At 72.8% G+C, this 44,491-nt stretch carries 44 protein-coding genes and 2 pseudogenes; 26 read left to right on the top strand and 20 right to left on the bottom strand.

Annotated elements, in window-relative coordinates; translation table 11 throughout:
- On the top strand, positions 1-323 hold a 323-nt coding region (locus EAO72_RS16055), incomplete at its 5' end, for a SpoIIE family protein phosphatase (protein ID WP_148018017.1).
- An 18-nt stretch (positions 324-341) separates the two neighbouring features.
- Here the strand turns inward: EAO72_RS16055 and EAO72_RS16050 are convergent.
- Genes EAO72_RS16050 through EAO72_RS16030 form a run of 5 tightly spaced genes read right to left on the bottom strand, consistent with a single transcriptional unit; the run spans position 342 to position 4,159 of the window.
- Positions 342-1,190 carry a GNAT family N-acetyltransferase gene (locus tag EAO72_RS16050; protein WP_148018016.1) on the bottom strand — a complete coding sequence of 283 codons (849 nt, stop codon included), beginning with the start codon at positions 1,188-1,190 and terminating at the stop codon, positions 342-344.
- Between the two features lie 51 nt (positions 1,191-1,241).
- A complete protein-coding gene (locus tag EAO72_RS16045; protein ID WP_148018015.1) occupies positions 1,242-1,835 on the bottom strand; it encodes a hypothetical protein in 594 nt (197 codons plus the stop codon).
- Positions 1,832-3,100 (bottom strand): MAB_1171c family putative transporter, encoded by a 1,269-nt coding sequence (locus tag EAO72_RS16040; RefSeq protein WP_148018014.1) that lies wholly within the window; start codon positions 3,098-3,100, stop codon positions 1,832-1,834. Before EAO72_RS16040 ends, EAO72_RS16045 begins: the two co-directional genes overlap by 4 nt.
- 47 nt (positions 3,101-3,147) lie before the next feature.
- Complete coding sequence (locus EAO72_RS16035; RefSeq protein WP_148018013.1) at positions 3,148-3,708, bottom strand: intracellular growth attenuator family protein; 561 nt, start codon at positions 3,706-3,708, stop codon at positions 3,148-3,150.
- Position 3,709: 1 nt separating this feature from the next.
- Entirely contained in the window at positions 3,710-4,159 is a 450-nt protein-coding gene (locus EAO72_RS16030) for a hypothetical protein (RefSeq protein WP_148018012.1), read from the bottom strand.
- Between the two features lie 634 nt (positions 4,160-4,793).
- Here EAO72_RS16030 and EAO72_RS16025 point away from each other — a divergent pair.
- The 4 genes from EAO72_RS16025 to EAO72_RS16010 all read left to right on the top strand — a co-directional run bounded on the left by EAO72_RS16025 (position 4,794) and on the right by EAO72_RS16010 (position 8,078).
- Positions 4,794-5,132 carry a MerR family transcriptional regulator gene (locus tag EAO72_RS16025; protein ID WP_148018011.1) on the top strand — a complete coding sequence of 113 codons (339 nt, stop codon included), beginning with the start codon at positions 4,794-4,796 and terminating at the stop codon, positions 5,130-5,132.
- A gap of 341 nt (positions 5,133-5,473) precedes the next feature.
- Positions 5,474-5,677 (top strand): cold-shock protein, encoded by a 204-nt coding sequence (locus tag EAO72_RS16020; RefSeq protein ID WP_015609674.1) that lies wholly within the window; start codon positions 5,474-5,476, stop codon positions 5,675-5,677.
- Between the two features lie 423 nt (positions 5,678-6,100).
- Positions 6,101-7,702, top strand: coding sequence for a DEAD/DEAH box helicase (locus EAO72_RS16015; protein ID WP_148018010.1), 1,602 nt, complete (start codon positions 6,101-6,103; stop codon positions 7,700-7,702).
- A 64-nt stretch (positions 7,703-7,766) separates the two neighbouring features.
- Positions 7,767-8,078 (top strand): SCO5918 family protein, encoded by a 312-nt coding sequence (locus EAO72_RS16010; protein ID WP_148018009.1) that lies wholly within the window; start codon positions 7,767-7,769, stop codon positions 8,076-8,078.
- A 73-nt stretch (positions 8,079-8,151) separates the two neighbouring features.
- Here the strand turns inward: EAO72_RS16010 and crcB are convergent, their stop codons facing one another.
- Entirely contained in the window at positions 8,152-8,526 is a 375-nt protein-coding gene (gene crcB, locus EAO72_RS16005; RefSeq protein ID WP_148018008.1) for a fluoride efflux transporter CrcB, read from the bottom strand.
- Positions 8,523-8,963 (bottom strand): fluoride efflux transporter FluC, encoded by a 441-nt coding sequence (locus tag EAO72_RS16000; protein ID WP_261991499.1) that lies wholly within the window; start codon positions 8,961-8,963, stop codon positions 8,523-8,525. Before EAO72_RS16000 ends, crcB begins: the two co-directional genes overlap by 4 nt.
- Positions 8,964-9,228: 265 nt before the next feature.
- Between EAO72_RS16000 and EAO72_RS15995 the strand changes: the two genes are divergently transcribed.
- The 7 genes from EAO72_RS15995 to EAO72_RS15965 all read left to right on the top strand — a co-directional run bounded on the left by EAO72_RS15995 (position 9,229) and on the right by EAO72_RS15965 (position 17,443).
- Positions 9,229-10,776 carry a hypothetical protein gene (locus EAO72_RS15995; RefSeq protein ID WP_148018022.1) on the top strand — a complete coding sequence of 516 codons (1,548 nt, stop codon included), beginning with the start codon at positions 9,229-9,231 and terminating at the stop codon, positions 10,774-10,776.
- 108 nt (positions 10,777-10,884) lie between these two features.
- Positions 10,885-11,649, top strand: coding sequence for a peptidoglycan recognition protein family protein (locus tag EAO72_RS15990; protein ID WP_148018007.1), 765 nt, complete (start codon positions 10,885-10,887; stop codon positions 11,647-11,649).
- 78 nt (positions 11,650-11,727) lie between these two features.
- Complete coding sequence (locus tag EAO72_RS15985) at positions 11,728-12,312, top strand: GNAT family N-acetyltransferase (protein ID WP_148018006.1); 585 nt, start codon at positions 11,728-11,730, stop codon at positions 12,310-12,312.
- Between the two features lie 140 nt (positions 12,313-12,452).
- Positions 12,453-14,666, top strand: a complete 2,214-nt coding sequence (locus EAO72_RS15980; protein ID WP_148018005.1) for an MMPL family transporter — start codon at positions 12,453-12,455, stop codon at positions 14,664-14,666.
- A gap of 5 nt (positions 14,667-14,671) precedes the next feature.
- The gene (locus EAO72_RS15975; RefSeq protein WP_148018004.1) at positions 14,672-15,859 is read left to right on the top strand and encodes a sensor histidine kinase; all 1,188 of its coding nucleotides are present in this window, start codon (positions 14,672-14,674) and stop codon (positions 15,857-15,859) included.
- Positions 15,860-15,881: 22 nt separating this feature from the next.
- Complete coding sequence (locus EAO72_RS15970) at positions 15,882-16,559, top strand: response regulator (protein WP_148018021.1); 678 nt, start codon at positions 15,882-15,884, stop codon at positions 16,557-16,559.
- A gap of 152 nt (positions 16,560-16,711) precedes the next feature.
- Entirely contained in the window at positions 16,712-17,443 is a 732-nt protein-coding gene (locus EAO72_RS15965) for a dienelactone hydrolase family protein (RefSeq protein ID WP_148018003.1), read from the top strand.
- Between the two features lie 45 nt (positions 17,444-17,488).
- On the opposite strand, the gene EAO72_RS15960 is transcribed toward EAO72_RS15965, so the two are convergent.
- On the bottom strand, positions 17,489-17,827 hold the full coding sequence (locus EAO72_RS15960) for a P-II family nitrogen regulator (RefSeq protein ID WP_148018002.1): 339 nt from the start codon (positions 17,825-17,827) through the stop codon (positions 17,489-17,491).
- Positions 17,824-19,149: pseudogene (locus EAO72_RS15955) on the bottom strand (ammonium transporter). Before EAO72_RS15955 ends, EAO72_RS15960 begins: the two are co-directional and overlap by 4 nt.
- A gap of 268 nt (positions 19,150-19,417) precedes the next feature.
- On the opposite strand from EAO72_RS15955, the gene EAO72_RS15950 reads away from it, so the two are divergent.
- The 3 genes from EAO72_RS15950 (at position 19,418) to EAO72_RS15940 (ending at position 22,379) form a co-directional block, all read left to right on the top strand.
- On the top strand, positions 19,418-20,323 hold the full coding sequence (locus EAO72_RS15950; RefSeq protein WP_148018001.1) for a helix-turn-helix domain-containing protein: 906 nt from the start codon (positions 19,418-19,420) through the stop codon (positions 20,321-20,323).
- 95 nt (positions 20,324-20,418) lie between these two features.
- On the top strand, positions 20,419-21,390 hold the full coding sequence (locus EAO72_RS15945; protein ID WP_148018000.1) for an SMP-30/gluconolactonase/LRE family protein: 972 nt from the start codon (positions 20,419-20,421) through the stop codon (positions 21,388-21,390).
- Between the two features lie 212 nt (positions 21,391-21,602).
- Complete coding sequence (locus EAO72_RS15940) at positions 21,603-22,379, top strand: polysaccharide deacetylase family protein (protein WP_148017999.1); 777 nt, start codon at positions 21,603-21,605, stop codon at positions 22,377-22,379.
- A 25-nt stretch (positions 22,380-22,404) separates the two neighbouring features.
- Here the strand turns inward: EAO72_RS15940 and eno are convergent, their stop codons facing one another.
- Complete coding sequence (gene eno, locus EAO72_RS15935; RefSeq protein ID WP_148017998.1) at positions 22,405-23,712, bottom strand: phosphopyruvate hydratase; 1,308 nt, start codon at positions 23,710-23,712, stop codon at positions 22,405-22,407.
- Positions 23,713-23,874: 162 nt separating this feature from the next.
- Here eno and EAO72_RS15930 point away from each other — a divergent pair, with 162 nt between their 5' ends.
- Positions 23,875-24,297, top strand: coding sequence for a MarR family winged helix-turn-helix transcriptional regulator (locus tag EAO72_RS15930; RefSeq protein WP_148017997.1), 423 nt, complete (start codon positions 23,875-23,877; stop codon positions 24,295-24,297).
- Between the two features lie 176 nt (positions 24,298-24,473).
- On the opposite strand, the gene EAO72_RS15925 is transcribed toward EAO72_RS15930, so the two are convergent.
- Both EAO72_RS15925 and EAO72_RS15920 read right to left on the bottom strand, forming a co-directional pair.
- On the bottom strand, positions 24,474-25,709 hold the full coding sequence (locus EAO72_RS15925) for a hypothetical protein (protein ID WP_148017996.1): 1,236 nt from the start codon (positions 25,707-25,709) through the stop codon (positions 24,474-24,476).
- Positions 25,710-25,769: 60 nt separating this feature from the next.
- On the bottom strand, positions 25,770-26,279 hold the full coding sequence (locus EAO72_RS15920; RefSeq protein ID WP_148017995.1) for a SigE family RNA polymerase sigma factor: 510 nt from the start codon (positions 26,277-26,279) through the stop codon (positions 25,770-25,772).
- A gap of 192 nt (positions 26,280-26,471) precedes the next feature.
- Between EAO72_RS15920 and EAO72_RS15915 the strand changes: the two genes are divergently transcribed.
- Positions 26,472-27,728 (top strand): hypothetical protein, encoded by a 1,257-nt coding sequence (locus EAO72_RS15915; RefSeq protein ID WP_148017994.1) that lies wholly within the window; start codon positions 26,472-26,474, stop codon positions 27,726-27,728.
- A 69-nt stretch (positions 27,729-27,797) separates the two neighbouring features.
- Positions 27,798-28,439, top strand: coding sequence for a hypothetical protein (locus EAO72_RS15910; protein WP_148017993.1), 642 nt, complete (start codon positions 27,798-27,800; stop codon positions 28,437-28,439).
- A 90-nt stretch (positions 28,440-28,529) separates the two neighbouring features.
- Here the strand turns inward: EAO72_RS15910 and EAO72_RS15905 are convergent, their stop codons facing one another.
- From EAO72_RS15905 to EAO72_RS15895, 3 genes are all read right to left on the bottom strand, one after another.
- Positions 28,530-29,459, bottom strand: a complete 930-nt coding sequence (locus EAO72_RS15905) for a TauD/TfdA dioxygenase family protein (RefSeq protein WP_148017992.1) — start codon at positions 29,457-29,459, stop codon at positions 28,530-28,532.
- A gap of 249 nt (positions 29,460-29,708) precedes the next feature.
- Positions 29,709-30,311, bottom strand: coding sequence for a TetR/AcrR family transcriptional regulator (locus EAO72_RS15900; protein WP_148017991.1), 603 nt, complete (start codon positions 30,309-30,311; stop codon positions 29,709-29,711).
- Positions 30,312-30,369: 58 nt separating this feature from the next.
- Positions 30,370-31,890 (bottom strand): class I adenylate-forming enzyme family protein, encoded by a 1,521-nt coding sequence (locus EAO72_RS15895; RefSeq protein ID WP_148017990.1) that lies wholly within the window; start codon positions 31,888-31,890, stop codon positions 30,370-30,372.
- A gap of 73 nt (positions 31,891-31,963) precedes the next feature.
- Here EAO72_RS15895 and EAO72_RS15890 point away from each other — a divergent pair, with 73 nt between their 5' ends.
- The 3 genes from EAO72_RS15890 to EAO72_RS15880 all read left to right on the top strand — a co-directional run bounded on the left by EAO72_RS15890 (position 31,964) and on the right by EAO72_RS15880 (position 35,473).
- A complete protein-coding gene (locus EAO72_RS15890) occupies positions 31,964-32,581 on the top strand; it encodes a TetR/AcrR family transcriptional regulator (protein ID WP_148017989.1) in 618 nt (205 codons plus the stop codon).
- 32 nt (positions 32,582-32,613) lie between these two features.
- Positions 32,614-34,272 (top strand): acyl-CoA dehydrogenase family protein, encoded by a 1,659-nt coding sequence (locus tag EAO72_RS15885; RefSeq protein ID WP_148017988.1) that lies wholly within the window; start codon positions 32,614-32,616, stop codon positions 34,270-34,272.
- 124 nt (positions 34,273-34,396) lie between these two features.
- Positions 34,397-35,473, top strand: coding sequence for an NAD-dependent epimerase/dehydratase family protein (locus EAO72_RS15880; RefSeq protein WP_148017987.1), 1,077 nt, complete (start codon positions 34,397-34,399; stop codon positions 35,471-35,473).
- Between the two features lie 17 nt (positions 35,474-35,490).
- Here the strand turns inward: EAO72_RS15880 and EAO72_RS15875 are convergent, their stop codons facing one another.
- Positions 35,491-36,597 (bottom strand): sensor histidine kinase, encoded by a 1,107-nt coding sequence (locus EAO72_RS15875; protein ID WP_148017986.1) that lies wholly within the window; start codon positions 36,595-36,597, stop codon positions 35,491-35,493.
- Entirely contained in the window at positions 36,594-37,382 is a 789-nt protein-coding gene (locus tag EAO72_RS15870; RefSeq protein WP_148017985.1) for a response regulator transcription factor, read from the bottom strand. Before EAO72_RS15870 ends, EAO72_RS15875 begins: the two co-directional genes overlap by 4 nt.
- Positions 37,383-37,708: 326 nt before the next feature.
- On the opposite strand from EAO72_RS15870, the gene EAO72_RS15865 reads away from it, so the two are divergent.
- Genes EAO72_RS15865 through EAO72_RS15855 form a run of 3 tightly spaced genes read left to right on the top strand, consistent with a single transcriptional unit; the run spans position 37,709 to position 39,896 of the window.
- The gene (locus tag EAO72_RS15865) at positions 37,709-38,413 is read left to right on the top strand and encodes a glycosyltransferase family 2 protein (RefSeq protein WP_148017984.1); all 705 of its coding nucleotides are present in this window, start codon (positions 37,709-37,711) and stop codon (positions 38,411-38,413) included.
- A complete protein-coding gene (locus tag EAO72_RS15860) occupies positions 38,410-39,078 on the top strand; it encodes a TIGR04282 family arsenosugar biosynthesis glycosyltransferase (RefSeq protein ID WP_148017983.1) in 669 nt (222 codons plus the stop codon). The genes EAO72_RS15865 and EAO72_RS15860 overlap by 4 nt, the downstream gene beginning before the upstream one ends.
- Positions 39,075-39,896 (top strand): class I SAM-dependent methyltransferase, encoded by an 822-nt coding sequence (locus tag EAO72_RS15855; protein ID WP_148017982.1) that lies wholly within the window; start codon positions 39,075-39,077, stop codon positions 39,894-39,896. Before EAO72_RS15860 ends, EAO72_RS15855 begins: the two co-directional genes overlap by 4 nt.
- Positions 39,897-40,221: 325 nt before the next feature.
- Here the strand turns inward: EAO72_RS15855 and EAO72_RS15845 are convergent, their stop codons facing one another.
- Positions 40,222-41,532 carry a molybdopterin-dependent oxidoreductase gene (locus tag EAO72_RS15845; RefSeq protein ID WP_261991498.1) on the bottom strand — a complete coding sequence of 437 codons (1,311 nt, stop codon included), beginning with the start codon at positions 41,530-41,532 and terminating at the stop codon, positions 40,222-40,224.
- A 184-nt stretch (positions 41,533-41,716) separates the two neighbouring features.
- Here EAO72_RS15845 and EAO72_RS15840 point away from each other — a divergent pair, with 184 nt between their 5' ends.
- Together EAO72_RS15840 and EAO72_RS15835 are read left to right on the top strand one after the other, a co-directional pair.
- Positions 41,717-43,111 carry a hypothetical protein gene (locus tag EAO72_RS15840; RefSeq protein WP_148017981.1) on the top strand — a complete coding sequence of 465 codons (1,395 nt, stop codon included), beginning with the start codon at positions 41,717-41,719 and terminating at the stop codon, positions 43,109-43,111.
- A gap of 158 nt (positions 43,112-43,269) precedes the next feature.
- Positions 43,270-43,878 carry a hypothetical protein gene (locus tag EAO72_RS15835; protein WP_148017980.1) on the top strand — a complete coding sequence of 203 codons (609 nt, stop codon included), beginning with the start codon at positions 43,270-43,272 and terminating at the stop codon, positions 43,876-43,878.
- Between the two features lie 60 nt (positions 43,879-43,938).
- On the opposite strand, the pseudogene EAO72_RS43075 reads toward EAO72_RS15835, so the two are convergent.
- Together EAO72_RS43075 and EAO72_RS43070 are read right to left on the bottom strand one after the other, a co-directional pair.
- Positions 43,939-44,046: pseudogene (locus EAO72_RS43075) on the bottom strand (carbohydrate-binding domain-containing protein); the annotation flags it as partial.
- A 129-nt stretch (positions 44,047-44,175) separates the two neighbouring features.
- Positions 44,176-44,304 carry a hypothetical protein gene (locus tag EAO72_RS43070; RefSeq protein ID WP_261991497.1) on the bottom strand — a complete coding sequence of 43 codons (129 nt, stop codon included), beginning with the start codon at positions 44,302-44,304 and terminating at the stop codon, positions 44,176-44,178.
- Positions 44,305-44,491 lie beyond the last annotated feature (187 nt).

Genomic DNA, 44,491 nt, shown 5'->3' with positions numbered 1-44,491 from the left:
CCGGACCGGCCGGAACCTGGCTCGGCGACGTGCCGGCGGGCCCGCCGCTGGGCACCGGCTTCGGCGGCTACCGGACGACGAGGGTGGAGTGCGGACCGGGCACCGTGCTGTTCATGTACACCGACGGACTGGTGGAGCGGCGCGGCGAGGACATCGACGTGTCCGTCGGCAGACTCGGCGAACTGAGCCTGCCGGAGAGCGGCGATCTGGAGGAACTGCTGGACGCGGTGCTGGAGCGGTTCGGCCCGGGCGCCGAGGACGACATCGCCGTGATGGCCTCACGGTCCCGGCAGGTCCCCGGCGGCGACTGTGTGACGGACTGAGGCCCGGGCCCGCCGTGCTCATCCCAGTTCGAGACTGGTGATGCCGAACAGCCCGCTGTGATCGACGTCCGGCGCCGGTCCGGTGTACATGCGGGCCGTCTCGAACGACGGGGTCAGCCCCAGCTCCTCCGCCAGCCGTACCGCAGCCGGATTCACGTCGGGCACGTCCACGGCGACGGGCGCGGACGGATCGGTGGCCGCGAGCGCGCTCACCAGGGCGCGGGCGATCTCCGGCGTCGCCGCGTACAGCGGGCCGATGCGCGAGGACGTGCGGCAGGCGCGCAGCACGGCGAGTCCCCGCACCTCGCCCTCGGACAGCGCGACCAGCGCGGTGCGTCCCGGCGTGGTCGTCCAGGCCGCCAGGAAGCCGTCCCGCTCCGCCGGGAAGAACCGGCGGTCGTACGCGGTGACCTGGCCGAAGGGCAGCGTGCGGGCGTCGGCCAGCGTGACGCCGGGCGGCGGCGCGACGTCGAGCGGGACGAGTCCTTCGTAGCGCAGGTTCGTCCAGGCCTGACCGAAGCCGGACTTCCGGTAGTTGGGCTGCTGCTCGACCACTCCGTCGAGGCCGGTGTTCCGCCCGGCCAGCCGGGCCGTCCCGGTGGCCCAGATCCGGCTCCCGTACCCCTGGCCACGCAGTTCCGGGCGGGTCAGATAGAACCCCAGGAAGCCGAAGCCGGAGCCGTAGCGGACCACGGAGACACAGGACGCGGGCACCCCGTCGAGGCGGCCGATCAGGAAGCCGCACGGATCGGCGGCGAAGAACGCCTGACCGTCCGTGAGTCCGGGGTTCCAGCCCTCGGCATGGGCCCAGTCCGCCATCATCCTGATGTCGTCCGCGCTTGCTGTGGTGATCTCGAATGTCGGCACGGCACCACCATGGACCCCGCGCGCGGCCCGTTCAACGACGCCGGGCCCCGCTCACACGAACAGGAACGCGCCCGCCGTCGCCGCGCCCAGCGCCGTCCCGGCCGTCACCTGGCCCACCGTGTGGTAGCCGAGCGCCACCCGCGACCAGCACACGGCCGCCGTCATCAGGTACCCGAACAGCCACCACGGCGAGTGCACCGCGGCGAGCAGCGCGACCGCGGCCGAGGCGACCGAGGCGTCCACCGAGATCTTCCACACCGTGTTGACGGCCAGCAGGACGACGGTCATCACCCAGAGCCCGAGCATCGCGGTCAAAATGCCGGTGGGGGCGCCGCCCAGCACCATGACCGCCGAACCGGTGCCGATGGAGCCGAGGATGACGAAGAAGATCGGGGCCCGCTTCGTCCGGTCGACGACATGGCGGTCGCCCCAGGTGCCGCGCCCGCGCTCCCACTCGATGTAGCCGGCCGGGACGAGCCCGGCGCACAGGGCGCCGAGGAAGCCCCACAGCAGCCCCGTCCAGTGGCCCGCCGCCGCCAGTCCGATGGCGAGCATGCCGGCCAGCAGGACGTTGCGCGGCTGGAAGACGTCGGTCACGGTGCGCGCGGTGGACGTGCCCGTCTCGTGGGTGGTGCTCGTGCTCATGCCTGCTGCTCCTGCTCCTGCTCCTGGACCGCTGTGGACGCTGCGAGGACCTGCCGGGCCCGCTCCGGTTCGACCGTGCGGTACGCCGCCGCCACCCGGACCAGCCAGGCGACCTCACCGTCCTGGTCGGTGGCGTGCTGGGTGCCGACGGCGGCCGCGTCGCCGGCCGGGGCCCCGGCGCTCCGGGCCGCGAGCGCCGCCTTGATCCAGTAGGCGTCGGCCAGCGGCCCGGTCTCCCGGGTGGTGCCGCCGTCCGCGGCGGCGGCCTCGGCGGCCGGCAGCAGCGCGTCGGGCACGTAGTGGCGCAGCTTCTCCACGGCGTCGGCGATGTCCGCGGCCCACCGGTCGACGCGCAGGTCGGCCGGGGTGCCGAAGCGGGTCAGCTCGCGCAGCAGCGGTGCCGGGGGGTCGAAGGGCTGGTCGGGGAAGGCCGTCATCAGCTCGTACCAGAGGGCGTGCAGCTTCACCTGGGCGCGCCAGAGCGTCGCCCGGCGGCCGAGGTTGCGGCACGCGGGGACGGAGGCGCCGATCGCGAAGAAGGCGAACAGCACCACCTGCGAGGCCTCGGTGATCTCGTCGAAGCGCAGCGCGAAGGCCTCGCCGGGCGGGTCGACGACGCTGACCCAGAGGAACAGCGTCCGGCTGACGGTGTAGCCGACGCCGATGAACATGGCGAACGTCATCATCGCCAGGCCCACCCGCAGATGGCGCCGCCCGGCGCTCGCGGTGGCGAGCGCCCACTGGTAGGCGCAGACGGCGGAGGCGGCACCGAGGTAGAGGTAGAACACGCTCATGTAGAGCGTGGCCCCCCACTGCCCCGCGTGGTCGGCGACGAAGCGGTCCGACGGCGTGGAGCGGTCGACGACGGTGAAGAACAGCACTGTCAGCAGGACGAGCGTGGCGACGGAGGCCTTCGCCGCGATCTGCTGGATCTTCCGTGCGAACCGCACGTGGCGCGGCACGGCCCCGGCATCGGCGTACTGGCCGTAGATCGCGACGATGTAGCTGAGAATGGCCAGAATCGCGACCGTCGCCGTGTAGTGCTTGATCAGCACCGAGAGATCCGTGACCGGGCTGTCGTTGAGCCCGATGCGCACGGCCCGGGTCTTGGTCCACAGCGCGGCGGCGAATCCGGCGTAACAGCCCCACAGGGCCCGGCGGCGCCGGTCCTCCTCGTCGCCCCACAGGGCGGCCGGCATGCGCCACACGGCGACGGCTGTCATCAGGCCGGCTATCAGATAGCCGGCGACGTCGAGCGGGGTCACGGCGGAATTCCTTGTGGTGGGGGGACGGGGACCGGGGAAACGCGGTGCTACGTACGGCGGAACAGGCCCCGGCGACGGTGGGCGACCGGGCGCGCGAGCGAGTTGGCGAGCCGCCCCACCATGTCATCGCTCGTCACGTCCCTCGCCATGCGGGGGATGAGCGAGGCACCCAATTCGGCCATGCGTTCGTCATGGGTGTCGTACTGGGCGCGGGCCTGCACGGCGTCCGCGCTGCCGAGCGCGTCCGGGCCGACGACCCGGGCGATCAGGGAGGTGTCGAAGACGGGCAGCAGCCGCCGCAGCTGCTCCGCGTCCAGCGAGGTGCCGTGGTCGAACCACTCGTGGCACAGCTCGTGCAGGATGACGTGCTGGGTCTGGTACGCGGTGGGGCGCCGGCGGTAGAGCACGACGCTGGTCCCGCCGCTCTTCAGCCGCAGCCCGCAGGCCGCGTTGACGCGGGCGAGCCGGTCGGGCATCTCGTGCAGCACGATGGTGCGGCCGCGGGCCGCCTCCATGTTGGCCACCAGCCCCTCGACGGTGAAGGGGGAGGGCAGCGGGAGCCCGGCCAGCCCGGCCTCGCACTCCTTCCGCAGTTCGCGCATGGACACCTCACTGACCCCGTGGTCCGCCGTCGGCCGGTGGCTGCCGGTCCTGCGCGTCCTTCAGCAGGGCGAGCGCGAACTGCAGGAGCTCCGGCGGCAGCCCGTCCTCGTCCAGCCCGCGCCCGGCCAGCCCGCTGATCTCGCCCGTACGCCGCTTCGCCAGGAACTGCAGCCCCGCGACGACGTCGTCGACGACCTCGGACTCCTCCTTGAAGAAGCGCCAGTCCACGCCGAAGCCGAGGCCGAGCGCCTTGAGGATGTCCTCGGACGGCTGGGTGACCTTGCCGGCCAGGATGTTGGAGAAGTAGCTGTGGGAGAGCGACCCGCCGCGCTCCTTGACCAGGTCGGCGAAGACCCGTCCCGAGATCTTGCGGCCGGGGAAGGTCTTCTCGACCATGTACTCGACCTTCTGCCGCAGCGTGCGCAGCTCCGGCGCGCGTCCTTCGCCGTCGTCCATCCGGCCCCCACGTTCACGTCCGCCGCACGGGCGTCTGTCCGGTGCCGCGCGGTGCTCGATTCGGTCAACGGGCTCGTACTGTAACGAACCCCGACGCGGCGTCCACGGCCCGGGATCCCTGACGGCACACCGGAAAGGGATGAAGTGGAGCATCTTGCTCCGGTCTCCGGAGCGGGCTTGCGCAAACACTTTGCGTCACTGTTAACTCGAAAAAACATGGGCAGGGGACCACGAGGGGAGTCCCTTGCCCGTGAAGACTCCTGCGCGGACCCGGCCCGTACGGGAAGGCCCGGCGCGCACATGGGTGTAGCCCTTCACGACGGGGGATGCGTGAAGGGCTACGTCTGCATTATGGCCCCTGGTCAGGCAGTCATCAACTGACCGGCCGGTCAGCGTTCTTGGTGAACCCCGCCCGGCCTCGTCCAGGAGGTGCCGCCGCGGTGGCGCGAGGAGCGGCCCGCGGGCGGGATCCGCGCCCGGCCGGGCCGGGCCGGCCGCGGCGGGGCCCGGTGCAGGCAAGGTTATTTCCCCCGTCCGGCCCGGGAAATCTACCGCGGCTATGCTAGATGCGATGGCTCGCACAATGAGAGTTTCTCGTTCGGTCAACGAAGTCGGCGATACGCGGCAGGTGCACATGCCCCCCGAAACCCCTCCGCATGCCACTGACCGTCTCGATGACGACGACTACCCCGCCTACACCATGGGGCGCGCCGCCGAGATGATCGGCGCCACGCCCGGATTCCTCCGCGCGATCGGCGAGGCGCGGCTGATCACCCCCCTGCGGTCGGAGGGCGGCCACCGGCGCTACTCCCGCTACCAACTGCGCATCGCGGCCCGCGCCCGGGAGCTCGTCGACGGCGGGACGCCGATCGAGGCGGCGTGCCGCATCGTGATCCTGGAGGACCAGCTCGAAGAGGCGCTCCGGCTGAACGAAGAGCTGCGCCGCCCCACCCCGGGCCGCGACACCGCCTGACCGGGCCGCCCTCCGCCCGTTGGGCTCCGGGTCGGGGGCCGTAGCACGGAGCGACGAATATCTATAGCCGCAAGCACAGAATTTTATGCAATGCCCGGTGAAGGTTTATGACGCGCCGGGCGGAGCGAAATTACTTGCCGCGCCCGCTCGCATTCATTGTGCTACTGTGGATCTCAGTTGCAGTTGTGGTTCCCAAAGACTCCAAGTGCTCTCCTCGGCTAAATGGGCCGGTGGGTGCGCTTTTGTATTTTCCGGCTCATTATCCGGATGGGGTAATCATCGCGGCGACGCGGGACTGGCACAGTGCCAGCCCCCGGGCTCTGCCCCAGAAGGAGATAAACATGGCTACTGGCACCGTCAAGTGGTTCAACGCGGAAAAGGGCTTCGGCTTCATCGAGCAGGATGGTGGCGGCGCTGACGTCTTCGCCCACTACTCGAACATCGCCGCGAGCGGCTTCCGTGAGCTGCAGGAGGGCCAGAAGGTGAACTTCGACGTCACGCAGGGCCAGAAGGGCCCGCAGGCGGAGAACATCACCCCCGCGTGAATCCGATGACACCGGCGCTTACGCGCTGAGTGAGCATCCACAGCTGGGGCCCGCACCTTGGGTGCGGGCCCCAGCTCGTTGCTTTTCCCGGGTCCGCCCCCGTGCACGCCGTGCCGGCACCACCGCCACGAGCCGCCGGGGAAGCCCACAGGACCCACGCTCTTCACCCTGCGGCGGACGATCCGCCATGGCTCCCGGACCACCGGTCCGCCGGAGCCCCGTGACGAGACCGCGCAGGCCCGCATCCCGGGCCGGTTCGTCCGTCATTGCGAAGCACCGGACCCGGTTCTGCCGGGCCCGTATCGGCTCAAGACCGGCTGCCGGGCTTCGTTCACGTATGCCAACGGCCCGTTCTTGCGATTCTTGTGCCGCTCTTCGCGCAATGAATTCCTCGATACGCGCCATATCGAGGAAAGGTTCCGCATGAACCGCGAACGCACAACTCGCTCCAATGACCGTTTTTCCCGTACCACCCGCAGCGGTGGAGCCACCGGTTCCGGCGGCTCCCGTTCGGGTGGCGGCGGTTTCCGCTCGCAGGCCCCGGGCAGCCGTCAGGGCGGCGGCCAGGGACGCTTCGGCGCCCCGGCCCAGCGCTCCGGCGGTGGCTACGGCCGCCGCCCCGCCGCCAAGCAGGGTGAGTTCGCCCTGCCGAAGACGATCACCCCGGCACTGCCCGCCGTCGAGGCCTTTGCCGACCTGGGCATGCCCGCGCCCCTGCTGGCGGCGCTCACCGGCCAGGGCGTCACCGTGCCGTTCCCGATCCAGGCGGCCACGCTGCCCAACTCGCTGGCCGGCCGTGACGTGCTCGGCCGCGGCCGCACCGGATCCGGCAAGACGCTCGCCTTCGGTCTGGCCCTGCTGGCCCGCATCGAGGGACAGCGCGCCGAATCCCGCCGCCCGCTGGCCCTGGTCCTCGTGCCCACCCGCGAGCTCGCCCAGCAGGTCACTGACGCGCTCACCCCGTACGCCCGCTCGCTGAAGCTGCGGATGGCCACCGTCGTCGGCGGCATGTCGATCGGCCGGCAGTCCGCGGCGCTGCGCGGCGGCTCCGAGGTCGTCGTCGCCACGCCCGGCCGGCTCAAGGACCTGATCGAGCGCGGCGACTGCACCCTGGACCGGGTCTCCATCACCGTGCTCGACGAGGCCGACCAGATGGCCGACATGGGCTTCATGCCGCAGGTCACCGAGCTGCTCGACCAGGTGCAGCCGGAGGGCCAGCGGATGCTGTTCTCGGCGACCCTGGACCGTAACGTCGACCTGCTGGTCCGCCGCTACCTGCACGACCCGGTCGTCCACTCGGTCGACCCGGCCGCCGGTGCCGTCACGACGATGGAGCACCACGTGCTCTACGTCCGCGGCGCCGACAAGTACGCCACCACGACGGAGATCGCCGCCCGCGACGGCCGGGTGATCATGTTCCTCGACACCAAGCACGCCGTGGACAAGCTCACCGACCACCTGCTCAGCAGCGGGGTGCGGGCGGCCGCGCTGCACGGCGGGAAGTCCCAGCCGCAGCGCACCCGGACCCTGACGCGGTTCAAGACCGGCCACGTCACGGTGCTGGTTGCCACGAACGTCGCGGCCCGCGGTATCCACGTCGACAACCTCGACCTGGTCGTCAACGTCGACCCGCCGAGCGACCACAAGGACTACCTGCACCGCGGCGGCCGTACCGCCCGGGCCGGTGAGTCCGGCAGCGTCGTCACGCTGGTGCTGCCCAACCAGCGCCGCGAGATGACGCGTCTGATGGCCGACGCCGGGATCACCCCGCAGGTCGCCGAGGTCCGCTCCGGCGAGGCCGAGCTGAGCCGGATCACCGGTGCGCAGGCGCCCTCGGGCATCCCCGTCACCATCACCTCGCCGCCGTCCGAGCGCCCCAGGAGCGGTTCGTCCTCCCGCGGCCGGCGCAGCCGGCCCGCCCAGGGCCGCCGCTCGTCGGCGTCCTCGGCGTCCTCGGCGTCGGCCTCCTCCCAGCCGCGGGGCGGTGGCGCACCGCGCCGCTCCTCCGGCGACCGCGCCGCCTGACCGACATTCGCGTTCCCGCCCGGTTCCGTCCCCCGGTTCCGTCCCCCGACCCCGTTGAGGCACTATGCGCTGCGTCATCGCCCGTTTCCCGTTCGACCTGTTCAAGCACGAGGTCGAGGAATCGATGAAGGGCATCAAGCCCGAACCCGTCACCGGGGAATCGGTGATCATCAGTCGTCGTGTGTACCCCGTCAAGCAGGTGGGCGAGGTCATCACCCGGCAGGACCGCCGCGACTTCTCGGCCGGTGAGGTGACCAGGGCGCTCTCGCGTCTCGGTTTCACCTGCCGGTCCGTCCCGGCGCCCGCCGCGCCCGTGGTGCTCAGCCCGCTGGAAGCGGCGTCCGCCGCTCTGGGCACGCCCGGCCAGGACGTCTGAGCCCGCACCGTCGCACACCGGGGCCCGGTCTTCCCGCAACCGCGGAGAAGGCCGGGCCCCGGCATGTGCCGGGTCAGCTCCAGAGCGCCTCGGCGAGCGCGACACCGGCGTACGCCGCGCCGAGACCCGCGCCCACGCTCGCCACCGCGTTGGCCGCCGCGGAGAACCGTGCCCCGCCCTCGGCCAGCCGCAGCGTCTCGTAACCGAACGTCGAGTACGTGGTCAGCGCCCCGCAGAGCCCCGTCCCCAGCAGCAGCTGGAGGTGCGAGGACGCGGCGCCGGCCGCCACCGCGCCGGTCAGCAGACCCAGCACCAGACAGCCGCTCACGTTCACCGTGAAGGTCCCCCACGGGAAGACGGTGTCGTGCCTGGACTGCACCGCCCGGTCGGTCAGGTACCGCAGCGGCGCACCCACCGCCGCACCGATGATCACCAGCAGCCAGTTCACGGGCGCTCGCCGCCCTTCCGTCCGGGCCGGACGGTCTCCAGCGCGCGACGCGTCACCCACACCGCGCTCCACACCGCCGCGAGGGCCGCGAGCAGGGTCAGGCCCAGATAGGCCAGACCGGTGCGGGCCCGGCCGCCGGCGACGAGGCGCTCGATGTCCACGGCGTAGGTGGAGAAGGTGGTGAACCCGCCCAGTACCCCGGTGCCGAAGAACGGCCGGACCAGACGGTGCGGCGTCCACGCCTCGCTGATCACCACCATGAACACACCGATCACCGCACAGCCGACGACGTTCACCACGAGGGTCGTCCAGGGGAACGTGCCCGTCCCGGTGGGCCACAGGAGCGCGGCCCCGTAGCGGGCGGAGGCGCCCGTCGCGCCGCCGAGCGCGACCACCGCGACGACGGCGGTCTGCGGGTGGTGGGGCTTCGTGGACACACGTCTCCTGCCGGTCGGGCGCTGCCGCCAGATTATCGCCCGTGCGCCGCGGGGGAGCCTTGTCCAGGGCACTGCCGTCGTCGCCCGAAGCGCGGCGGACGGCAGTGTGACGACAGGCCCTAGGGTTGCCCGGGTGTATGCCAACGGGGAGTTGCGGACAGCAGCCGCAGGGGACGTCGGCCGGGGCCGCATTCCCCGGCAGCGGGACGGGGCGCGGGGCGGCCGGGAGCCGGAGGGCCGTGCGTCGTGGTGGCGGCGGCACCGTGTGCCGGTCGTCGCCGTGGCCGTCGTCCTTCCGCTGTACGGGGTGTGGGCGGCCTTCCTGGCCACCGGCGGCGGCGACCTCGCCGCACAGCTGGCCTGGTCGGGGTTCACGGCCCGCCACCCGGGCGCGGCCTACAACCTCTCCTGGTACGGGGGGATGCACACGGCCAACTACAGCGTCTTCTCCTCGTATGTGATGGCCTTCCTCGGTGTGCGGACGGTGTCCGTGGCCGCCGGGATCGCCGGCACCTGGTTCATGGCCCTCCTGTTCGCGCGCCGGGGTGTGCCGCACGCCGTCGTGTCGGCGGGCCTGGCGGCGCTCGCTCTGTGGTGCAACGTCGCGTCGGGGCGTACGACGTTCGCGCTCGGGGTCGCCGTCGGGCTCGTCGCCTGTCTGTACGCGCACCGTTCGGTGACCGCCGCCGTGGCCGGGGCGCTGGCGACGATGGCCAGTCCGGTCGCGGGGCTGTTCCTCGTGGTGGCGGGGGCGGCGTATCTGCTGGACCGGCAGTGGCGCAAGGGCGCGGTGCTGATGGTGCCGTTCTTCGCCGTCGTGGGCGCCACCACGGTGCTCTTCCCGTTCGAGGGCGAACAGCCCATGCACGCCAACCGGTTGTGGATGCCGATCGTCGTCTGTGCCGTCCTCGCCGTCGCGGCGCCGGTGGGGCGGGAGTGGCGGCTGCTGCGGTACGGGGCCGTGGTGTACGCGGTCGGCGTCCTCCTCACCTACCTCATCGCCTCCCCGATCGGGACGAACGTGGAGCGGCTGCTCGGGCTCGTCGCCGTGCCCGTGCTGGTCATGGCCGTCCTCGCCCTCGTCGGCGAGAAGGCGTGGGCGCGGACGGCCGTGGTGGCGGTGGCCCTCGTGCTGTCCGCCAACTGGCTGGTCGACAAGACCGTGGACGACCTCCGGGTCTCCACCGAGGTGCCGTCCTGGGCGTCCCGCACCGAGGGGGTGACCGGTGAACTGGACCGCCTGGGCGCCGGTCTCGGCCGCGTGGAGGTCGTCCCGGCCCGCAATCACCGGGAGGCGGCCGTGCTCGCCCCGCACGTGAACATGGCGCGCGGCTGGAACCGCCAGCTCGACGTCGAGCGCGGGCGGCTGTTCTACGACGGGGCGCTGTCCCCCGACGCCTACCGGGCCTGGCTGGACCGGTGGGCCGTGGGCTACGTGGTGCTGCACCACGGGCAGCCCGACGGGCCCGCCGAGGCCGAGGCGGCGCTGGTCAGGACCGGACAGCCCTGGCTGGAGCAGGTGTGGCGGGACGACGGGTGGACGATCTACCGGGTGCGGGGCGCGACGCCGCTGGTGGACGCGCCCGCCCAGGTCGTGCGCGGCGACGACGCCGAGCTGGTGGTGCGGATGCCCGAGGCGGGCTCGGTGACCGTCCGCCTGGCGCATTCGCCGTGGCTGCGGGTCCGCGGCGTCGACGGCGCCCACCGGGGTTGCCTGCGGCAGGACGGGGAGTGGACGAGGCTGACCGTGCCCAGGGCCGGGACGTACCGCCTGGACTCGACGTACCGGCTGCCCCGCCACAGGGGCTGCTGAGGCGGGGCGCCCGGTTCCCGCCCTGAGCGGCGCGCGGGCCGGACCTGCGGTTTCACCCGATCGGCCACCGTATCTGCGCGCCGGGCACGGAGGCCGCAGGGTGGTTCCATGTGGCTCCGTCACCGACTCTGGCCGGCCGCCGCGGTCCTCCCGCTCACCCTTCTGGTGCTGCGGGACGCCCCGGTGCGCTTCGCGCCGCCCCCACCGCAGGCCCGGGCGCACGAGCGGGCGCCCGGGGTGCCGCAGCCGGCGATCGTCACCCGGGCGGCCTGGCACGCGGACGAGCGCATGGTGCGGGAGCACGCGGTCTACACGGGCGCCGTGCGGGCGGTCTTCATCCATCACACGGGCGAGTCCAACACCTACGACTGCGCCGACGTACCGCGCATGCTGCGGGCGGTCGAGGAGTCCCACATCAAGGGCAACGGCTGGGACGACATCGGCTACAACTTCCTCGTCGACCGGTGCGGCACGATCTACGAGGGCCGGGCCGGAGGCATCACGCGTCAGGTCCGCGGGGCGCACACCACGGGCTTCAACGCCGACAGCGTGGGCATAGCGGTGCTGGGCAACTACGGGCGCGGGGCCGAGGTGCCGAAGGCCATCGTCCGGGCGCTCGCCGAGGTGGCCGCGTGGAAGCTGCGGCCCGGGGCCGATCCGCAGGGCACGGTGCGGCTGGTCTCCACGAACGACGCGAGCCGGTACGCGAAGGGCGAGGCGGCCGTGCTGCACGTCATCTCGGGCCACCGCGACGCCTACCAGACCAACTGCCCCGGCGAGGCGCTGTACGCGAAGCTGCCGGCGATCCGGGCCACGGCGGCGGCCCTGCGCCAGGCCCGGACGGGCACGGCGGACGCGGAGCCACCCCACTGAGCCCGGTGCACCACGCAACCATTTTGCACTAGTGCATAAACTCTTTATACCTAGTTCGAAATGGGTTAGCATGCCGTCATGTCTGCCACGACCCCGCTTCCCGTGACCCTGACCGGCCGCCACGTCCGCATCGAACCGCTCTCCCCGGACCACCTCGACGACCTCTTCGCCGCCGGCGGCGGTGACGACGAGGTCTGGCGCTGGCAGGGCGGGCCGACCCCGCACACCCGGGAGGAGCTCGGCGAGAAGCTCACGGCGCTGCTCGCGGCCGGGACGTACCTCCCGTTCGCCGTCATCCACCGCGCGAGCGGACGGGCGGTCGGCTGGACCACGTACCTGGACGTCGACGTGTCCCACGAACGCCTGGAGATCGGGTGGACGTGGTACGGCCGCGCGTACTGGCGCTCGGCGGTCAACACCGAGACGAAGCTGCTCCTGATCGGCCACGCCTTCGAGGAACTGGGCATGGGCCGGGTGCAGTTGAAGACCGACCATCTCAACGTCCGCTCCCAGAACGCGATCGCCCGGCTCGGCGCCCACCGCGAAGGCGTGCTGCGGCGCCACCGCCGCCGCCCCGACGGCACCTGGCGCGACACCGTCTACTTCTCCCTGCTCGCCGACGAGTGGCCCGAGGCGAAGGCCCGCCTGGAAGCCCGGCTCTGACCTCTCGCTCACCGGCACGCGGCCGGCTGCCGACGCCCGTACGGGTGCGGGCCCCCGGGTCCGTGTCCACCGGCCGGTGGACCCCGGGGTCCACCGGCCGGGGCTGCCGGGCGAAGGGCCCCGCGAACCAGCATGGACGCATGAGAACGCGACCCGTACACATGGCCCGTTGGAGCGCCCGGCACCCGTGGCGCGCGATCGTCGGCTGGTTCGTCTTCGTGCTGCTGTGCCTCGGCGCGGGCATCGCCGCCGGCAACAACCCCGCCACCACCAAGGACTTCTGGGTCGGTGAGGCGGGCCGCGCCGAGTCGATGGCCACCGACGCCGGACTCCAGCGCCGGCCCACCGAACACGTCCTGATCCGCGCCAGGTCGGGCCCCCTGGACACGGAACGGGCCGGAGCGGCGGCCCGCGACCTCACCGCCCGGATGGCGGCGCTGCCCGAAGTGGACCGTGTGGAGCCGCCCGCCCGCTCCCAGGACGGCATGGCCCTGCGCGTCACCGTGGTCATGAAGGGTGCCGAACTCGACGGCAGGAAGAACGTCGTCCCGCTCCTCGACCGGACCGCGCAGGTGGCCGCGGCCCACCCGGACCTGATCGTGGAGGAGACCGGCTCGCCCGCCATCAGCAAGGGCGTCAACGACCAGCGCGGCGAGGACCTCGCCCTGTCCGAGCGCCTCTCCCTGCCGGTGACGCTGGTCATCCTGCTGATCGTGTTCGGCTCGGTCGTCATGGCCGGTGTGCCGCTGCTCCTGGCGCTCTCCTCGATCGCCGCGACGATGGGCCTGGCCATGCTGGCCTCGCATCTGATGCCCGACCCCGGCGTCGGGACCAACATGATCCTGCTCATGGGCCTCGCGGTCGGCGTCGACTACACCCTCTTCTTCCTCAAGCGCGAACGCGAGGAACGGTCCCGGGCCGCCGGCCGGCTCAGCTCCGAAGCGCTCGTGGAACTTGCCGCGGCGACCGCGGGCCGGGCCGTCGTGGTCTCCGGTCTCGCCGTGATCGTCTGCACCGCCACCCTCTACCTGGCCACCGACGTCATCTTCTCGTCGCTGGCGACCGGCACCGTCCTCGTCGTCGCCGTGGCCGTCCTCAGCTCGCTCACCGTGCTGCCCGCGCTCCTCGTGAAGCTAGGCCACCGCGCCGAACGCCGTGCCGCGAAGAAGGCCGCCCGGCGCGCGGAGCGGGGTGTGCCGGTCCGTACGAAGACGGCGAAGCCCGAGCACGGCCGGCTGTTCGGCGCCCTCATGCGTCCCGCGCAGCGCCACCCCGCGATGACCCTGTGCGTCTCGGTCCTGGTCATGCTCGCCGTGGCGGCGCCCGCGCTGGGCCTCAAGCTCGTCGACCCCGGCCGGGACACCTTCTCCCGCGACATCCCGGCCATGCGGGTCCACGACCGGCTGACCACGGCGTTCCCCGAACTCCTGGTCAAGCACGAGGTGGTGACCCGCGGCGCCCCGGACCGGGCGCCCGAGGTCAGGAAGGCCCTGACCGAACTCGGCCGGGCCGCCCAGGCGGACCCGCTCTTCGCCCGCACCGGCGAGCCCGTGGTGCGCACGTCCGCCGACGGCCGGACCAGCGTGCTGGAACTGGCGGTGCCGCACCCGGCGCCGTCCGACGAGGCCATCGCGTCCCTGGACCACCTGCGCGACCGCTACATCCCGTCGACCGTAGGCCAGTTGGGCGCGGTGGACACGGGGGTCAGCGGTGATGTGGCCCGCGGTCAGGACTATGTGCACCACGAGCGGAGCAAGCTGCCGCTGGTGATCGGTTTCCTCCTGCTGCTCACCTTCGTCACGACCGCGGTGGCGTTCCGCTCGGTGGTCGTCGGGCTGCTCGGAGTCGTACTGAACCTGCTCTCCGCGGCCGCCGCACTCGGCGCACTGGTCCTGGTCTTCCAGGGCACCTGGGCCGAGGGCCTGCTGGACTTCGACTCCCTCGGCGCGATCGCGTCCCGGGTGCCGCTCTTCCTCTTCGTGCTCCTGTTCGGCCTGTCGATGGACTACCAGGTCTTCGTCGTCAGCCGGATCAAGGAGGCCATGGACCACGGGATGACGGCCCGCGAAGCGGTGGCCGACGGCATCGAGCGCTCGGCCAAGGTGGTGACGAGCGCGGCCCTGGTCATGGTCACGATCTTCGCGGCCTTCGTCTTCCTGCACCTCACCGAGATGAAGCAGATGGGCTTCTGCCTGGCCGTCGCGGTCCTGCTGGACGCCGTGGTCATCCGGATGCTGATCCTGCCGTCCGCCCTGCTGCTCCTCGGCGAGCGTGCCTGGCGCCCGCTGCGCCGCAGGCCCGGCGGCGGCGTCCCGACCGTCCCCGTCGGCCGGCCCGTGCCCCGCGTAGGCTGACGGACATGCTTCCACGGCCCCGGCGCGGCGATCCCGTCTGGATCTGGGTGCTGCACGGGTGGGAGGTCTTCTCCTGGGGGCTGATCGCCCTGGTCACCCTGATCACGATGGCGGGCGGCACCCCGGCGGACCGCAAACTCGGGATCCTCGCGCTGACGGCCGTACTCGCCCTCTGCTACGGCCTGGTGCGTACGCGCCCCGCCGGACGGGCGGCGGCCGGATACGGATACCTCGGCGTCCTCGTCGTCGTGCTGGGGCTGCTCGCGTACCTCGGTGACGGCTTCGGGGTCTTCTACACCGTGACGCTCACCCAGTTCATCGTCTTCGCGGACAGTCCCCGGGGTGCCATCGTGTTCACCGGCCTCGGCGCCCTGGCGATCACCCTCGGCGGCGGTCTGCGCGAGGGCGGGCAGCCGGACGTGTTCCTCACGAACACCGTCTCCTCCCTCGGCGTCTGGGCGGTGGCCGTCGTGATGACACTTTTGACGCCCCGTGCGCTGGCCCAGCGCGACGAACGCGCGGCCCTGCGCGCCGAGTTGGAGGACACCCAGCTCGAACTGGCCGAGGTCTACCAGCGCCAGGGCGCGGCGGAGGAACGCGAGCGCCTCGCCCGGGAGATCCACGACACCCTCGCCCAGGGTTTCGCCTCCATCATCGTGCTCGCCGAAGCGGCCAGGTCACAGCTGGCCGTGGACGTCGAGCGCAGCGCCCAGCAGCTCCGGTCCATCGAGCAGACGGCCAGGGAGAACCTCGCCGAGGCCCGGGTCCTGGTCGGCGCCGCGCCCCGCAGCGGCGTGGCCGCCGGATCGGTCGCCGCGACGCTGCGCCGCACCCTGGACCGCTTCCGCGAGGACACCGGACTCGACGTGTCGGCGGACCTCGCCGACATCGACTGCGACCAGCCCACCCGGATCGCCCTGCTGCGCTGCACCCAGGAGTCCCTGGCCAACGTCCGCAAGCACGCGGCGGCGACGACGGTCGGCGTGGTCCTGGCGCCCGGACCCGACGCCGTGGAGCTGGAGATCACCGACGACGGGCGCGGGTTCGACGTCGAGGACTCCCACGGCTTCGGCCTGGACGGCATGCGCAAACGGCTCGCCGAGTTCGGCGGCGGCCTCACCGTCACCAGTTCGCTCGGCGACGGCACGCGGATCCTCGCCACCATCCCGCTCACCCCGAACGGCCAGGAGTGACATGACACCCGACCCGTCCGATATGGGCGCCCCGTCCCACCCGGGCGCCCCGTCCGCCCCGTCCGCCCCGCTCCCGCTGCGGATCATCCTGGCCGACGACCACACGGTGATGCGCGCCGGGCTCATCGCGCTGCTCTCCTCGGAACCCACCGTCGAGATCGTCGGCGAAGCGGGCGACGGCCGCGAGGCCGTCCGCCTCGTCGAGCGGCTCCGCCCCGATGTGGCGCTGCTGGACCTGCGGATGCCGGTACTGGACGGGGTGGGCGCCACCCTGGAGATCGTCGCGGGCCAGGCCCCGACCCGGGTGCTGATCCTGACCACGTACGACACCGACGCGGACATCGAGCGGGGCGTCGAGGCGGGCGCCACCGGCTACCTCCTCAAGGACGCCACCCGGGAGCAGCTGGTCGAGGCGATCCACTCGGCGTCCCGGGGCGAGACGGTCCTGGCCCCGCGGGTGGCACAGCGCCTGGTGGCCCGGATGCGCCGGCCCGTACCCGTCACCCTGACCGCCCGTGAGTCCGAGGTGCTCCGGGCGGTCGCGGACGGGCTGTCCAACGCGGAGATCGGCCGCAGGCTGTTCATCGGCGAGGCGACCGTGAAGACCCATCTGCTGCGGATCTTCGCCAAGCTCGACGTCAACGACCGCACGCGTGCGGTGGTCGTCGCGCTGGACGCGGGTCTGCTGCGGGGGCGCTGACGCTTGCGGGACGGGCCCGGGGTACGGATCGTCCGCGGCCGGCCCGCGCGGTGGAACGGCGCCGGACACCACGGCGGACCCGGCGCTGCCGCGCGGGCTCCGCCTCCTGCCGCGTGGACCGGCACCGACTCGTCAACCACCACAGGAGAACCATGCGCACCGAGACGCTGCACATTCCGACCGCGGACGGCCGGGCGGACGCCTTCGCGGCCTTTCCCGACGACGGCGAACGGCACCCAGCGGTCCTGATGTACCCGGACGGCTTCGGGATCCGGCCCGTGCTGCGGGACATGGCCCGCGAACTGGCCGGCCACGGGTACTACGTGCTCGTCCCCAACATCTTCTACCGGCACGGCCCGACACCGGTGATCGAACTTCCCGCGCACATCGGAGCCGAGGAACGTCCCGCGGTCTTCGCCCAGTTGATGCCTCTGATCGAGGCGCACACCGCGGAACGCACCCTGAGCGACGCCGAGGCCTACCTCGGCTTCCTCGCCGCCCGGGCCGAGACCGACGACGGGCCGGTCGCGGTGACCGGCTACTGCATCGGCGGTCTGGTGGCGACCCGCACCGCCGTGGCCCACCCCGGCCGGGTGGCCGCCCTCGCCGCGTTCCACGGCCCCGTGGGCGCCGACGGGACGGACAGTCTCGCGAAGCTGACCGCGGAGGTCCATTTCGGCCACGCCGCGAGCGACTTGACGCCCGAGGCGCTCGCCGAGCTCAACCAGGGCCTGGACGCGGCGGGGGTGAACTACACCTCCGAGATCTATCCCGGATCCGTCCACGGCTTCACCATGTCCGACACCGATGCCTTCGACGCCGGTGCCCTGCGGCACCACTGGGATCGGCTGCTGCCTCTTCTCGCAACCGCCCTGGCCCGGTAGCCGAGGACGGCGGCGCAGCCGGGGCTCCCGCGCCGGCGATACCGCCTACAGCGCGTCCGGCCCTCGCTCGCCCGTGCGGACCCGCACCACCGTTTCGACCGGCTGGGTCCACACCTTGCCGTCTCCGATCCGGTCGGTGCGGGCGGCGCGCACGATCGCGTCGACGACCGGGTCGGCCTCCGGGTCGGCGACGACGACCTCGATGCGGATCTTGGGCACCAGGTCGACCCGGTACTCGGCGCCCCGGTACACCTCGGTGTGGCCGTGCTGCCGCCCGTAGCCGCTGGCCTCGGTGACGGTGAGGCCGTGCACGCCCAGTTCCCGCAGCGCGGTCTTCACCTCGTCGAGGCGGTGCGGTCTGACGACGGCGGTGATGAGCTTCATGAGGCGGGGTTCCTGTCCTTGGAGAGCGGCGTCGGCCGGGCGKGCACGGCCTGCGGAGCGCCATGACCCAGGGCGCCGTGATCGTAGGCGCTCTCCGCGTGCAGTGTCTGGTCCAGGCCGGTGAGCTCCTCGTCCGCCGAGGCCCGCAGACCCATGAACCGGTCGACCGCCTTGCCGATGCCGTACGTCATGAGGAAGGTGTACGCGGCCACGGCCAGTACGGCGACGGCCTGCCGGGCGAGCTGGCCGAACCCGCCCCCGTACAAAAGCCCTTCGGCGCCGCCGGTCATCGCGGCCGTCGCGAACAGGCCGATGAGCAGGGTGCCGACGATGCCGCCGACGAAGTGCACGCCGACGACGTCCAGCGAGTCGTCGTAGCCGAAGCGGAACTTCCAGGCGACCGCGTACGAGCAGATGACGCCCGCGGCGAGGCCGACCGCGGCGCCGCCGAGGATGCCCACGGTCCCGCAGGCGGGGGTGATCGCGACCAGCCCGGCGACCGCGCCGGAGGCGGCGCCGAACGTGGTGGGGTGGCCGTCGCGCTTCTGCTCGACGAAGAGCCAGCCGAGCAGCCCGGTGCAGCCGGCGACCAGGGTGTTGAGCACCGAGGCGGCCGCCAGCCCGTTGGCGCCGAGCGCGGAGCCGCCGTTGAAGCCGAGCCAGCCGAACCAGAGCAGTCCGGCGCCGAGCATCACCATGGGCAGGTTGTGCGGACGCATCGCGTCCTTCCTGAACCCGATGCGCGGCCCCACGACGAGCGCGAGCGCCAGCCCGGACGCCCCGGACGCGATCTCCACGACCAGCCCGCCGGCGAAGTCGAGCGCGCCCAGCGCGTCCTTGATCCAGCCGCCGGGTCCCTACACCCAGTGGGCGACGGGGGCGTAGACGAGCAGCGTCCACACCGGCACGAGGACGAGCCAGGCGGCGAACTTCGTACGGTCCGCGATGGCACCGCTGATGAGCGCCGCGGTGACGATCGCGAAAGTCAGCTGGAACGTGGTGAACAGCAGGGTCGGCACGCTGCCGGTCACGCTGTCGGGCCCGATGCCGGCCATGCCGACGTGCCGCAGATTCCCGACGAGGCCGCCGAACGCGTCGTCGCCGAAGGCCAGCGAGTACCCGGCGAGCAGCCAGACGACGGTGACGAGAGCGATCGACACGAAGCTCATCATCAGCATGTTGAGTACGTTCTTCGTACGGACCATGCCGCCGTAGAAGAGCGCGAGCCCGGGCGTCATCAGCAGAACGAGTGCGGTGGCGGCGAGCAGCCAGGCGGTGTCACCTGTGTCGATGCCGGCCGCGGCCACGGTCACGGGGGTCACGGGGATTCCCTCCTCGGGGCGCGTGCGGTGCGGGCGACTGAGAGCGTGACCGGTGCGCGTTTCGTCGGAGGGACCTGGATGTTTCCGCCGCATTTCGTTGCGCGGGAGTTGCCGAAATCTCACGGCCGCCGCCGCCGACGCCGACGGGCGCGGGCCGCAGCCGGGCCGAACGAGCCGGGTACCTCCTCCGGGCACCGTGACGCACCCCGCGGATCCGCACCCCGGCAGGGTGAGGCGGCGCACGCCGGGGCTGCGCATACTCGGTCACATGAAGAAGCACGGGCAACTCGCCGACTTCCTCCAGGCGCGCAGGGGCCAACTGCGGCCCGAGGACGTCGGACTGAAGACGTACGGTGAGCGGCGGCGGGTGCCGGGGCTGCGGCGGGAGGAGCTCGCGCTGCTCGCCGGCATCAGCGCTCCCTACTACTCCCGGCTGGAGCAGGGCCAGTCGCACAACGCCTCGCCCGAGGTGCTCGACGCCCTGGCCGGTGCGCTGCGGCTGGACGAGTCGGAACGCGCCCACCTGCACGCCCTGGCGCGCGCCCCGAGAGGGGGCCGGTCCGCCGCCCGGCCGAGGGCGGAACGGATCAGCGAGGCGACCCGGGCCCTGCTGGCCGCTCTCGACGGCACACCCGCCATCGTCCTGGGGCGCCGCAGCGATGTCCTGGCCTGGAACCGGCAGGGGCACGCCCTGTTCGCCGGCCATCTCGACCGGGGCGGCCCCGACGAACCGGGCGGGCGGCCCAACATGGCCAGGGCGGTGTTCCTCGACGCCCATACCCGCGAGCTGTACGCCGACTGGCCCGCCAAGGCCCGCGCGGTGGTGGGCAACCTGCGGCTGACTGCCGGACGGCACCCCGGCGATCCACTGCTGGCCGCGCTGATCGGTGAACTGACCATGCGAAGCCGGGAGTTCGCCACCCTGTGGGCGGACCACCGGATCCTGGCCTGCGACACCGCCGACTACGAGATGCGCCACCCGCTGGTCGGGACACTCACCGTCACCCAGCAGACCCTGCAGAGCCCCCAGGGCGACGGACCGGCCCTGGTCGTGGCCACGGCCGCCACCGGATCACCGTCCGCGGCCGCCCTGGCCCTGCTCGCCCACGCCGTCGCACCGCGGGAGACGGCGGCCCGGCCGCGGCACGACGCGAGCCCCCGCACCGCCGGCTGACCCGAGCCGCTTCCCCGCCTCACCGCCCTTCCGGGGTACCCATGACTTCGGCGCCGCGCCGCGGCTGCCGCATGCCCGAAACCGGAGAAGGAACCATGTCCAAGCGAGCCATCATGACCACCGTGTCGGCCTTCCTCGCGGCCGCCGCGGCCCTCACCACCGCCGTGCCGGCCGGCGCGACGCCCGGCAGCGGCGGGTGGCTGACCGATGTCCGCGTCGCCGCCCACTTCGACCGGAACGCGGGCCAGGCCCCGGAGAACATCGCCCTGCTGCCCGACGGCACGGCCTACGTCACCTTCGCCGGCGCCCGCCAGGTCGTCCACATGACCCCCGGCGGCGCGACCCGCGTGCTGGCGACGCTGCCCGCGCCCGCCGACGGGGGCGTCCACACGCCGGTCCTCAAGTTCGCCCTGACCACGGGCATCGTCCGCGCCGTGGACGGCACCGTGTACGTGCTGTACGCCACCGGCACCTCCGACCTGACGGGCCTGTGGCGTCTGCGCCCCGGCCAGGAGCCCCGGCGCATCGCCGCGCTGCCCGCGAACGGACTGCCCAACGGGCTGGCCCTGGACGAGCGGAGCCGGCGGCTGTACATCACCGACTCCGTCCTCGGCACCGTGTGGACCGTCCCCACCACCGGCGGCACGCCCACCGCCTGGTCCACAGCGCCCGAACTCGCCTCGACGGGCTTCCTCGGCGCCAACGGCGCGAAGCTGCACGACGGCGCCCTGTGGGTGAGCAACCTGGACCGGGGCACCCTGCTGCGCATCCCGGTCGGCCCCGGCAACCGTGCGGGCACGCCCCAGGTCAGGGCATCCGGCCTCGTCGGCATCGACGACTTCGCCTTCACCGGCCGCGGCAACCAGGTCCTCGCCGCACTCAACGGCCCCAACCAGGTCGTCCGCATCCGCCCCGACGGCACCAGCACCACCGTCCTCGACGCAGCCGACGGACTCCAGGGCCCCACCTCCCTCGCGCTGCGCCACGACGACGTGTACGTGCTCAGCGCCGCCTACACGACCGTCGACCCCAACCTGCTGCGGGCCCGCCTGAGTTCGCGCCGGTGACCGGCCCGGCGGGCGCCGCGCGGGCACCCGGCGTCCGCCTGCCCCGCAGGGCTCGGCATGGCGCGCCGCCCACGCCTGTCGCGGAATCCCTGCCTTTGTCGCCGCCCGCCTGCAGGTTTGTCCGCGAACGGTAACCGAGGCAGCCTACGCGGCCGTTCGTGTGTCTTGATGGGTGCACGGCATCGGCGGAGCGGACAAAGGGGCGGGCGGACATGGCGAAGCACAAGGGCAGGGCATGGCATGTCCGGCTTCTCGCGGCGGCGCTCGGGGTGACCGCGATGGCCGCCGGCGCCTCCGTGTGGACCGCGCAGGCCGGCACCGCGGAAGCGGGACCCCGGGCAGGTGTCTCGTCGCCGGAGGCCGGGCACGAGGACCAGGTGACCAAGGTCGCGGAGGACATCGCGCACGCCTCGGACCGCGGCGCCCGGGGCGTCAACATCACCATCGACGACGGCCCGGACCCGAACTGGACGCCGCAGGTGCTGCGACTGCTCAAGGACAGCGGTGTGAAGGCCACGTTCTGCATGGTCGGCACGCAGGCCCAGGCGTATCCGAACCTCGTCAAGGAGGTCGTGGCCGACGGCCACCGGCTGTGCAACCACACGGTCTCGCACGACACCGCCATGGACAAGAAGTCCGAGGCCTACCAGGCCAAGGAGATCCTGGACGCCGAACGCATGATCACCAAGGCGTCCGGCGGCGTCCGGCCGCAGTACTACCGGGCCCCGGGCGGCGCCTTCACCCCGTACAGCCGGAAGCTCGCCGCGTCCCGGGGGATGCGGCCGCTGGGCTGGAACGTCGACACCAAGGACTTCGAGCGGCCCGGCGTGGACACCATGGTCGCCACCGTCAAGAGGGAGATCTCCGACGGGCCGACCGTCCTCTTCCACGACGCGGGAGGAGACCGCTCCCAGACGCTGGCCGCGCTGGGCCAGGTCCTGCCGTGGCTGAGGGAGCAGGGATACTCCTTCGGCTTCCCCGTCCGCTGAGGACGGCCGTCGCCCGTGCGGCGGTTCAGTCCCGGCGCAGCGCGGAGCGGCCCGCGTAGCGCGCCGAGTCGCCCAGCTCCTCCTCGATGCGGATCAGCTGGTTGTACTTCGCGGTGCGGTCGGAGCGGGAGAGCGAGCCGGTCTTGATCTGGCCGCAGCCGGTCGCCACCGCCAGATCCGCGATGGTGGTGTCCTCCGTCTCGCCCGAGCGGTGCGACATGACGGCCGTCCAGCCGGCCCGGTGGGCCGTGGTCACCGCGCTCAGCGCCTCGGTCAGGGTTCCGATCTGGTTGACCTTGACCAGGATCGAGTTGCCGACGCCGGTGCGGATGCCCTCGCGCAGGAGCGTCTCGTCGGTGCAGAACACGTCGTCGCCGACGAGCTGGCAGCGGTCGCCGACGCGGGCGGTCAGCTCACGCCAGCCGTCCAGGTCGTTCTCCGCCATCGGGTCCTCGATGGAGACGACCGGGTACGCGTCGACGAGCTTCGCCAGGTAGTCGGCGTTCTCGGACGGGGTGCGGCGTACGCCCTCGCCCGCGTAGTCGTACACCCCGTCGCGGAAGAACTCCGACGACGCCGGGTCCATGAGCAGGCCGATGTCGGTGCCGGGGCGGTAGCCGGTGCGTTCGATGGCGGCCATCACGAAGTCCAGCGCCTCCTCGGCGGTACGCAGCGCGGGCGCGAAGCCGCCCTCGTCGCCGACGCCCGTGGAGTGCCCGGCGGCCAGCAGGTCGCGGCGCAGGGTGTGGAAGACCTCGCTGCCCATGCGTACGGCCTCGGCGAAGGTGTCCGCGCCCACGGGCGCGATCATGAACTCCTGGAAGTCCAGCGGGTTGTCGGCGTGGGCGCCGCCGTTGACGATGTTCATCATCGGCAGCGGCAGGAGGTTCGCCCCGGCGCCGCCCAGGTAGCGGTAGAGCGGCAGGCGGTGGGCCGCCGCGGCGGCCTTGGCGGTGGCGAGGGAGACGCCGAGGATCGCGTTGGCGCCGAGCCGGGACTTCGTGGCGGTCCCGTCGAGGGCGATCAGCGCGGCGTCGAGCCCCGCCTGGTCCGCCGCGTCCCGGCCGCGCACGGCTGCGGCGATCTCCCCGTTGACGTGGGCCACCGCGCGGTCGACGCCCTTGCCGTGCCAGCGCGCGGAGTCCCCGTCGCGCAGCTCCACGGCCTCCCGGGTGCCGGTGGAGGCGCCGGAGGGTACGGCCGCGCGTCCCAGGGAACCGTCCGTCAGGACGACGTCGACCTCGACGGTGGGGTTGCCCCGGCTGTCGATGATCCGGCGGGCGGTGACGGTCTCGACAGCGGCGTCGGCGGGTTCGGATGCTTGTGCGGGCATGGGTGTTCCTTGCCGTTGTGGTGTGCCGTGGCCCCGGCTGCGACAACGCTGGCGCTGGACCCGGCACCGCAAACATTACAGCAATGCTGCTCAGTTTGGCTGTTCAGTATGGCTGTGCAGATCAGTTACGCAGCTTTGCTGACCAACGGGGTAAAGTGCCCTATGCCCACCCCGGAAGCCGCCGCCGTCGCCGCTGAACTGCGTACGGCGATGGGCAAGCTCACCCGACGCGTCAAGCACGAGGACCGCATCCCGCTGGGACAGGTGGCCGTGCTCGGCACGCTCGACCGCGACGGCGCCATGACCACCAGCGACCTCGCCGCCGACCAGCGCGTACGCCCCCAGTCGATGGCCCGGGCGGTCGGACTGCTCATGGAACAGAACCTGATCACGCGCCGGGCGCACCCCACGGACGGCCGCAAGTCGCTGGTGGAGCTGTCGGACGCGGGCCGGGCCGCGCTCGAAGCGGAGCGCGGCCGCAGGGCCGGCTGGCTCGCCCAGGCCATCGAGGCCGAACTCACCGATGAGGAACGTACGTTGCTGGCCCGCAGCGCCGCTCTCCTGGAGCGTCTCGCCACCCGGTAGACAGGGTCCGCGCGGCGCGCGAACACGCCGGGCGCCGGGCCGGCCGGCCTGCGCGTCATGCGGACATCGAGGTGACGCCAGGAACGGCCGGACGGCCCACCGGCTGTGTGCCGGTGGGCCGTCCGTCAATGAGCTGTACGTCGTCCGTCGGTGAACCGTCCGTCGGTGGGACGGACCTACTTCCGCCACACCTTGCTCGTGGCGATCTTCCGCAGCTGAGCGAGGGTCAGCGCGGGTTCCGCACGGGTGGCGGCCTCGTTCTGGTTCGCCGTGTTGAACGCGGAGATCACCACACGAAGGCCGTCGGGGCGGATCGTGTCGACCTCCCTCATCTTCACGCCCTCGCCACCCTTCTCGCCCGGTCCCTCACGCGTGACGACCTTCGTGCCGTCCGGCAGAACCTCCGTGCCGGCGCCGAACAGGTCGCCTTCCACGTCGGACATGTCGGGCTGCACGTTGATCTGGACCAAGCTCCTGCCCCGGCCGTCGTCGACCACCACGTACGCGGCCTCCGTCTCCTGCTTCCCGGACGCCTTCACCTCCAGGCCGTCGGGGAGCTGCGCGGTCAGCCGGTCCAGGATCACGGCGCCGCTCAGACCCTTGACCGGCTGCGCCGGCGCCTGCTTCTCAGGCGCGGGAAGGGACGCGGCGAGGGGGCGCCACTCCTCGGCCCGGACCAGTTCCTTCATCCGGTCCAGGGAGAGCGGCGGGGTGGAGCGGCTGACCGGGGCGTCCTTCTCCGCGGGCGCGTTCCATTCGGACACCGAGATCCGGTAGCCCTCGGGCGTCAGCAGGTCCGCATACCACCACTTGGTCTCCTCGCGGCGGTCCGGGTACTCCCAGCCCTTGAACAGCACGAGGCGCGAGCCGTCCTTCAGCGTCGTGGCGGAACAGGCCTCGAACGTGTTCAGGTTGCTGTCCGGGCAGGAGAGCTCGTCCTTGTTCGGCCGCCCGGGGTCCTCCCGGTTCAGGGTCACCGACAGGGCGGCCTTCCCGTGGCCGTCGTCGTACACGACGGAGGCGACGCCTTCCGGACGCGGGCGCTTGCGGTCGTCCGTATCGCCGCCCCCGCCGACCGGCTGTTCACTGAGCTGCCCTTCCGGCAGCAGAGCCGCGAGCGTTCCGGCCACCGGGGAGAGCGCCGAGGACGCGCCACCGACCTCGCCACCGTTCTGCGAGGAGCCGATGCCTCCCGTGACGAACGATCCGCCGAGCCCGATCGCCGCCAGCGCGGCCACGCTGCCGGTCACCGCGGCGCTGCGGCGCAGCACCGTCCGGCGCCGGCCGCGTGCGACCCCGCCGTCCAGGAGCGGCCGTCCCGCGACGGAGAACTCCTCCCCCGCCTGCTTCATCAGTCCACCGAGGCCGTCCTCGAAGGACTCCCGGTCCTTCCTGTCACCGTTTTCGAGCATGCCGATCACCACCGTCCCCACACCTGTGGAAAAGAGAACTGGAAAGAAGAAAAAGAAGACTCAGTGCACGGCCAGCTCGCCGATGCTGCCGCCGAGTTGCTCACGCAGCCGGGCGAGCGCCCGGGTGCTCCGGGTGCGTACCGCGGCCGAGCTGACATGCAGCGCGTCCGCGGTCTCCGACACCGACCGGTCCTCCCAGTAACGCAGCACGATCACCGCCCGGTCCTTGGGCGGCAGCGCCCGCAGCGCGTCGAGGAGCGTCATCCGCAAGGACGCGTCGCCCGGCGCCTCGCCCGGCCGGTCCGGCAGTTCGCCGCTCGGCCGTTCCCCCGCCGACCTGCGCCGCCGGTGTCCGAGATAGCAGCGCACCAACACGGTCTGCGCGTACGCCGCGGGGTTACCGAGACGCGACGTACGCCCCCAGATCACATACATCCGGCCGAGCGTCTCCTGTACGAGATCCTCGGCGAGATGTGTGTCCCCGCCCGTCAGCAGGCACGCCGAACGGAACAGATGGCCCATACGCGCTTCCGCGAACTCACGGAACGCGCCTTCCTTGGACTGCCTCAACGGTCACCCCCTCTCGCCTACACCCTCTTAGATGCGGTGGCCGCCGGGAAATGTTTCACATCGTGCGGCGGAAAACGACAGGCCGGGGAGCCCGGCCGTTCGGACCGGAAGCATGGCCGGTCGGCCGAAGCGGTGCCGGACGGAGCGCCATAGCGTCCCTCTCGTCAGTGACACCGTGGAGAGGACGACCCGATGGACCAGCGAGCTTCCGCCCCCGGCACCGGCGCGACCACAGAGTTCGGGACGGACATCGTCGGGCTGCTGCTGGAGGCGGTGAGCGGCGCGGTCAGGCAGGAACGCGCAGACGTCGGCACGGAGAGCGTGCTTGCCGCGCTCGTGTCGGGTGACTCGGCCGCGGGTTCCGCCATCGCCCCCGGAATGAGGGCCTCCGGCTCGCTCGCCGGATCGATCGGGGTCCGTGGGACGTCCGTGTGGGTCAGTGACGACGGGACCGAGGACGCGGCGGGAACCCCGGACGACGAGCGGGAGATCGACGCCGTCTGGCGGGAGGTCCGCCAGGACCGGTCCAGGAAGCTGCGATGGCAGAACCGCAGGAAGGAGGCATCGGAGCAGGAGGGTACGGAACTCCCCCCGGTCACCGGTGCGTTGAGGGCCTGCCTGCGCATGGCGCTGGAGGCCGCACGGCTGGAGGGCGCCCTGTGCGTGGGCGTCCGCCACGTGGCGCGGGCGCTGGTCGAGCGGCCGGGGACCCGTGCCCGGGAGGCGATGACCGTCGAGAAACTGGATGTCGCCGCCGCCTCGGCCGCGCTCGGTGCGTTGCGGGGAAGCGACGCGGAGCCGGAGCCGGAGGCGGGCTCGGTGCTGGTGCTGCGCAAGTCGGGTACGTTCGGGAAGAGCGGCAATCCGCTGACCAGGAAGTTCACCGCCTGGATCTTCGGGGGCGGTGCCGGGTTCGGCTCCGCCGTCGTGAGCGCGGTGCGCGCGGAGGCGCTACGGGGAGCGGTGCGGCGTGGGGCGCCGGTGCAGGAGCCGGTCGATGTGCTGCTGGGCATCCTGGCGCTGGACCGGTCGTTGACCGTCGCGGGACGGGAACTGCCGGCGGCGCTGACCGGGGCGAACCGGGGTGCGGAACTCCTGCGCCGCCACGGCGCACGGCAGGATGCCGTCGCCCGCGTACTGTTCTCTTCCGCCGAGATCACCGAGATCACCGAGATCACCGAGAGCACCGAGGGCGGGACCACGAGGGGGGACGGCACCGACGGACGCGACCGGCGGCTGCTGCACGTCGCGCAGTTGACCGCCTCCGCACAGGACTCGCCCACGGTCGGCACGACGCATCTACTGGCCGCCCTGCTGGACGCGGCCGGGACGGACGCGGAGACAGCGGCGGAGATCGAGCGGGTGCTGACCGAGGGCGGGGTGGACGTCGCCGCGCTGCGGGCGGAGCCGGAGCTCCGGGTCCCGGGAGGAGCGGCGCGAGCTGCCTGAGGCCGTGACGGTCCGCCCGCGCACAGGAGGAGAACGACCGTTGGGAACGGCCCCCACAGGGAGGACACCATGATCGCGGCAACGCAGGCGTGGCGGGGGATCAGCCGCGAGGCCACCGCGATCCGTGACGCGGTGCGTTCCGCACCCCGCCGGACCGTGGCCGTGGAGTCGGTACTCGCCGGCCTGGCGCTGCTGTGCGCGCTGGCGCCCCTTCCGCTGGTCCCGCCGCCCCACCCGGTCATGGCCGCGCTGCTGGGCGTGTGGGCGGCGCTGCTGGTGCCCGCGCGGCGGATCCACCCGGCGCTGACGGTCCTGTGCTGCGTGCCGGTGGTGGCCGGGGACAACGTGTGGGCGATGGCGGTGGTGCCGTGGGTCGTCTGGTCCGCCGCGCGTCGCATCGCTCCCGTTCAGCACGCATGGCGGGTGGTCGGGCTGAGCGTGGCGGGTTCGGTGCTCGCTTCGGCCGTCGTCCTGTCCCTGGACGGGATCCCGGACATGGCGTACCTGTTCGCCGCCGCCGGTGGAAGCGCGCTGTTCATCCTGATGCCCGCGCTGTCCGGCCTGATGCTGGGGCGCCGCCGTCGGCTGACCGGGCTGCTGCGGGAGCGCAACGCCTACCTCGAACACGCCCGGTCGCTCGCCGACGAGGCGGCCCGCATGGAGGAACGGGCGCGCATCGCATCAGCGACTACTACCCGCAGCGCCGGGTGATGGAGCGCATCGCCGTCGCCGGAGTACCGCTGTCCTGAACAGCCGGGGTCCGCGCGGAGGGACGGGTCCCGGCGCGCGGACCCCGGCTGTTCAGGACAGCGGTACTCCGGCGACGGCGATGCGCTCCATCACCCGGCGCTGCGGGTAGTAGTCGCTGATCGCGTAGTGCTGGGTGGCGATGTTGTCCCAGATCGCCACGGAGTCCTGCTCCCAGTGGAAGCGGACCTGGAACTCGGGGACGCGGGCCTGGAGCACCAGTTCGTCCAGCAGCTCACGGCTCTCGGCGTCGGACAGGCCCACGATGCGGGTGGTGAACGGCTCGTTGACGTAGAGGAGCTTGCGACCGCTGCGCGGGTGGCGCACCACGACGGGGTGCTCGACAGGCGGCAGGCTCTCGCGGAAGTGCGCGATCTGCTCCTCGGTCATGGTCGAACCCCAGCTGGGCACCCAGTCGTGGACCGCGGTGAGGTTCTCTACGCGTGCCTTCATCCCGTCGGAGAGATTGTCGTACGCCGCTCCCATGTCGGCCCACATGGTGTCGCCCCCGGCGGCCGGCACCTCGACGGAGCGCAGGACCGAGCCGAGCGCGGGTGCGGCCATGAAGGAGTGGTCGCTGTGCCAGATGTTCTCGTTGCCGACGGCCATGGCGTCCTTGGCGAGGCGTGACACGCCCACCGTCCCGGACTTCGGGAAGAACGGGTTGACCTCGGGCGGGCCCCAGATCGCGGCGAGGTCGAGGTGGTGCTGCGGCTCCAGTCCCGTCTGGCCGCGGAAGAAGATCACCTTCCACTCGAGCAGTGCCTGGCGCAGTTCCTCGGTGGTCGCCCCGTCGATCGGCCGGGACAGGTCGACGCCGCTGATCTCCGCCCCGATGTGCGGGGTCAGCGGGCTGATACCGAGGATCCGGTACTGCGCCGGCTCGGCGCCGGGCGCGAGGCGCTCCAGTGTCCGGCGGCCGTAGCGCATCAGCGGCTTGTCGAGTACGGGCTTCGGGCCATCGGTGGTCACGGTGGCGGCCATGGGTTCCTCCCACAATCGACGTTGATTACGTAACCGGCAGTATCGATATAGCGTCGCGACGGGGCAAGGGGTCTGGAGGAAAAGATTCCGGTGAGTGACAGGGGGCGGTGCACGGGCCCCGGCAGCGGCCCGTGATAGCCCCGGCTGCACCACGGCAGCAGCAGGCAGGAGGGCGGGCACGACAGAGCAGCCGCCCCCTCACCGGGGTGCGGCGGGAAGGCCGGCGAGCGCGGGAGCGGTCCTACCGACTCAGGACGGGACCCCGACCGCACGGCCGATCAGGTCCACCACGGAGGCCACGAGTGCGTCGTCCGGCATGGTCTGTTCGCCGACCAGCCGGAACAGCAACGACGCCGCCACCAGGGTTGCCGCGGCCGCCAGGTCGGCGTCCGGCCGCACGTCGCCGCGGGCGACACCACGCTCCAGCAGGTGCCGGGTCTCGCTCATCACCCGTGCCGTATAGGCCCGGTAGGCGCCGGGCTCCGCCTCGGCCTCCGCCGCCGCCCCGATCACCCCTGCGAGCAGACGGCCGACACCGGGCTGCCGGTACGCCTGGGCGCGCGCCGTCAGCACGGCGCGCAACTCGGCACGGAAGTCCCCCATGTCGGGCACGGACAACGGCCCGATGCGCGACTCGGCCGCGGCGATGATCAGATCCTGCTTGGTGGGCCAGCGGCGGTACATGGCGGGCTTGCTCACGCCCGCGCGTGCCGCCACGGCATCCATCGTCACGGCGCTCATTCCGCTCTCCGCCACCAGCTCGACGACGGCGTCGAGGGCCGCGCCCGTGACCCGCTCCTCCCGGGGGCGGCCCGGCCCCCGGCCCGACGGCTTCATCCGGTGCTCGACCATGCCGCGACCTTACGCGGGCAGGGGGGACCGCCCGTCGAAGGGGCAGGGGACCGGACGTTCAGCCGGCGAGCCCGCTGCGCAGCACATGCTTGGTGACCTTCCCCGAAGGCGTCCGGGGCAGCTCGGGCCGCAGGACCAGTTCGCGTGGGATCTTGTAGCGCGCGAGGCGCGGCTCCAGCCACTCCCGTAGGTCGTCGAGGCTCGGCCCGACGTCGCCCCTCGGCACCACCACCGCCACCACGGTCTCGCCCCACTGGGCGTGCGGACGGCCGACGACGGCGACGTCGAGGATGTCGGGATGGCCGCGCAGTACGCCCTCCACCTCCTGCGAGGCCACGTTCTCCCCACCCGTGATGATCATGTCCTTGAGCCGGTCCACCACGGTGACGAAACCGTCCTCGTCCACCCTGCCCAGGTCGCCGCTGCGGTACCAGCCGCCCACGAACGCCTCCTCGGTGGCCTTGTCGTCATCGAGGTATCCGACCATGCGGGTGTCCGACCGCAGCCAGATCTCCCCCGTCCGGCCCGCGGTGGCGTCCGTGCCGTCCTGCGTCACGATGCGCAGGTCGACACCGACCATGCCGCCGCGCCCGATCGAACCCGCCTTCTCCACCTGCTCGGCGGGCGCGAGCGACGCACCGACGGGCCCCATCTCGCTCATGCCGTAGACCTGGTGGAAGTTCTCCGAGCCGTACGCCTTCATCAGCCTGCGGACCGTGTCCGCGTCCATCGGCCCCGCCCCGTAGATCCAGGAACGGACCGAGGACAGGTCGTACGCGTCGAAGTCGGGCACCGCCTGCACCGGGGCGATGAGCGCGATCGGCGCACCGAACATCGCGGTGATTCGCTCCCGTTGCACGGTCTCCAGCATGACGCGGGGCTCGTACTCGCGCTGGAGCACGACCGTGCCGCCCAGCAGGAGCGTGCCCATCGCCCAGTTGTTGAGCGGGGACGCGTGCCAGATCGGCATGCAGACGAGGAACCGCTCGTCGCGGCGGAGAGGGACGGTGGCCGCGGTGTACGTGGCGGTCAGGGCGATACCCCGGTGGGTGTGCACGCAGCCCTTCGGACGTCCGGACGTGCCCGAGGTGTACAGGATCTGGGCGATGTCGGTGTCGGCCCCGGGCTCGCCCTGCCACTCGGCCGCCCCCGCGATCAGCGCCTCGAAGGACCCGGCCGGCTGTTCGCTCCCGGTCGCGTCCGGATGGCTGACCAGCCAGCGGACCTCGTCGGCCGCGCCGGTGGCCCGTTCGCCGATCTCCTGGTCGACGAGCGCCAGCCGGGCACCGCAGTGCCGCAGCTGATGTTCCACTTCGGCGGTCTGCAGCTTGTGGTTGACGGGCACCAGCGTGGCACCGGCCAGCCAGGCGCCGAAGGAGGCGAAGAGGAAGGCCGGGGTGTTGTACGTCATCACTGCCAGGCGGTCCCCGGGCCGGAGCCCCGCTTCCCGCAACACGGTCGCCGCCCGGCGGACGGCGGCGCCGAACTCGCCGTAACTCCACCGCCGGTCGCGGTAGACCAGGGCTTCCTTGCGGCCGGCCGCCCGGACGACGCTGTCCAGCATGGCACTGAGGTGCACGCCTTCTCCTGGGATCGCGGGCCGGGGCGTCCGGCCCTTGTCGGGAAACTATGAATGATGGTTCACTTCTTTCATGGCCTACCGCAAGACCCCAGCCGAAATTCAACGTCTCGAATCGGCCCGTGAGCATCTGGTCACCCGGGCGACCGACGTCGTCGCCGAAGTGGGCTGGTCAGGGGCATCCGTGACCGCGGTCGCCGACGCCGCGGGCATCGCGGCGGGCTCGGTGTACCAGCACTTCGCGTCGAAGGCCGCCCTCGCGGTCGAGGTCTTCCGGCGGGCGGCGGGGCATGAGGTGGACGTCCTCGAATCCGTGCTGAACGGGTCCGGGACCCCGGTCGAGCGGCTCGCCGACGGCGTGCGGGTCTTCGCACGGCGCGCCCTCGAAAGCCGCGGCCTGGCCTATGCCCTGCTCGCCGCGCCGGCCGACGCGGCGGTCGGCGCGGAACGGCTCGTCTTCCGTCGCCGCTACCGAGCGCTGTTCGCCGAAGTGATCCGCGAGGGCATGGCACAGGGACTGCTGCCGCCCCAGAACGGGGAGGTCACCGCCGCCGCGCTCACCGGCGCGATCGGCGAGGTCCTCGTGGCGCCGCTCGGCGCGCCGAAGGACGACGACCAGGACATCCTCGCCGAACTGACCGCCATGGCGCTGCGCTGCGCGGGCGCGGCCCCTTCGTCCGCGCATCCCTGATCCGTCATCCGTCCCGCCCAGGAGGGCTCTTCATGCCTGCGTCGCCCGCACCCCACAGCCGTCCCACCGCCACCACCCACGAGGTGACGAACCAGCCGCCGCCGCTGACCGGCCACGATGTCGCCGACGACCCGGTGCTGATCGAGGGCGTCCGCCGCGAGGGTGCCGAGTGGTACCTGGACGACCTGCACCGGCTGGGCCGCCGCGCCGGCAGCGAGGAGGTGCAGCGCTGGGCGGACGAGGCCAACCGCCAGGAGCCGAGGCTGCGCACCCACGACCGCTACGGCAACCGGATCGACGAGGTCGAGTTCCACCCCTCGTACCACGCCCTCATGGACGTGGCGATCAGCGAGGGCCTCGGGGGCGCCGCGTGGGCCGACGAGCGGCCCGGTGCGCACGTGGCCCGCGCGGCGGGCTTCATGGTGTGGAGCAGCGCGGAAGCGGGCCACGGCTGCCCCGTCTCGATGACGTACGCGGCGGTCCCCGCCCTGCGTCATGCCCCGGACCTCGCCAAGACGTACGAACCCCTGCTGACCAGCCGCGTGTACGAGTCCGGTCTGCGCACCCCCGCCGAGAAGCCCGGACTGCTGGCGGGCATGGGCATGACGGAGAAGCAGGGCGGCACGGATGTGCGCGCCAACACCACCGCCGCCGTACAACAGACGGACGGCACCTGGCGGCTGCGCGGGCACAAGTGGTTCACGAGCGCCCCGATGAACGACCTCTTCCTCGTGCTCGCCCAGGCACCGGCGGGGCTGTCCTGCTTCCTGGTCCCCCGGGTCCTGCCGGACGGCAGCCGCAACACCTTCCGTATCCAGCGCCTCAAGGACAAACTCGGCAACCGATCGAACGCCAGCAGCGAGCCGGAGTTCGACGACACGGTGGCCTGGCTCGTCGGCGACGAGGGCCGGGGCGTGCGCACCATCATCGACATGGTCACCATGACGCGCCTGGACTGCGTCCTCGGTTCCGCCGCCGGCACCCGTGCGGCGCTCGCCCAGGCGACGCACCACGTACGTCACCGGTCCGTGTTCGGGACGAAGCTCATCGACCAGCCCCTGATGCGCAACGTCATCGGCGATCTGGCGCTGGAGTCCGAGGCGGCGACCACGCTGGCCCTGCGCCTGGCCGGCGCGGCGGACCGTGCACAGCAGGGCGACACCCAGGAGCGCGCCTTCCTGCGGCTGGCCACCGCGGTCGGGAAGTACTGGGTGTGCAAGCGCCAGCCGGCCGCCGTCGCCGAGGCCCTCGAATGCCTGGGCGGCAACGGGTACGACGAGGAGTCCGGCATGCCCCGCCTCTACCGCGAGGCCCCGCTCAACGGCATCTGGGAAGGCTCCGGCAACGTCAACGCCCTGGACATGCTGCGCGCCCTGGCCCGTGAGCCGGAGTCGCTCCAGGCCCTGCGCACGGAGATCGAGGCCGCCGCCGGGGGCGACCGCCGTCTGGACTCCGCCTGGCAGGAGCTCCAGGGCGAGCTCGCCCTCACCGAGGACGCCCCGATCCGGGCCCGCCGGGTCATCGAGCGCGCGGCGCTCGTCCTCCAGGGCTCCCTGCTCGTGCGCCACGCACCGGCCGCCGTCGCCGACGCCTTCTGCGCGTCCCGGCTGGCCGGCGACCGCGGACTGGCCTTCGGAACACTGCCGCCCGGGACGGACTTCACCGGGCTGCTCACCCGTCTGCCCGTCTGACCGGCCCTCCGCGGCCGGCTCCCCGTCGCGAGCCGTCCGCGGCGCGCACCCCTGTCTCTTACGTTCCCGTGACGTGCCGAGTCGCCGCCGCCCGGCCCGCCCTGCGCGCCCTACGGTGGACGGCATGCGAGTACTGGTCACCGGCGGCGCCGGGTTCATCGGTTCGGAGATCGTGCGGACCCTCGTGTCGGCCGGGCACGAGGCGGTGGTGCTTGACGCCCTGCTCCCCTCGGCGCACGGTGCGGGCGCCACCGCGCCGCCCGGTGCCGGCAGCGGGTTCGTCGTGGCGGACGTGCGCGACCGCGAGGCCGTGGACCGTGCGCTGCGCGGCATCGACGCGGTCTGCCACCAGGCGGCGATGGTCGGCCTCGGCAAGGACTTCGCGGACGCGCCGGACTACGTCGGGTGCAACGACCTGGGAACGGCCGTGCTGCTCGCCGCGATGGCGGGCGCGGGGGTGCGGAACCTGGTCCTCGCCGGATCGATGGTGGTCTACGGGGAGGGTCGGTACGACTGCCCGCTCCACGGGCCGGTCCGGCCGGGCCCCCGCGCGGAGGCCGATCTGGCCGCGGGCCGCTTCGAGCCCCGCTGCCCTTCCTGCGGAACGGAACTGGCTCCCGGGCTTGTCGGCGAGGACGCGCCGGTGGACCCGCGCAACGTGTACGCGACGACCAAGCTCGCCCAGGAACACCTCGCCTCCTCCTGGGCTCGGGCGACGGGCGGCCGTGCCGTGTCGCTGCGCTACCACAACGTGTACGGGCCGGGCATGCCGCGCGACACCCCGTATGCCGGTGTCGCCTCCTTCTTCCGTTCGGCCCTGGCCCGGGGCGAGGCGCCGCGCGTCTTCGAGGACGGCGGCCAGCGCCGGGACTTCGTCCATGTGCGGGACGTGGCCGCCGCGAACGCGGTCGCGCTGGAGGCGGTCGCGGAACGCGGGCCCGGCACCTTCACCGCGTACAACACCGGGAGCGGGCAGCCACACACCATCGGCGAGATGGCCGCTGCCCTGGCCTCGGCCCACGGGGGCCCGGCCCCGCAGGTCACCGGTGAGTACCGGCTCGGGGACGTACGCCACGTCACGGCGGACTCGCGGCGGCTGCGCGACGAGTTGGGCTGGAAGCCGACAGTGGGGTTCGCCGAGGGGATGGCGCGGTTCGCGGCGTCGCCGCTGCGGGAGGCGGCCGGGGTGGGAGCGGGGTGAGGCGAGCGGGGTGAGGCTCACGCCACCGGCAGAGTCACCTCGAAGCAGCAGCCTCCGATGACGTTGCGGACGTCCGCCCGGCCGGCGTGCGCCTCGACGATCCCGCGCACGATGGCGAGTCCGAGCCCCGCCCCGGCCGGCGGCGTACGGGCATGGGTGCCGCGCCAGCCGGTGTCGAAGACCCTGGGCAGATCCTCCTCCGGAATGCCGCCGCAGCCGTCGGTCACCGAGAGCACCACTCCGCCGCCCGTGCGGTGCGCGGCCACCGCGACGGTGCCGTCGGCGGGGGTGCGGCGGATGGCGTTGATCAGGAGGTTGCCCAGGACCCGGCTCATCTCCTTGCCGTCGACCTCGACGGGCACGGCCTCGATCCGGTCGCCGACCAGCCGCACCCCGTGCTCGCGGGCCAGCGGATCGGCCCCGGCCAGCGCGTCGCCCACCAGGTCGTAGACGGAGATCCGGGTGGGGGTCAGGGTGAGCGAGCCGGCGTGGATGCGGGAGAGCTCGAAGAGGTCGCCGACCATGTCGTTCATCCGCTCCACCTCGGTGCGTATCTGCCGCAGATAGCGCCGTGAGTCGACGGCCATGCCGTCCTCCAGCGCCTCGGACATGGCGCGCAGACCGGCGAGCGGGGTCCGCAGGTCGTGCGAGATCCAGGCGACGAGCTCCCGCCGCGAGGTCTCCAGGGCACGCTCCCGCTCGCGCGAACTGTCGAGCTTGGCGCTGGTGGCGGCCAGTTCGCGGGTGAGTGCGGCGAGTTCGGCGGTGGCCGGGGCCTCGGGGGCCGCGAACGTCCCGCCGTCGCCGAAGGAGCGGGCGGCGAGCGTCAGATCGCGGCTCCTCGCCGCCACCCAGCGGCCCAGCAGCATCGCGGTGACGAGCGAGACGACGGCGGCCATGGCGACGACGGTGGTGACCACGGAGAGGTCGTGCGGCGACAGGAACATCGCCCAGGCGACGGTCAGTGTGCCCGCGAGCATCGCGGTGACGGCCACCGCGGCGACGACGGTCAGCGAGACGACGAGCGAACGGTGCCGGGAGATCCGCAGCACGATGGCGCCGAGGAGTCCGGCGGCCGCGGCGCCCAGGAAGGCGAAGAGCGCGATGAGGAGCATGTCCGTCATGCCGGTGCTCCCGAACCGGCATCCGTGGAGGAGACGGGCGCGGCCGGACCGGCCGGCCGGTCCGCGGGCAGGTCCAGTCGGTAGCCGACGCCCCAGACCGTACGGATCAGCTCCGGGCGGGCCGGGTCGGCCTCGACCTTCCCGCGCAGACGGCGGACGTGGACGGTCACGGTCGACAGGTCCCCGAAGTCCCAGCCCCACACCTCGCGCATCAGCTCCTCCCGGGTGAAGACCCGGCCCGGATGGCGCAGGAGGAAGGCGAGCAGGTCGAACTCGCGCAGGGTGAGGGCCAGCGTCCGGCCCTCGAACGTCGCGCTGCGGGCCGCCGGGTCCAGGACGAGGCCCGCACCTGCGAGCAGTGCCGGGCGGCCGGGCGGCGTCACGGCCGCCCGGGCCCGGCGCAGCACGGAGTCGACGCGCAGGACGAGTTCGCGGGGGCTGAACGGCTTGGTGACGTAGTCGTCGGCCCCCGTCTCCAGGCCGAGGATGCGGTCGTCCTCGTCGCCGCGCGCGGTGAGCATGATGACCGGCACGGGTCCCTGCGCCCGCATGCGGCGGCAGACCTCGAACCCGTCCATGCCCGGCAGCATCAGGTCCAGGACGGCCAGGTCCGGGCGCCGGGCGGCGTACTGTTCGAGCGCGGCCGGGCCGTTCGACGCCCGGGCCACCTCGTATCCGGCCCCGGTCAGGTAGCCGGTGACCACCTCCGCGACCGTGGGGTCGTCGTCCACGACGAGTACGTGGCCGCGGGCGGCGGGGCGGCGCGGTGAGGGGTCCGGAAGTATCGGAGGGAGGAATCACGCGGCTCACCCTACGGAGAGGAAACCGACAAATCGGGTTCCGGAATCTTACGAAATATGGACGTCGGCAGGTGGCGACCCGGGAGGGTCCGCGCTCCCTCTCCGCAGGTGCCAAGGTGGTGGCATGCAGCCGACCCCGGACCCGACCCCGGTGAGGGGTCCGGGGTCGGGTCCGGGGTCGGCTGCATGCCACCACCTTGGCACCTGCGGAGAGGGAGCGCGGACCCTCCCGGGTCGCCACCTGCCGACGTCCATATTTCGTAAGATTCCGGAACCCGATTTGTCGGTTTCCTCTCCGTAGGGTGAGCCGCGTGATTCCTCCCTCCGATACTTCCGGCCCCCGCGCCGACCTCGTCCTGCCGTGTCTGGACGAGGCCGCCGCCCTGCCCGCGGTGCTGGCCTCGGTCCCTCCCGGCTGGCGGGCGATCGTCGTGGACAACGGTTCGACCGACGGCTCGGCCGAGCTGGCCCGCTCCCTGGGCGCGACGGTGGTGCATGAACCGCGGCGGGGCTTCGGCGCGGCCTGTCACGCCGGACTGCTCGCCGCCGAGGCGGAGTTCGTCTGCTTCTGCGACTGTGACGGCTCGCTGGATCCCGGGCTGCTGACGGGATTCGTCCGCCGGGTCGCCGACGGTGAGAGCGACCTGCTGCTCGGCCGCCGTCGTCCCGAGGGCCCGGGGGCCTGGCCGCTGCACGCACGGGCGGGCAATGTGGCGCTGGCCCGGATGCTGCGCCGTCGCACCGGTCTGCGCCTGCACGACCTCGGGCCGATGCGGGCCGCGCGCCGGACCGATCTGCTGGCACTCGGTCTCACCGACCGTCGCAGCGGATACCCCCTCCAGATGGTGGTCCGCGCGGCCGACGCGGGACTGCGCGTCAGCGAGACGGACGTCCCCTACCTCGCCCGGACGGGGAAGTCGAAGGTCACCGGCACCTGGCGGGGCACCTGGCACGCGGTGCGTGACATGCGCGCCGTACTGGCGGAGCCACCCGTCCGGATGGGGGCCCTGCGATGAGCGCGCCCGAGTCCGGCCCGGCCCCGGCCGGGGTGACGACCCTCCTCGTCATCGCGAAGGAGCCGCTGCCCGGCCGGGTGAAGACCCGGCTCACCCCGCCCTACTCCCCCACCGAGGCCGCGCGCCTCGCCGAGGCGGCGCTGGCCGACACGCTGCGCACCGTCCGGGCGCTGCCCGCCGCGCGGCGGGTGGTCGTCCTCGACGGGAGGCCCGGGCCGTGGCTGCCGCCCGGCATCGAGGTGGCGGAGCAGGGCCCGGGAGGCCTCGACGAGCGGCTGGCCGCCGCGTTCGCCGCCTGCACCGGGCCGACGCTCCTGATCGGGATGGACACCCCGCAGATCACGGCGGCCGATCTGGCGCCCGCCCTCTGCCCCACCGCCTGGGACGTCTGCGGCGCCTGGTTCGGCCCCGCCGAGGACGGCGGGTTCTGGGCGCTGGGACTGGCCGAACCCGACCCCGGACTCCTGCGTGGCGTACCGATGTCCGTGCCCGAGACCGGCGCGCTGCAGCGGCGCAGGCTGGTCGACGCAGGGCTGTCCGTCCGCGACCTTCCACTCCTGCGGGACGTCGACACCGCGGCCGACGCCGCGCACGTCGCCGCACTCGCACCGGACGGGCGGTTCGCCGCCGAACTCGGCCGGCTGACCCGGGCGGCGGTCCGATGAACCGCACAGGCCGCGATCAAGGTCTGCTGAACCCTCCGCACGAGGACGTCACCGCGTGGGACACCGGCTCATGGGGCACCGACCCCTACGCCAACGCCCTGCGCAACGGACACGGTCCGCTGTTCCTGCGTCGTACGGACGGCTGGTTGCTGCCGCTGGACGTGGAGCGCTGGTGTGCCGGCGCGGACGCCGCCGACCTGTCGGCACTGCGCCGTTGCGAGGGCCCCGTCCTGGACGTCGGCTGCGGGCCGGGAAGGCTGGTGGCCGCGCTGGCGGCCCGCGGCCACCGCGCGCTCGGCATCGACGTCAGCGAGGCCGCGGTCGACCGCACCCTGCGGCTCGGCGGTTCCGCGCTGCGCCGCTCCGTCTTCGAACCGCTCCCGGGCGAGGGCCGCTGGGGCACCGTGCTGCTCCTCGACGGCAACGTGGGTATCGGCGGCGACCCGTCCGGCCTGCTGCGGCGCGCGGCGGACCTGCTGGCCCCGGGCGGACTCCTCATCGCGGAGACGGCGCCCCACGACATCGACGAGCGGGTCCGGGTGCGTCTGGACGACGGGGGCGCTGCCGCCGCCGGACCGGCACCCGCCCCGTTCCCGTGGGCCCGGCTCGGCACACCCGCGCTGCTGGGATACGCCCGCCGGCACGGCCTGCACCGCGTCGATCAGTGGGAAGCGGACGGCCGCTCCTTCGTCTCCGTACGACGCAGCCGGACCGTCCGGACCACCAGCCAGAGCGCCGACACCGAGAACAGCGCGGCCGTGATCAGCAGCCAGTTCCCGAGGAACACCTCGGGGGACAGCCCGCTCGCCGGCTCGTAGCGCTCCGCCTGCCGGGTGATCAGCGGGAACCACATGAGCAGCAGCAGCCCGGAGAGGAAGACCGGCACCCGGACGAAGTTCACCAGGTCCGGGCGCCGGCCGGCCGCCCGGCACAGCAGCCGGTCCGCGCCCGCGTACAGCGGGACCAGCACCAGATCGTGCACAAGGGCGGCACCGACGAACCACACGATCACGCCCCAGGTGTCGCCCGCCAGCAGCCGCACGCCCGCATATCCTGCCAGGGCGAAGGAGGCGGCCATCAGCAGGAGGTGCAGGGGCCCTTCCCCGTACCATCGCCGCACCACGGTGCCCGGGTTCACGCGGTTCACAGTGCTCCAAAGGTCAGCCGGGACACCCATTTGGTGTTGAGTACGCCGGGGGCGGCCGGGACGATGACGCGTGCCGGATAGCCGTGATCGGGTGTCAGGTCCTCCCCGTTGACCTGGAGGGCCAGCAGGGAGCGCGGGTCGCGTACCTGGTTGTCGCGCAGGGCGGCCCGGCGGAACGGCCCGCTGCGCTGTACGGACTCCACGAGCACCCCCGGGGCGTCGTCCGGGTAGCCGGCGAGCGCGGCCAGATCCCTCAGCCGGACGCCGCGCCACCACTGGTCCGAAGTGGACCAGCCCTCCACGCACGCGATCGGGAGCGCCGCGCTGTACTGGTCCATGGCCAGCAACTGCGCCCGGGTGAAGCGGAGATCGCCGGCCGGCCCGCTGACGGTGAGCCACCAGCCCTCCCCCGTATCGGCGGGGGTCACGCCGACCGCGGCGGCCGTCTTGTTGATCTGGAAACCGCCCGGCCCGGAGCCCGGCTCGGCCGCGCCATGCGGAGTGAGCGCGGCGAGACGCCGCAGCGGCCCGTCGAAGCTCCGTCCGGCGGAGGTGATCAGCAGGACCAGCGAACCGGCTCCGACCATGGCCAGCGCCCCGCGGCGGGACAGCGTCGGCGGAGCGGGCGCGGGCGACTCCAGCGGATCATCCGGCACCTTCGCGCTGAGCCCGCCCGACCGCAGCACCCGTACGGCCTGTGGCGCCCGGAGCCCGGCATGAGCGAGGAACGCGGCGAAGAACACCCACGCCCCGTAGAAGTGCAGCGGGTAGAAGGAGCCCGGGAACAGGTACTCCAGCTGGATGTTGAGCAGCCCCGTGACGAACTCGAACAGCACGCCGCCCACCAGCAGGAGCAGCGAGATCCGTTCCAGGGCGTGCCCGGGGGAACGGGCCGGCGGCAGCGCGAAGAGCCGCGGAACCACGGACCAGAGCTTGGCCAGCAGAACCGGGACGAGCACGATGCCGAGGGTGACGTGGAGCCCCTGCGTCAGCCGGTACAGCCAGTGCGGACCGGTCGGCCAGGCGAAGAGGTAGAAGCCCAGCAGCCCCTTGTCGGGCGTCTTGTCGTTGACCGGGTTCAGGTCCGGGTTGTAGGCGGCGTACGACAACAGACCGGTCACGAACAGCACGGTGATCCCGACGAGCAGGACGAGGCCGAGCACGGCGGTGAACCGCACGCCCCGCACCGGGCTGCGCCAGAACCCCGGCGCGGAGGGCAGGTGTTCGAGGACCGTCGTCGCCCGGCCGCCGAGGAGGCGGGAGAGGAACGCGGGTGGGGTCGGACTCTGCCGACGGCTGTCGCCCATGCCCCGACGCTATGCCGGGGTGGGAGGGGTGAGGCGGTTGCGACTCCTGACGAAACGGTGACGTCACCCCTGGGACGCACGGCCGCTCCGTGCCCGCCGCCGCGTGGACCACGGAATCTGACGGTTCGGTGACGCGCCCGGTCACCACGCCCGCGCGCCGCGGTGTCGTGCGTACGGTGCCTGCGTGAAGACCGAGGACCGTACCGAACCCGCCATCGAGCCGCTCCCCGCACAGCGCTCCGGGCACCGCCGCGACCTGGCCGCCGCCGCGGCGGGCGTCGTACTCGTCGCCGCGGCCGTACTCGTCGGCCGCGCCTTCGATGACCCCGCCCGCACCCTCGTCGTCCACTGGCCGCCCCTGCTCGCCACCTGGTACCCGCACCTCGGGCCGGGCACCTGGATCGCGCCCGTCGTCGCCGCGGCCGTCATCGCGTACGGTCCCGTCCTCGCCGACCGGCTGCGGTGGCGGGGGCTGCTGCTCAGCTGCTACGCCGCCTCGCTCGCCTGGGTCCTCTCGCTGGCCATGATCGACGGCTGGGGCCGCGGCATCGCCGAACGGCTCACCACGAAGCACGAGTACCTGCGGGTCATCGGCCGCTTCGACGACATCGGTGGTGCGCTGCGCGGTTTCAACGAACACATCCTGAGCGGCGCGCCGGGCAACTGGCCCGCCCACATCGCCGGACACCCGCCGGGCGCCACGCTCACCTTCGTCCTGCTGGACCGCATCGGGCTCGGCGGCGGCGCCTGGGCCGGGATCTGGTGCGTCGTGACCGGCGCCACCGCCGCGGTGGCCGTCCTGATCGCGGTACGCGTCCTGGCGGACGAGCGCACCGCCCGCCGCGCCGCTCCGTTCGTCGTCCTCGCACCGGTCGCGATCTGGGCGGGCACCTCCGCGGACGGCTACTTCACCGCGGTGGCCGGCTGGACCGTCGCGCTGCTGGCCCTGGCCGCGACCCGCACGGTCCGCAGCCCCGCGGCGGCAGCACTGGGCGCCGGTCTCCTCTACGGGCTGACCTGCTACCTGAGCTACGGTCTGACGCTCATCGCGCTCCCGCTCCTCGCCGTCCTCGTCCTCACCCGCACCGCCCGGCCGCTGCCCCCCTTCGTCCTGGGCGCTCTCGTGGTGCCGGTGGCCTTCACCCTCGCGGGCTTCAACTGGTGGGAGGCGTACCACCTGCTCGTCGAGCGCTACTACCAGGGAGCCGGCGGCGTCCGTCCTTACTGGTACTGGGTCTGGGCCAACCTCGCCTGCACGGCGATCGCGGTGGGACCGGCGACGCTCGCGGGCCTGCGCCGCAGTACGGCGGGGGCCCCCGGGGCCCTGCGCATCCTGCGCACCGGGACGACGGCTCCGTCGCAGCGGCTGGCCCTGCTCGTCTCGGCGGCGCTCCTGGCACTGCTGGCGGCCGACCTGTCCGGGATGAGCAAGGCGGAGACGGAACGGATCTGGCAGCCGTTCATGCTCTGGCTGCTCGCCGCGGCCGCCCTCCTGCCCGTCCGGGGCCGGCGCGGCTGGCTGGCCGCGCAGGCGGTCGTGGCACTGGCGGTCAACCACCTGCTCTGGACCGGCTGGTAGCCGACGGGGCGTACGCCACCGGCCGCGTCCACGCCCCGGTCACCGCCGCGCCGCCGGTGGCCCCGCTTCACTCGGCGGGGTGGAGTCCGCAGCCCACGGGGGTTGTTTCGGCCCCGCCGCGCTCAGGTTCCCCCGGTGGTCTGCCGAACGATGAGCGCATGTCACTGAACAGTCTGCGCTCCCTGGCCCGCCGCGTGGTTCCCACCTTGCTGGTCGCCCACGTCGTCCTCCTCCCCCTTCAGCCCGCCTCCGCCGCCGAGCGGGCGGTCCAGCCGTGCCGGTCGGCCGCCGCCTGCGGTTCGGTGATCGTCGCCCCCGTCTCCCAGGCCGCCCCGGAACACGGTGACTGCACCAGCCCGGAACCGGTCGTGTGCCTGATCCGGAGCGAGACGCCGGAGGAACGCGAGATCGCCCGCGACCAGCGAATGGCCTACCACCAGCTCCTGGTGGACATGGAGCGCACGGAGTGCGCCATGCGCGCCGAAGGGCGCTCGGAGGAGGACATCGCGCGCGCTCTGGTCCAGATGCGCAACGACGCCAAGGACGTCATCCGCGCCGGCATGACCCCGGAGCAGGTCGCGGAGCTGGAGGCACGCAACCAGAAGAAGTACGGCAACCCGCTCGGCCCGACGGCGGACCAGCTCTACCTGAAGTACGGCTCCTGGGAGAAGGTCGCCGAAGCCGCCACCCGTTCGAGCGCGGCCGTGGACCAGGAGCTCGGTCTGGAGTTCCGCCACTGCTCCTGCGAGGTGCTCCGGGCGGCCTGATCCGACGCCGGTCCGGCCCGACTGCCTGCGCAGACGGGCCGGACCGGACACTGCCGGATGTCAGCTGCCGGCACCGCTGCCGGCCACGACGCAGGACCGGCTGTTCTCCCAGCCCCATCCGTCGCCGTCGGGGTCGGAGGAGCTGCCGTTGACGCAGTACGGATAGCCGTTGGGCGCGGTGCCGCCGCCCGTGCCGCCCCCGCCGCCCCGGCTCGCCGTCGTCGCCGTGGACGGTGGTGGTCCCGGAGGTGGGGGCGATGCCGTTGGCGCCGTTGATGAAGCGGTTGCCCCCGGCGGTCAGGAGTTCGCGTCGAAGCCGTTGACCATGTCGAGGTACGCGACGCCGCTGCCGTTGCCGCTCCAGGACCAGCCGATGTAGCCCACTCCCAGTGACTGCGCGGTCGCCGCTGGGCGTGCGCCACGCACAGGATGATCGGACCGGAGCGCCTCAGGTGGTCCCGCTCGCCGGGGGCGACCGCTTCATCAACGGCGCCAACGGCATCGCCCCCACCTCCGGGACCACCACCGTCCACGGCGACGACGGCGAGCCGGGGCGGCGGGGGCGGCACGGGCGGCGGCACCGCGCCCAACGGCTATCCGTACTGCGTCAACG

Origin of the sequence: Streptomyces sp. OR43, assembly GCF_008042275.1 — a bacterium.
In the GTDB taxonomy this organism is placed as follows: domain Bacteria; phylum Actinomycetota; class Actinomycetes; order Streptomycetales; family Streptomycetaceae; genus Streptomyces.
Note: the sequence above shows the minus strand (reverse complement) of the source record. Positions and strands in the feature narration are given on the sequence as shown.

Excerpts from the sequence above, each read along its gene's own strand:
- EAO72_RS16045 (WP_148018015.1), bottom strand. The coding sequence starts at position 1,835 with ATGAGCACGAGCACCACCCACGAGACGGGCACGTCCACCGCGCGCACC.
- EAO72_RS16030 (WP_148018012.1), bottom strand. The coding sequence starts at position 4,159 with ATGGACGACGGCGAAGGACGCGCGCCGGAGCTGCGCACGCTGCGGCAG.
- EAO72_RS16025 (WP_148018011.1), top strand. The coding sequence starts at position 4,794 with ATGCCCCCCGAAACCCCTCCGCATGCCACTGACCGTCTCGATGACGAC.
- EAO72_RS16020 (WP_015609674.1), top strand. The coding sequence starts at position 5,474 with ATGGCTACTGGCACCGTCAAGTGGTTCAACGCGGAAAAGGGCTTCGGC.
- EAO72_RS16015 (WP_148018010.1), top strand. The coding sequence starts at position 6,101 with ATGAACCGCGAACGCACAACTCGCTCCAATGACCGTTTTTCCCGTACC.
- EAO72_RS16010 (WP_148018009.1), top strand. The coding sequence starts at position 7,767 with ATGCGCTGCGTCATCGCCCGTTTCCCGTTCGACCTGTTCAAGCACGAG.
- EAO72_RS15990 (WP_148018007.1), top strand. The coding sequence starts at position 10,885 with ATGTGGCTCCGTCACCGACTCTGGCCGGCCGCCGCGGTCCTCCCGCTC.
- EAO72_RS15985 (WP_148018006.1), top strand. The coding sequence starts at position 11,728 with ATGTCTGCCACGACCCCGCTTCCCGTGACCCTGACCGGCCGCCACGTC.
- EAO72_RS15980 (WP_148018005.1), top strand. The coding sequence starts at position 12,453 with ATGAGAACGCGACCCGTACACATGGCCCGTTGGAGCGCCCGGCACCCG.
- EAO72_RS15975 (WP_148018004.1), top strand. The coding sequence starts at position 14,672 with ATGCTTCCACGGCCCCGGCGCGGCGATCCCGTCTGGATCTGGGTGCTG.
- EAO72_RS15970 (WP_148018021.1), top strand. The coding sequence starts at position 15,882 with ATGGGCGCCCCGTCCCACCCGGGCGCCCCGTCCGCCCCGTCCGCCCCG.
- EAO72_RS15965 (WP_148018003.1), top strand. The coding sequence starts at position 16,712 with ATGCGCACCGAGACGCTGCACATTCCGACCGCGGACGGCCGGGCGGAC.
- EAO72_RS15960 (WP_148018002.1), bottom strand. The coding sequence starts at position 17,827 with ATGAAGCTCATCACCGCCGTCGTCAGACCGCACCGCCTCGACGAGGTG.
- EAO72_RS15950 (WP_148018001.1), top strand. The coding sequence starts at position 19,418 with ATGAAGAAGCACGGGCAACTCGCCGACTTCCTCCAGGCGCGCAGGGGC.
- EAO72_RS15945 (WP_148018000.1), top strand. The coding sequence starts at position 20,419 with ATGTCCAAGCGAGCCATCATGACCACCGTGTCGGCCTTCCTCGCGGCC.
- EAO72_RS15940 (WP_148017999.1), top strand. The coding sequence starts at position 21,603 with ATGGCGAAGCACAAGGGCAGGGCATGGCATGTCCGGCTTCTCGCGGCG.
- eno (WP_148017998.1), bottom strand. The coding sequence starts at position 23,712 with ATGCCCGCACAAGCATCCGAACCCGCCGACGCCGCTGTCGAGACCGTC.
- EAO72_RS15930 (WP_148017997.1), top strand. The coding sequence starts at position 23,875 with ATGCCCACCCCGGAAGCCGCCGCCGTCGCCGCTGAACTGCGTACGGCG.
- EAO72_RS15925 (WP_148017996.1), bottom strand. The coding sequence starts at position 25,709 with ATGCTCGAAAACGGTGACAGGAAGGACCGGGAGTCCTTCGAGGACGGC.
- EAO72_RS15915 (WP_148017994.1), top strand. The coding sequence starts at position 26,472 with ATGGACCAGCGAGCTTCCGCCCCCGGCACCGGCGCGACCACAGAGTTC.
- EAO72_RS15910 (WP_148017993.1), top strand. The coding sequence starts at position 27,798 with ATGATCGCGGCAACGCAGGCGTGGCGGGGGATCAGCCGCGAGGCCACC.
- EAO72_RS15905 (WP_148017992.1), bottom strand. The coding sequence starts at position 29,459 with ATGGCCGCCACCGTGACCACCGATGGCCCGAAGCCCGTACTCGACAAG.
- EAO72_RS15900 (WP_148017991.1), bottom strand. The coding sequence starts at position 30,311 with ATGGTCGAGCACCGGATGAAGCCGTCGGGCCGGGGGCCGGGCCGCCCC.
- EAO72_RS15890 (WP_148017989.1), top strand. The coding sequence starts at position 31,964 with ATGGCCTACCGCAAGACCCCAGCCGAAATTCAACGTCTCGAATCGGCC.
- EAO72_RS15885 (WP_148017988.1), top strand. The coding sequence starts at position 32,614 with ATGCCTGCGTCGCCCGCACCCCACAGCCGTCCCACCGCCACCACCCAC.
- EAO72_RS15880 (WP_148017987.1), top strand. The coding sequence starts at position 34,397 with ATGCGAGTACTGGTCACCGGCGGCGCCGGGTTCATCGGTTCGGAGATC.
- EAO72_RS15875 (WP_148017986.1), bottom strand. The coding sequence starts at position 36,597 with ATGACGGACATGCTCCTCATCGCGCTCTTCGCCTTCCTGGGCGCCGCG.
- EAO72_RS15860 (WP_148017983.1), top strand. The coding sequence starts at position 38,410 with ATGAGCGCGCCCGAGTCCGGCCCGGCCCCGGCCGGGGTGACGACCCTC.
- EAO72_RS15855 (WP_148017982.1), top strand. The coding sequence starts at position 39,075 with ATGAACCGCACAGGCCGCGATCAAGGTCTGCTGAACCCTCCGCACGAG.
- EAO72_RS15845 (WP_261991498.1), bottom strand. The coding sequence starts at position 41,532 with ATGGGCGACAGCCGTCGGCAGAGTCCGACCCCACCCGCGTTCCTCTCC.
- EAO72_RS15835 (WP_148017980.1), top strand. The coding sequence starts at position 43,270 with ATGTCACTGAACAGTCTGCGCTCCCTGGCCCGCCGCGTGGTTCCCACC.